Annotated in this window: 62 protein-coding genes (2 of these 62 running past the window's edge); 31 read left to right on the forward strand and 31 right to left on the reverse strand. The window is 26.9% G+C overall.

Annotation, left to right across the window (positions count from 1 at the left end):
* Nucleotides 1–1050: the 5' portion of an ABC transporter ATP-binding protein gene (locus LPB137_RS08060; protein ID WP_076086810.1), read on the reverse strand. Its footprint begins 30 nt before the window's first position; 1050 of the gene's 1080 nt are visible here — the first part of the coding sequence; its start codon is at nt 1048–1050; its stop codon lies beyond the left edge, outside the window.
* A 12-nt stretch (nt 1051–1062) separates the two neighbouring features.
* Nucleotides 1063–2151 (reverse strand): ABC transporter ATP-binding protein, encoded by a 1089-nt coding sequence (locus LPB137_RS08065; RefSeq protein WP_076086813.1) that lies wholly within the window; start codon nt 2149–2151, stop codon nt 1063–1065.
* A gap of 398 nt (nt 2152–2549) precedes the next feature.
* Between LPB137_RS08065 and LPB137_RS08070 the strand changes: the two genes are divergently transcribed.
* The 3 genes from LPB137_RS08070 (at nt 2550) to LPB137_RS08080 (ending at nt 5666) form a co-directional block, all read left to right on the forward strand.
* Nucleotides 2550–4109, forward strand: coding sequence for a glycerol-3-phosphate dehydrogenase/oxidase (locus tag LPB137_RS08070; RefSeq protein ID WP_076086816.1), 1560 nt, complete (start codon nt 2550–2552; stop codon nt 4107–4109).
* 84 nt (nt 4110–4193) lie between these two features.
* A complete protein-coding gene (locus LPB137_RS08075; protein ID WP_076086819.1) occupies nt 4194–4925 on the forward strand; it encodes a GntR family transcriptional regulator in 732 nt (243 codons plus the stop codon).
* Nucleotides 4926–4940: 15 nt separating this feature from the next.
* A complete protein-coding gene (locus LPB137_RS08080; RefSeq protein ID WP_076086822.1) occupies nt 4941–5666 on the forward strand; it encodes a GntR family transcriptional regulator in 726 nt (241 codons plus the stop codon).
* Between the two features lie 61 nt (nt 5667–5727).
* On the opposite strand, the gene LPB137_RS08085 is transcribed toward LPB137_RS08080, so the two are convergent.
* On the reverse strand, nt 5728–6984 hold the full coding sequence (locus LPB137_RS08085) for a malic enzyme-like NAD(P)-binding protein (protein ID WP_076086825.1): 1257 nt from the start codon (nt 6982–6984) through the stop codon (nt 5728–5730).
* 311 nt (nt 6985–7295) lie between these two features.
* A complete protein-coding gene (gene pgeF / locus LPB137_RS08090; RefSeq protein WP_076086828.1) occupies nt 7296–7964 on the reverse strand; it encodes a peptidoglycan editing factor PgeF in 669 nt (222 codons plus the stop codon).
* Nucleotides 7965–8023: 59 nt separating this feature from the next.
* Here pgeF and LPB137_RS08095 point away from each other — a divergent pair, with 59 nt between their 5' ends.
* The 8 genes from LPB137_RS08095 to LPB137_RS08130 all read left to right on the forward strand — a co-directional run bounded on the left by LPB137_RS08095 (nt 8024) and on the right by LPB137_RS08130 (nt 16654).
* Nucleotides 8024–8632: a class I SAM-dependent methyltransferase gene (locus LPB137_RS08095; protein ID WP_076086831.1), complete on the forward strand. Its 609-nt coding sequence runs from the start codon at nt 8024–8026 to the stop codon at nt 8630–8632.
* A gap of 11 nt (nt 8633–8643) precedes the next feature.
* On the forward strand, nt 8644–9438 hold the full coding sequence (locus LPB137_RS08100; protein ID WP_076086834.1) for a shikimate dehydrogenase: 795 nt from the start codon (nt 8644–8646) through the stop codon (nt 9436–9438).
* Between the two features lie 283 nt (nt 9439–9721).
* Nucleotides 9722–12835 carry an Eco57I restriction-modification methylase domain-containing protein gene (locus tag LPB137_RS08105; RefSeq protein ID WP_076086837.1) on the forward strand — a complete coding sequence of 1038 codons (3114 nt, stop codon included), beginning with the start codon at nt 9722–9724 and terminating at the stop codon, nt 12833–12835.
* A gap of 3 nt (nt 12836–12838) precedes the next feature.
* Nucleotides 12839–13330, forward strand: coding sequence for a hypothetical protein (locus tag LPB137_RS08110; protein WP_076086840.1), 492 nt, complete (start codon nt 12839–12841; stop codon nt 13328–13330).
* Nucleotides 13331–13345: 15 nt separating this feature from the next.
* Nucleotides 13346–13570 carry a hypothetical protein gene (locus LPB137_RS08115; RefSeq protein ID WP_076086843.1) on the forward strand — a complete coding sequence of 75 codons (225 nt, stop codon included), beginning with the start codon at nt 13346–13348 and terminating at the stop codon, nt 13568–13570.
* A gap of 21 nt (nt 13571–13591) precedes the next feature.
* Nucleotides 13592–14311 carry a hypothetical protein gene (locus tag LPB137_RS08120; RefSeq protein WP_076086846.1) on the forward strand — a complete coding sequence of 240 codons (720 nt, stop codon included), beginning with the start codon at nt 13592–13594 and terminating at the stop codon, nt 14309–14311.
* 495 nt (nt 14312–14806) lie between these two features.
* Complete coding sequence (locus LPB137_RS08125) at nt 14807–15451, forward strand: UPF0323 family lipoprotein (protein WP_083657187.1); 645 nt, start codon at nt 14807–14809, stop codon at nt 15449–15451.
* A gap of 3 nt (nt 15452–15454) precedes the next feature.
* Nucleotides 15455–16654 carry a glutathionylspermidine synthase family protein gene (locus tag LPB137_RS08130; RefSeq protein ID WP_076086852.1) on the forward strand — a complete coding sequence of 400 codons (1200 nt, stop codon included), beginning with the start codon at nt 15455–15457 and terminating at the stop codon, nt 16652–16654.
* Here the strand turns inward: LPB137_RS08130 and LPB137_RS08135 are convergent.
* From LPB137_RS08135 to LPB137_RS08170, 8 genes are read right to left on the reverse strand one after another with little or no spacing between them, the layout of a single operon-like run.
* A complete protein-coding gene (locus LPB137_RS08135) occupies nt 16636–17106 on the reverse strand; it encodes a hypothetical protein (protein WP_076086855.1) in 471 nt (156 codons plus the stop codon). The genes LPB137_RS08130 and LPB137_RS08135 overlap by 19 nt on opposite strands.
* On the reverse strand, nt 17099–18043 hold the full coding sequence (locus LPB137_RS08140; RefSeq protein WP_076086858.1) for a tetraacyldisaccharide 4'-kinase: 945 nt from the start codon (nt 18041–18043) through the stop codon (nt 17099–17101). The genes LPB137_RS08135 and LPB137_RS08140 overlap by 8 nt, the downstream gene beginning before the upstream one ends.
* A 7-nt stretch (nt 18044–18050) precedes the next feature.
* Entirely contained in the window at nt 18051–19190 is a 1140-nt protein-coding gene (locus tag LPB137_RS08145) for a DegT/DnrJ/EryC1/StrS family aminotransferase (RefSeq protein ID WP_076086861.1), read from the reverse strand.
* Nucleotides 19191–19193: 3 nt separating this feature from the next.
* Entirely contained in the window at nt 19194–19955 is a 762-nt protein-coding gene (locus LPB137_RS08150; protein ID WP_076086864.1) for an NAD+ synthase, read from the reverse strand.
* A gap of 21 nt (nt 19956–19976) precedes the next feature.
* Nucleotides 19977–20192 carry a hypothetical protein gene (locus LPB137_RS08155; protein ID WP_076086867.1) on the reverse strand — a complete coding sequence of 72 codons (216 nt, stop codon included), beginning with the start codon at nt 20190–20192 and terminating at the stop codon, nt 19977–19979.
* A gap of 4 nt (nt 20193–20196) precedes the next feature.
* Nucleotides 20197–20427, reverse strand: a complete 231-nt coding sequence (locus tag LPB137_RS08160) for a (2Fe-2S)-binding protein (protein WP_076086870.1) — start codon at nt 20425–20427, stop codon at nt 20197–20199.
* Nucleotides 20420–20659 carry a (2Fe-2S)-binding protein gene (locus LPB137_RS08165; RefSeq protein WP_076086872.1) on the reverse strand — a complete coding sequence of 80 codons (240 nt, stop codon included), beginning with the start codon at nt 20657–20659 and terminating at the stop codon, nt 20420–20422. The genes LPB137_RS08160 and LPB137_RS08165 overlap by 8 nt, the downstream gene beginning before the upstream one ends.
* Complete coding sequence (locus tag LPB137_RS08170; RefSeq protein ID WP_076086875.1) at nt 20659–21414, reverse strand: TerB family tellurite resistance protein; 756 nt, start codon at nt 21412–21414, stop codon at nt 20659–20661. The genes LPB137_RS08165 and LPB137_RS08170 overlap by 1 nt, the downstream gene beginning before the upstream one ends.
* A gap of 159 nt (nt 21415–21573) precedes the next feature.
* Here LPB137_RS08170 and LPB137_RS08175 point away from each other — a divergent pair, with 159 nt between their 5' ends.
* The 5 genes from LPB137_RS08175 to nhaD all read left to right on the forward strand — a co-directional run bounded on the left by LPB137_RS08175 (nt 21574) and on the right by nhaD (nt 26812).
* On the forward strand, nt 21574–23292 hold the full coding sequence (locus LPB137_RS08175) for a cation:proton antiporter domain-containing protein (protein ID WP_076086878.1): 1719 nt from the start codon (nt 21574–21576) through the stop codon (nt 23290–23292).
* A gap of 107 nt (nt 23293–23399) precedes the next feature.
* The gene (locus tag LPB137_RS08180; protein ID WP_076086881.1) at nt 23400–23783 is read left to right on the forward strand and encodes a hypothetical protein; all 384 of its coding nucleotides are present in this window, start codon (nt 23400–23402) and stop codon (nt 23781–23783) included.
* Nucleotides 23784–23858: 75 nt separating this feature from the next.
* Nucleotides 23859–24284 (forward strand): MarR family winged helix-turn-helix transcriptional regulator, encoded by a 426-nt coding sequence (locus tag LPB137_RS08185; RefSeq protein ID WP_076086884.1) that lies wholly within the window; start codon nt 23859–23861, stop codon nt 24282–24284.
* Nucleotides 24284–25435 (forward strand): multidrug effflux MFS transporter, encoded by a 1152-nt coding sequence (locus LPB137_RS08190; RefSeq protein WP_076086887.1) that lies wholly within the window; start codon nt 24284–24286, stop codon nt 25433–25435. The genes LPB137_RS08185 and LPB137_RS08190 overlap by 1 nt, the downstream gene beginning before the upstream one ends.
* 9 nt (nt 25436–25444) lie before the next feature.
* The gene (gene nhaD / locus LPB137_RS08195) at nt 25445–26812 is read left to right on the forward strand and encodes a sodium:proton antiporter NhaD (protein ID WP_076086890.1); all 1368 of its coding nucleotides are present in this window, start codon (nt 25445–25447) and stop codon (nt 26810–26812) included.
* Nucleotides 26813–26852: 40 nt separating this feature from the next.
* Here the strand turns inward: nhaD and LPB137_RS08200 are convergent, their stop codons facing one another.
* Complete coding sequence (locus LPB137_RS08200; RefSeq protein WP_076086893.1) at nt 26853–27716, reverse strand: EF-hand domain-containing protein; 864 nt, start codon at nt 27714–27716, stop codon at nt 26853–26855.
* A 154-nt stretch (nt 27717–27870) separates the two neighbouring features.
* Between LPB137_RS08200 and tatB the strand changes: the two genes are divergently transcribed.
* Genes tatB through LPB137_RS08225 form a run of 5 tightly spaced genes read left to right on the forward strand, consistent with a single transcriptional unit; the run spans nt 27871 to nt 32288 of the window.
* A complete protein-coding gene (gene tatB / locus LPB137_RS08205) occupies nt 27871–28317 on the forward strand; it encodes a Sec-independent protein translocase protein TatB (protein WP_228144650.1) in 447 nt (148 codons plus the stop codon).
* The gene (tatC, locus tag LPB137_RS08210) at nt 28317–29096 is read left to right on the forward strand and encodes a twin-arginine translocase subunit TatC (RefSeq protein WP_076086899.1); all 780 of its coding nucleotides are present in this window, start codon (nt 28317–28319) and stop codon (nt 29094–29096) included. Before tatB ends, tatC begins: the two co-directional genes overlap by 1 nt.
* Nucleotides 29097–29102: 6 nt before the next feature.
* Nucleotides 29103–30125, forward strand: coding sequence for a tRNA preQ1(34) S-adenosylmethionine ribosyltransferase-isomerase QueA (gene queA / locus LPB137_RS08215; RefSeq protein WP_076086901.1), 1023 nt, complete (start codon nt 29103–29105; stop codon nt 30123–30125).
* Nucleotides 30126–30138: 13 nt separating this feature from the next.
* Nucleotides 30139–30891, forward strand: coding sequence for a 3'-5' exonuclease (locus tag LPB137_RS08220; protein WP_076086904.1), 753 nt, complete (start codon nt 30139–30141; stop codon nt 30889–30891).
* Nucleotides 30892–30950: 59 nt separating this feature from the next.
* Nucleotides 30951–32288, forward strand: a complete 1338-nt coding sequence (locus LPB137_RS08225; RefSeq protein WP_083657189.1) for a sodium-dependent transporter — start codon at nt 30951–30953, stop codon at nt 32286–32288.
* A 44-nt stretch (nt 32289–32332) separates the two neighbouring features.
* Here the strand turns inward: LPB137_RS08225 and LPB137_RS08230 are convergent, their stop codons facing one another.
* The 3 genes from LPB137_RS08230 to LPB137_RS08240 form a co-directional block, all read right to left on the reverse strand.
* Complete coding sequence (locus LPB137_RS08230; RefSeq protein WP_076086910.1) at nt 32333–32551, reverse strand: cold-shock protein; 219 nt, start codon at nt 32549–32551, stop codon at nt 32333–32335.
* Nucleotides 32552–32727: 176 nt separating this feature from the next.
* On the reverse strand, nt 32728–33570 hold the full coding sequence (locus tag LPB137_RS08235; protein ID WP_076086913.1) for a 3'-5' exonuclease: 843 nt from the start codon (nt 33568–33570) through the stop codon (nt 32728–32730).
* 75 nt (nt 33571–33645) lie between these two features.
* On the reverse strand, nt 33646–34404 hold the full coding sequence (locus LPB137_RS08240) for a DUF4344 domain-containing metallopeptidase (RefSeq protein WP_076086916.1): 759 nt from the start codon (nt 34402–34404) through the stop codon (nt 33646–33648).
* Nucleotides 34405–34688: 284 nt separating this feature from the next.
* Here LPB137_RS08240 and LPB137_RS14225 point away from each other — a divergent pair, with 284 nt between their 5' ends.
* From LPB137_RS14225 to LPB137_RS08250, 3 genes are read left to right on the forward strand one after another with little or no spacing between them, the layout of a single operon-like run.
* Entirely contained in the window at nt 34689–34859 is a 171-nt protein-coding gene (locus LPB137_RS14225; RefSeq protein ID WP_156981733.1) for a hypothetical protein, read from the forward strand.
* 23 nt (nt 34860–34882) lie between these two features.
* A complete protein-coding gene (gene aat / locus LPB137_RS08245; protein WP_076086919.1) occupies nt 34883–35548 on the forward strand; it encodes a leucyl/phenylalanyl-tRNA--protein transferase in 666 nt (221 codons plus the stop codon).
* Nucleotide 35549: 1 nt separating this feature from the next.
* Nucleotides 35550–38306 carry a PAS domain S-box protein gene (locus LPB137_RS08250; RefSeq protein ID WP_076086922.1) on the forward strand — a complete coding sequence of 919 codons (2757 nt, stop codon included), beginning with the start codon at nt 35550–35552 and terminating at the stop codon, nt 38304–38306.
* Nucleotides 38307–38308: 2 nt separating this feature from the next.
* Here the strand turns inward: LPB137_RS08250 and LPB137_RS08255 are convergent, their stop codons facing one another.
* Both LPB137_RS08255 and rlmF read right to left on the reverse strand, forming a co-directional pair.
* A complete protein-coding gene (locus tag LPB137_RS08255) occupies nt 38309–38935 on the reverse strand; it encodes a SanA/YdcF family protein (protein ID WP_076086925.1) in 627 nt (208 codons plus the stop codon).
* Nucleotides 38936–38938: 3 nt separating this feature from the next.
* Entirely contained in the window at nt 38939–39889 is a 951-nt protein-coding gene (gene rlmF, locus LPB137_RS08260; RefSeq protein ID WP_076086928.1) for a 23S rRNA (adenine(1618)-N(6))-methyltransferase RlmF, read from the reverse strand.
* A 123-nt stretch (nt 39890–40012) separates the two neighbouring features.
* Between rlmF and LPB137_RS08265 the strand changes: the two genes are divergently transcribed.
* A complete protein-coding gene (locus LPB137_RS08265; protein WP_076086931.1) occupies nt 40013–40498 on the forward strand; it encodes a DUF2062 domain-containing protein in 486 nt (161 codons plus the stop codon).
* Between the two features lie 2 nt (nt 40499–40500).
* Here the strand turns inward: LPB137_RS08265 and LPB137_RS08270 are convergent, their stop codons facing one another.
* Nucleotides 40501–42204 (reverse strand): protein adenylyltransferase SelO family protein, encoded by a 1704-nt coding sequence (locus LPB137_RS08270; protein ID WP_076086934.1) that lies wholly within the window; start codon nt 42202–42204, stop codon nt 40501–40503.
* A gap of 153 nt (nt 42205–42357) precedes the next feature.
* On the opposite strand from LPB137_RS08270, the gene LPB137_RS08275 reads away from it, so the two are divergent.
* The 3 genes from LPB137_RS08275 (at nt 42358) to LPB137_RS08285 (ending at nt 45306) form a co-directional block, all read left to right on the forward strand.
* Nucleotides 42358–42957: a TIGR04211 family SH3 domain-containing protein gene (locus LPB137_RS08275; RefSeq protein ID WP_076086937.1), complete on the forward strand. Its 600-nt coding sequence runs from the start codon at nt 42358–42360 to the stop codon at nt 42955–42957.
* Nucleotides 42958–43058: 101 nt separating this feature from the next.
* Nucleotides 43059–44678, forward strand: a complete 1620-nt coding sequence (locus LPB137_RS08280; RefSeq protein WP_076086940.1) for a sensor histidine kinase — start codon at nt 43059–43061, stop codon at nt 44676–44678.
* Nucleotides 44668–45306, forward strand: coding sequence for a hypothetical protein (locus tag LPB137_RS08285; protein WP_228144651.1), 639 nt, complete (start codon nt 44668–44670; stop codon nt 45304–45306). Before LPB137_RS08280 ends, LPB137_RS08285 begins: the two co-directional genes overlap by 11 nt.
* On the opposite strand, the gene dauA is transcribed toward LPB137_RS08285, so the two are convergent.
* Entirely contained in the window at nt 45284–46900 is a 1617-nt protein-coding gene (gene dauA / locus LPB137_RS08290) for a C4-dicarboxylic acid transporter DauA (RefSeq protein ID WP_076086943.1), read from the reverse strand. The genes LPB137_RS08285 and dauA overlap by 23 nt on opposite strands.
* Before the next feature lies 1 nt (nt 46901).
* Nucleotides 46902–47474 carry a hypothetical protein gene (locus tag LPB137_RS08295; protein WP_076086946.1) on the reverse strand — a complete coding sequence of 191 codons (573 nt, stop codon included), beginning with the start codon at nt 47472–47474 and terminating at the stop codon, nt 46902–46904.
* Between the two features lie 118 nt (nt 47475–47592).
* Here LPB137_RS08295 and LPB137_RS08300 point away from each other — a divergent pair, with 118 nt between their 5' ends.
* Entirely contained in the window at nt 47593–48174 is a 582-nt protein-coding gene (locus LPB137_RS08300; RefSeq protein ID WP_076086949.1) for a TetR/AcrR family transcriptional regulator, read from the forward strand.
* 45 nt (nt 48175–48219) lie between these two features.
* On the opposite strand, the gene LPB137_RS08305 is transcribed toward LPB137_RS08300, so the two are convergent.
* The 6 genes from LPB137_RS08305 to LPB137_RS08330 form a co-directional block, all read right to left on the reverse strand.
* Entirely contained in the window at nt 48220–49926 is a 1707-nt protein-coding gene (locus LPB137_RS08305) for an AAA family ATPase (RefSeq protein WP_076086952.1), read from the reverse strand.
* 43 nt (nt 49927–49969) lie between these two features.
* A complete protein-coding gene (locus LPB137_RS08310; protein WP_076086955.1) occupies nt 49970–51043 on the reverse strand; it encodes a DUF2326 domain-containing protein in 1074 nt (357 codons plus the stop codon).
* Between the two features lie 44 nt (nt 51044–51087).
* Entirely contained in the window at nt 51088–51363 is a 276-nt protein-coding gene (locus LPB137_RS08315; RefSeq protein WP_076086958.1) for a helix-turn-helix domain-containing protein, read from the reverse strand.
* The gene (locus tag LPB137_RS08320; protein ID WP_076086961.1) at nt 51356–51700 is read right to left on the reverse strand and encodes a type II toxin-antitoxin system RelE/ParE family toxin; all 345 of its coding nucleotides are present in this window, start codon (nt 51698–51700) and stop codon (nt 51356–51358) included. Before LPB137_RS08320 ends, LPB137_RS08315 begins: the two co-directional genes overlap by 8 nt.
* A gap of 130 nt (nt 51701–51830) precedes the next feature.
* Nucleotides 51831–52127: a putative quinol monooxygenase gene (locus LPB137_RS08325; protein ID WP_076086964.1), complete on the reverse strand. Its 297-nt coding sequence runs from the start codon at nt 52125–52127 to the stop codon at nt 51831–51833.
* A 42-nt stretch (nt 52128–52169) separates the two neighbouring features.
* Nucleotides 52170–53324 (reverse strand): alpha/beta hydrolase, encoded by a 1155-nt coding sequence (locus tag LPB137_RS08330; RefSeq protein WP_076086967.1) that lies wholly within the window; start codon nt 53322–53324, stop codon nt 52170–52172.
* 241 nt (nt 53325–53565) lie between these two features.
* Between LPB137_RS08330 and LPB137_RS08335 the strand changes: the two genes are divergently transcribed.
* Together LPB137_RS08335 and LPB137_RS08340 are read left to right on the forward strand one after the other, a co-directional pair.
* Nucleotides 53566–54033 (forward strand): HAD family hydrolase, encoded by a 468-nt coding sequence (locus LPB137_RS08335; RefSeq protein WP_076086970.1) that lies wholly within the window; start codon nt 53566–53568, stop codon nt 54031–54033.
* Nucleotides 54034–54068: 35 nt separating this feature from the next.
* Nucleotides 54069–54710, forward strand: a complete 642-nt coding sequence (locus LPB137_RS08340; protein WP_076089291.1) for a hypothetical protein — start codon at nt 54069–54071, stop codon at nt 54708–54710.
* 57 nt (nt 54711–54767) lie between these two features.
* Here the strand turns inward: LPB137_RS08340 and LPB137_RS08345 are convergent, their stop codons facing one another.
* The 4 genes from LPB137_RS08345 to LPB137_RS08360 form a co-directional block, all read right to left on the reverse strand.
* The gene (locus LPB137_RS08345) at nt 54768–55460 is read right to left on the reverse strand and encodes a hypothetical protein (RefSeq protein ID WP_083657196.1); all 693 of its coding nucleotides are present in this window, start codon (nt 55458–55460) and stop codon (nt 54768–54770) included.
* A 144-nt stretch (nt 55461–55604) separates the two neighbouring features.
* Complete coding sequence (locus LPB137_RS08350; RefSeq protein ID WP_076086972.1) at nt 55605–56234, reverse strand: hypothetical protein; 630 nt, start codon at nt 56232–56234, stop codon at nt 55605–55607.
* A gap of 283 nt (nt 56235–56517) precedes the next feature.
* Complete coding sequence (locus tag LPB137_RS08355; protein WP_076086974.1) at nt 56518–56847, reverse strand: hypothetical protein; 330 nt, start codon at nt 56845–56847, stop codon at nt 56518–56520.
* 12 nt (nt 56848–56859) lie between these two features.
* Nucleotides 56860–57671 carry the 3' portion of a hypothetical protein gene (locus tag LPB137_RS08360; protein ID WP_156981734.1) on the reverse strand. The gene runs 406 nt beyond the window's last position, so 812 of the gene's 1218 nt are visible here — the last part of the coding sequence; its start codon lies beyond the right edge, outside the window — the gene reads right to left on this strand; it ends in the stop codon at nt 56860–56862.

A 57671-nucleotide genomic window follows, 5' to 3' on the forward strand; every position in this document is an offset into this window, starting at 1 on the left:
ATTAACATAAACATTTACACCTTCTAATTTAAATTTTATACTATTCATAGTTGGAGTAATTTTTACATCTTCAGGAACAATAATATTTACTTTTCTATTATTATATTTTGCTCTTACAATTTTATGATGAGCAACATCCTCAATACGACTAATTTCTATTTTTATACCTTCTCCATCTTCACATAATTCAATAAATTCGGGTCTTATTCCTAGTTCAATTTTTCCTTGTAAAGATTTATAAGTAGAGTTAAGATTTACTTCATAGCCTTGAAGGTTAGCAATATTACCCGTAACTTTTGCTTCAAAAACATTCATACCTGGAGAGCCAATAAAGTATCCAACAAAAGTATGTGCAGGTTTTTCAAATAATTCTTCAGGAGTACCTATTTGTAATACATGTCCTCCATTCATAACAACAACTTTATCTGCAAAAGTTAAAGCTTCAGTTTGATCATGTGTTACAAAAATCATTGTATGTTTTAATTCTTTATGTAAGGCTTTAAGTTGTGTTCTTAATTCCCATTTCATATGAGGGTCAATTACAGTTAAAGGTTCATCAAAAAGAATAGCATTTACATCTTCTCGAACCATTCCACGACCTAATGATATTTTCTGTTTAGCATCTGCACTTAAGCCTCTTGCTTTTTTATCTAAAATATCTTCAACTTGAATTGCTCTTGCAATTGAACCTACTCTTTGATCAATATATTGATTATTTGCTCCTCTATTTTTTAAAGGAAATTCTAAATTTTCTCGAACTGTCATTGTGTCGTATACTACAGGAAATTGAAAAACTTGTGCAATATTTCTATTTGTAGTATCTGCAAAAGTCACATCCTTGTCATCAAATAAAATACTTCCCTCAGAAGGTGTTAAAATTCCTGAGATAATATTTAATAAAGTAGATTTACCACAACCAGAAGGTCCTAAAAGTGCATATGCTGCTCCATCATCCCATTCATGATTTAGAGGTTGAAGTACATAGTCTTCTTTATTTTTTGGATTTTTCATATAACTATGAGCTAAATTTGAAAGAGTTATTTTTGCCATTTTTTTCTCCTTCTATCTTTCTTGCACATAAGATGCTGTTTCAATAAGTTCACCATCTGTTGCAAAAATAAAAATATGACGTGTATCTAAATACACAGACAAATTAGTATTATATTCTAAATCATGAACACCATGAACTAAACCTATCCAATTATCATCATCATGATGCATATGTAAAAAAGTTTCTGAACCTGTAATTTCTGTCACATCTAAATGTGTTGAAAACTTAATTGCATTACCTGCATGCTTATTAAGTTCTAAATGATTTGGTCTAAAACCAGCTAAGTACTTTCCATCTGATAATCTTTTTAAAACATCAGTTGCAGGAGCTTTTTCATTATTTCCATAATAAATATAATCACCCTCTTTTCTTATATCTAAAAAGTTCATTGATGGATTAGAAAAAACTTTTGCAGTAGTTGCATTATTAGGAGTATGATAAACTTTTGCTGTTTCATCAAACTGAGTAATTCTTCCTTCCCATAATGTTGCAACATTACCACCTAATAATAATGCTTCTTCTGGTTCTGTTGTCGCATATACAAAAATTGCACCTGATTCTTCAAACATTTTTGGAATTTCTTCTCTTAGTTCTTCTCTTAATTTATAATCAAGGTTTGCTAAGGGTTCATCTAATAATACAAGACCAGAACCTTTTACAAGTGATCTAGCTAATGCACATCTTTGTTGTTGACCACCAGAAAGTTCATTTGGTTTTCTATCCAACATATTCTCTAGCCTCATTAATTTAGCTGTTTTTTTAACCTCTTCATCAATGAATCTCTCATCTTTTTTCATAATTCTAAGAGGAGCAGCGATATTATCATATACACTCATTGAAGGATAGTTAATAAACTGTTGATAAACCATTGCAATTTTTCTATCCTGAACTCTCATTCCTGTAACGTCTTTACCTTCCCAAAAAATTTTGCCTTTTGTAGGAACATCAAGACCTGCCATAATTCTCATTAATGTAGTTTTACCAGATAATGTACGACCTAATAACACATTCATCGTACCTTTTTTAAGTGTTATATTAATGTCATATATATGTTTTTGTCCATCTACACTCATAGATATATTTTTTAGTTCTAAGGACATTAACTTTACTCCTTTTAAATTTTATAAATTGTATACTTATAAAGATCACATACATACAATTTATATATTTATGTCATAACATTATAATGTTGTTAATATAGTGACGTATAGATTTTTAAATTAACCTTAAATTTAATGTCCTTTACTACGAATTATAGTTTTCTTTTGTCAAATTAAAACGTAACATTAAAATAGCATCCCCATTTTAAGGCCCCTTAGAGATTTAAACTTATAAAGTGTTTAAAAAAAATCAAGAGATAAAATTGAAATTAAAAACTCTATTTGATGCTTTTTCTTCTAATTTATTCAGTATATATTTCAGTTTAAGATTCTTTTTATAGATATAACCTTATAATGACTGACATAACATTATAACCTTATAATAAGAGGAAAAAAAAATGAGTAATGAACAATTTGATATTATAATTATTGGTGGTGGAGCAACAGGAAGTGGTATTGCATTAGATGCTGCATCAAGAGGATTTAAAACATTATTATTAGAGAAAAATGATTTTTCAGAAGGTACAAGTTCAAGAAGTACAAAAATGGTTCATGGTGGTGTACGTTATTTAGAAGCTGCTGTCAAAAAACTAGATAAAGATCAGTTTAATTTGGTGAAGGAAGGTCTTAAAGAAAGATCAAGACTTTTAAAAAATGCTCCTCATTTATGTACAAGATTAACATTAGTTACTCCTTTATATAAATGGTGGGAAATACCTTATATGTTTACAGGATTATTCTTATATGATTTTATTTCCGGGAAAAGAGGATTAGGAAGAACATCTGTAGTATCTAAAAATGATATGATTAATACCTTTCCTACCATAAAAAAGAAAGGATTAGTTGGAGGAATTAAATACTATGATGGTAGTTTCAATGATTCTAGATTAAATATAACACTACTGCAAACAGCAGAAAAATATGGTGCAATTTGTAAAAACTATAGTGAAGTTAAATCTTTCATATATACAAATGATAAAATTTCTGGATTAGAGATGGAAGATAAAATTACAGGAAAGACTTATACTTATAATTCAACATCTATTATAAACGCTACAGGAGCTTTTTCTGATAAAGTTAGGAAAATGGATGATAAAGAAGCTGCAAAAATGCTAGATTTAAGTTCTGGAGTTCATATTGTATTAGATAAAAAATATCTTCCATCAAACGAAGGATTAATGATACCAAAAACGCAAGATGGTCGAGTTCTTTTTATTTTGCCATGGATGGGAAAATGTTTAGTTGGAACAACTGATGAAAAAACAATTTTAAGCGAACACCCAGAAGTTTCACAAAAAGATTTAGACTATATTTTAGAACATTTAGAAATATATTTTGATTTAAAGATTGATAAAAGCGAAATATTATCTTCATGGTCTGGAATAAGACCTTTAGTCTCTGCACCTAAAAGTAGTTCTACAAAAAGTATTGTAAGAGATCATATTATAACAAGTTCAAATTCTGGTCTTATCAGTATTATTGGAGGAAAATGGACAACATATAGAAAAATGGCAGAAGAAGTAGTTGACTATACTATTAATAAATTTAATTTGTCAGATATTAAATGTAAAACTAAAGAACTAAAATTAATTGGAAGCGAGATACAAAGTGAAAATTTAAAAATTGACTTTGTTGAAAAAGATATCAAAGAATATCTAATTAAAATGTATGGTGATAAAGCATTACTAGTAGCACAAAGTACAAATAAAATTCAAAAACTACATCCTAAATATTGCTTAACTAATGCAGAAGTTTTATATTCTATAAAATATGAATTTGTAAAAAAACCTCTAGATTTTTTAGTTAGAAGAACTTCATTATCTCTTATTGATAAAAAAGCTTCAATTGAAATTTTAGAAGAAGTATTAACAATTCTAAAAGACGCATTATCTTGGGATGAAGAAACTTTAGATAATGAACGACTAGAAGCATTATCAATTTTAAATAAAGATATATAACGTTATAATATTATATTAAGTACACTTTAAAAGTCTATGATGTATTATAATTAATAATAATTCTAAATTAAAGGATCCTACAGTTTGTTTGCTAAAAATGGAATACCACTTTATCTTCAACTAAAAGAAAAAATTTTAGAAGACATAAAGTTAAATTATAAAGTTAATGATATTATTCCTGCTGAAGGTAAACTAGAAGAAAAATATAAGCTAAGTAGAATTACTGTTAGAAAAGCTATAGAAGAGTTAGAAAAAGATAATATAGTTATCAAAAAGCAAGGTAAAGGTACTTTTGTTAAAGAGCAAAAAATTCTTTATGATGCAAACTCTATTGGTTCTCTAACACAAAGACTTTCAAAACAAAAGCACTTGCTAACTACTAAATCAATTTCATTTGAAATAATAGAAGAAAGAGAAGAACATTTTGTGAAAGACATGTTATCTTGTAAGAAATTGTTATGTATAAAAAGAACAAGATTACTAGATGAAGTACCTTTTGCATTAATGTTTAATTATTTTGATGTTAATACTGTACCAGATATTGATAAAAAAATGAATCTTGAATCTTTATATGCTTTCTTAAAAAAAGAATATAATATTGAATTCCATAATGCTGAAGAAATTGTTGAAGCAATGATTGCAAATGATGATGATGCAAAAAAACTAAATATTGAAAAAGGTTCACCTTTATTATCTTTAAAAAGACTTTCTTATAATCAAAAGAATGAACCTATAGAATATTCAAATCTTATAATTAGAGGAGATATGTATAAACATAAAATTATCTTATCTAATGACAAGTTATCAAATATATAAGAGAGGAGTTAACAATTGTTTAATAAAAATGGAATTCCGTTATATATACAGCTTAGAAATAAATTAGAAAAAGATATAAGAGAAAACTACAGTCCTAAAGATTTAATACCCACTGAACTAAAACTAGAAGAAATATACAAAGTTAGTAGAATAACTATAAGAAAAGCCATTGAAGAGCTAGAAAAAGATAATATTGTTATAAAAAAACAAGGAAAAGGTACCTTTGTTAAAGAACAAAAAATTCTTTATGATGCAAACTCTATTGGCTCTTTAACTCAAAGACTATCAAAACAAAATCATAAATTAACAACTGAATCAATTGAATTTGAAATAATAAAAGAAGATCATTATGTTAAACAATTAATAAACTGCGAAACTCTTTTATGTATCAAAAGACAAAGATATTTAGATAATAAACCCTTTGCGTTAATGCTTAATTATTTAGATATTAAAAAAGTTCCTAATTTAAAAGAAAGATTTAATATAGAATCTTTATATACATTTTTAAAAGATGAATATTCAATTGAATTTTATAATGCAGAAGAAACAGTAGAAGCTAAAGATGCTTCTAAAGAAGAAGCTAAAAAACTAGGTATTAAAGAAAATGCTTCATTACTATCTTTACACAGATTATCTTTTGATAAGAATAATATACCAGTTGAATATTCTGATATTGTAATTAAAGCTGATATGTATAAACATAAAATAATTCTATCAAATGATAAAATGTCTAATATTTAAAGCTACAAAAAATCTAAGATGAATACTATACAAAGTATTCATCTTGATTTCTCTACTAAAATTAAACCATATGTGAAAGTTTTTCTCTGTATTGCTCTAAGTTAAACTCTTTAACTCTAGCAACTCCAGTTTCAACTGCAGCATTTGCAACAGCAGCTGATACTTCAACCATTAATCTTTTGTCAAATGGAGTTGGAATAATATAGTCTCTTCCATAAGTTAAATCTCCAAATAATACTTTTAATTCAGGATATAAAGGTTGTTTAGCTAATTCAGCAATTGCTTTTGCAGCTGCTATTTTCATTTCCATATTAATTTTTTTAGTTTGCACATCTAAAGCACCTCTAAAAATAAAAGGGAAACCTAATACATTATTTACTTGATTTGGGAAATCTGATCTTCCTGTACCAATAATTGCTTTTGGTTTAACTTCTCTTACTTCTTCAGGGAAAAGTTCAGGTGTAGGATTTGCTAAAGTAAATACAATTGGTTCTTCTGCCATTAAAGCAATAAGCTCTTTAGTAAAACTTCCAGGTTTTGATAATCCTAAAACCATATCAGCATTTGTAAACGCTTCTTCCATAGTTGTAGCTTCAGAAGTTACAAAATCTTGTTTATATTTATTTAAATCACTTCTTCCTGAATGTACTACACCTTTTGAATCACACATGATTAGGTTTTTAATACCTGCACCTTTGTACATAGTTGAACATGCAACTGCTGATGCACCAGCACCTACAACTACAACTTTCATGTCTTCAAGTTTTTTACCCATCATTTCAGCAGCATTCATAAGTGCAGCTGTTGTAATAATTGCTGTTCCGTGTTGGTCATCATGCATAACAGGAATATCAAGTTCTTCAATTAATCTTCTTTCAATTTCAAAACACTCAGGAGCTTTTATATCTTCTAGGTTAATTCCACCAAAAGTAGGAGAAATAGCTTTTACAATTTCACAAAATTTATCAACATCAGTTTCATCAACTTCAATATCAAAAGAATCAACTGCGGCAAACTTTTTGAATAATACAGCTTTTCCTTCCATTACAGGTTTTGAAGCTATTGCTCCAATATTACCAAGACCTAAAACAGCTGTTCCGTTTGAAATAACTGCAACTAAGTTTCTTTTTGAAGTATATTCATAAGCTAATTCTGGATTAGCTTGTATTTCTTCACATGGAAATGCAACACCTGGAGAATATGCTAAAGATAAATCTCTTTGTGATTCTAATCTTGTAGTTGCTTTAATAGCAACTTTTCCAGGTGTTGGTACCCTGTGATAATCTAATGCTTCATTTTTTGTAACCTTATTACTCATTATAATCCTTTAAATTTCTGCTAATTTTCTAAGTGCTCAAATAGTAACAAAAAGAAACTTAAATAAAATAAAAAAATGGATATTATCATCAATAAAGCATCTTTTAAGCTATTTATGTAAAAGTTATGTAATCAAAAAATATTAGTATATTTTTTTAATCTATACTTAATATATTTAAATTTCTAAAATCTCTTAAGTTTTCTTACATGTATTGATAGTTAGGCTTTGTAGTTTAAAAAATATAATTCTAACTTATATTATTTTTTTATAAATATAATATATTTATAATATAGATTTTTTGAATTATATATTTATAATTTAATAATTCCCGCAAATCTTCCAGTTTTGGAGTTCTTTCTATAAGAATAATGTACTTTACTTGTACATTTTGTACATATATTGGCAACAATGATATTTTCAACTCCATTCTTTAATAAAATCGATTTATTAATTCCTTGTAAATCAATGTTTCTTCCATTAATAAACTCTTTTCCAAATGATGTTTTTACAATGTTTACTAACTCAGGGCTTACTTCATAACAACATTGTTGAATACTTGGACCCATAATAGCTTTTATATTTTTAGGATTACAAGAAAACTCTTCTTTCATTTTATTTACTGCAACTTCAACAATTTTTAGAAAAGTTGAGTTTCGTCCTGCATGAAGTGCTGCTATTACACCTTTTTTTTCATCATGTAAAAGTATTGGTATACAATCAGCTACCATTACCATTAATGGTAAATCTTTTTCATTAGTAATTAAACCATCACAATCATCAATAATTTTAGGGGAACTTGAGTTTACAATTTGAACATTATTACCATGAGTCTGATTCATTGAAACTAAATCATTTGGATTATATCCCAATCTTTTAGCAAGTTTATTTCTATTTTTATCAACATTTTCTTTGACATCTCCCACATGATAAGCTAAATTACCATCATCAGTGTTTGTAAAAGTACATATAAAATCATTCATATAAAAGCCTATTTAAAAAGTAAATTTTGATATAATACCATTTTTTAAAAGGGATTGGAATGAATAGATTTGATGAAGCATCAAAAACATGGGATAAAAAACAATCAAGTATGGAAAGCTCAGATACTTGTGTTAAAGACCTACTCTCAAAAATAGATTTAAAAGAAGATGCAAATATCTTAGATTATGGATGTGGTACAGGTTTTATATCTTTTGCTTTAAATAATCAAACAAACAATGTTATTGGGATGGATTATTCTGATGGGATGGTTGAAATATTTAATAAAAAAGCTTTAGAGCTTGATTGTGAGAATATAAAAGCAATTAAACATAATATGAATGAAGAAGAACTACCAAAAAATAATTTTGATTTAGTAATTTCATCAATGACAATGCATCATATCAAAGACACAAAGATGTTTCTAAGAAAATGTAAAGATGCAATAAAAACTGATGGAATTATTTGTATAAATGACTTATATGAAGAAGATGGAACTTTTCATGCAAAACATAAAAATGATGGTGTTGAACATTTTGGTTATGAAAAAAACACCTTACTAAAACTAATTGAAGAAGTAGGACTTAAACTTATTTCTTATAAATTAATATATACACATTATAGAAATGAAAAAGAATATCCTCTATTTAATTTAATAGTAAAAAAATAAAAGGAAAAACATTGGAAAAATTCGTAATCTTTGGAAACCCTGTATCTCATTCAAAATCTCCACAAATGCAAAATGCAGGATTTAAAGCACTTAATTATGATGGAAACTATGATAAACATCACTTAGAAGATGGAAGTATTATAAAAGAAGAGTTTATAAAAAACTCATATGAAGGCGCAAATATTACAGTTCCACACAAAGAACATGCCTTTGCAAATGCAGATGAAGTAAGAGGAATAGCAAAGAAAATACAAGCTGTAAATACCTATATAAATGAAAATGGAAAAGTAATTGCTTATAATACTGATGCACCTGGATTTTTAAAAGCAATAGAATCATTTGGTAAAATAAAATCAGTTTTATTACTAGGAGCTGGTGGTACTGCTAAAGCCATTGCTCTTGCCTTACAAGAAAAAAATATTGAGGTAACAGTTTTAAATAGAAGCGAAGGAAAACTAGAGTTTTTTAAAAATGAAAATATCACTTCATACTCTTGGGATAACTTTGAAATAAAAGAGTTTGATTTAGTTGTAAACTCTACAAGCGCAGGACTTAAAGATGATTATTTACCTTGTGATAAAAAGCTTTTAGAAGATGTATTTAAAACAGCAAAATATGCTTTTGATTGCGTTTATGGAAAAATTACACCCTTTTTAGCTCTTGCAAAAGAAAATGGTCTTGAAATAAAAGACGGAGAGGATATGCTACTTTATCAAGGGGTTTTAGCCTTTGAATATTTTACAAAACAAAAAGTTGATAATACTATTTCTGAGGCTATGAGAAAGGGATTAAAAGATAAGTCATAACATTGACTTATCTACACCATATCTACCCTTGCATCAAACTTTTTTACTTACTACTATTTATAAATTTGGAGAACCAAATATTGAGAAACTAATACCAATAGTGATTGTAAATAGTATAGAATTATTAGGAGAAAATCTAGGAAGATATAGAAAAATATTATAAAAATAAAAGAAATCAGAACAAGTAATTTGATATCCAATATTTAATTAATAGTATAGTTATTATTTTGCTAAATTTAGATAAAATAATAACTATTAATAATATTTATAAGGTTTTATTGTAATGTCAATGTTTCAAAAGTCAGTATTAAAAAGTTTTTCACAAGACGAAAGTTTAGTAGCTATTAGGTGGGCAGAGTTTCAAAAGTTTTTATCAAAAGTAGATTATATTAAAACAGTAAAAGAAGAGAAATATCAAGATGGTTTCTTAAAAGATATTTTTGAGTCTTGTTTAGGTTATACCCTTGATATGACAGACCCTTCTAATTTTAATTTAGAAAGAGAAAAGAAAAATGAAACTGACGCAAAGAAAGCTGATGGTGTTATATATCTAAATAATGAAGTTATTGGAGTAATTGAGTTAAAAGCACAAGATACAAAAAATCTTGATAAAATTGAAGCACAAGCTTTTAATTATCATAATTCACATTCAAACTCAAAATATATAATAATCTCAAACTTTGATGAACTAAGATTTTATATTGATAAAAAAACTTCTTATGAAAAGTTTTCACTTTTTAACCTAAGTTATGAAGATTTTAAAAAACTTCATTTACTTTTATCATATGAAAGTATTAAAGAAAATATACCTTTAAAGATAAAAGAAAAAACAGCAAATTTTGAAGCAGAAGTATCAAAAGAGTTATATAAAGACTTCTCACAATTTAGAAATCATTTATTTGGAAATATTGTTAAAAACAATATAGAACTTGATAAAACAATAGCATTAAGACTTACTCAAAAGCTATGTGATAGAATTATATTTATTCTATTTGCAGAAGATAGAGGATTATTAACTGCAAACACAATAAAAGAGATTAGAGAAGAGTTTATTAATCAGAAATTCACAGATTATAAACTTTTTGATATATATAAGTTCTACTTCAAAGCTATCAATGAGGGAAATAGTAAATTAGATATTCCAAAATATAATGGTGGATTATTTGCTAATGATACTCAACTTGATAGTCTTGTAATTGATAATGAAATATTAGATTTAGAAGCTCAAAAATTAAGTGATTATGACTTTGAAAGTGAAGTATCTGTAAATATCTTAGGACATATCTTTGAGCAGTCATTAACAGACTTAGAAGAAATGCAATCAAATATAGATAATACTGATTTTGATAAAACTAAATCAAAAAGAAAAAAAGACGGTGTATTTTATACTCCTGAATATATTACAAAATATATAGTAGATAATACTCTTGGAAAAATGTGTAATGAAAAAAGAGAAGAGTTAAAAATTACAAATGTTATTGCACCGAAAAATCTAAAAAAATTAAATAAAACAGAACAGAAAACAAAAGACAATTTAGAAAGCTATAAAGATTGGTTATTTAATCTAAAAATACTTGACCCTGCTTGTGGAAGTGGAGCATTTTTAAATCAAGCATTAGAACACCTAATAAAAGAACATAACCAACTTCAAAATGATTTAGCTCTTATGGGAGATTTATTCTCTTCTTATACAGTAGAAGAAAGTGTATTAGAACATAATTTATATGGTGTAGATATAAATGAAGACGCAGTAGAAATTGCTAAATTATCTTTATGGTTGAGAACTGCTCAAAAAGGAAGACCACTTACAAAGTTAGCAGATAAAATACTTTGTGCAAATTCACTTTTAAAAATGCCATTTGAAAAAGGAAGTTTTGATATTGTAATTGGTAACCCTCCTTATGTAAGAGTTCAAGGTTTAAAATCTAATTATGAAAATGAAACTTCTCTTTATGAAGAAAAATATGTAAGTGCAACAGGTAAATATGATTTATATGCTTTATTTTTAGAAATGAGTTTTAAAATGTTAAATAAAAAAGGTAAATTATCTTATATTTTACCTCATAAATTCCTAGTTGTTGATGCAGGAAAAGGTATAAGAAACTTCTTATCACAAAATAAAGCAGTTGAAAACTTATTACATTTTGGAAGTGAAATGGTATTTGAAGACGCATCAGCATATACTTGTATTATTACACTATCACATAATAATGAAGAATTAAAATTTAAGCATTTGAAACCTAATGAAATATTTGATAATTTTGAATATGATAATATTAATTTTGATACATTAAATGCAGAAAAATGGAATTTAACGAAAAATGAAATTATAAGTATTATAAACAAAGTTAAAGCTTTTCCAAAAAAATTCAATAATGTATTTTCAGATAATTTTAAAGGTGTTGATATTACTATGGGAGATAATATCTACATGATGAGTGGTTCTTTTAAAGAAAACCTTTTTATAGGCTACTCAAATAGACTAAAATCATGTGTTGAAATAGAAAAAGAAATAGTAAAGCCATTATTAAAGGGACAAGATATAAAAAAATACAATGAACTTAATACAGATCTTTATGTTATATACCCTCATTATTTAGATATAAATAATACTACAAAACCATATACAGAAGAAGAGTTATCTATAAAGTTTCCACTTACTTATTCATATTTTTTAAACTTCAAAGAAGAATTTATAGAAAAGAAAAAAAGATATAAAACTAATGCAAAGTATTGGTATTCACTACATAGAGCTAGAAATATTAATAATTTTGAAACTAAAAAACTTATTACTCCTTTTATTTCAGAAGGTTCCAATTTTACTTTTGATGAAAACAATTCTTTCTTTAACGCAAATAATTATGGATTAATTAAAAATAAAAATGAAGAACTTCATCTTAAATACTTTTTAACTATTTTAAATTCTAACTTAACTTGGTTTTTAATAAAAAATATTAGTTCTGAATTAAGAGGTGGTTTCTTTCAATATTCTCCAACTTATTTGGAAGAGATTACTTTTCCTAAAATTAAAAATGATACACCTTACATAATAAAAGCTGATTTAATGCTTGAATTAAATAAAAAACTAAATAAGATAAAAGAGAATTTTTTAAATGAATTAGAACTTGAAAAAATATCTAAAAAACTACAATCTTTTGAACTTTTAGAATTTGAAGATTTTGTTAAAGAATATAAAAAAGCTAAGAAATTAAAATTTAAAGACAAATTAGAAGAAAGAAACTTTAAAAATGATTGGAAAGCTCTTTTTGAAAATGATAAAAAAGAAGTTTTAGAATTACAAAATCAAATCAATCAATCAAATAAAGAAATAGATAACATGGTTTATAAACTATATGGCTTAACAGAAGAAGAAATATCAATAATTGAGAATAACTAAAATATGGATAATTCATTAACTACTTACATTGCTATATATGGTGCTATACTTTCTTCTATTGCTATTATAATTAATATTTTACAATATAATCATTCTAAAAAAGAAAAAGAATTAAAGTTTGATTTTTTTTCAACCAAGAATAAATATTATGATATTAACTTGAAAAATATGAATAGTCCTTATGACCCAATGACAGGAAGTGGTGGAGCTAATACTGCTCACTTATATGATATAACAGTAAAAAATCTAGGTAGTATTGATTTATATATAAATGAAATATACGGTGTCTCAAAAGACGATAATAACCATTACGTATTATTAGAAAAAAACTCTATAAGTTCTCTATCTAAATTAGACAAGAAAGATAATATATCAATTAAACCAAAGTCATCAAAAGACTTTAAATTATATTTTTCAAAAGGTAGTGAAAGTTTTGATTTAAAAAGTGTAATAGTAATAGATGGAACAGCTAGGAAAATAGAAAAAAGAGTTTAAATAAGGATTAACAAATTGATAAAAATTACTATTTATAATATTGATGGAAGTATGCAAACACCTTGGGAAGAGAATTCAAACTTTATTGATAAATTATATCAATTGGAAGAAATGGGTTATAAAGGTAAATATTTACTAGATACTTTAATAACTGACGATTGGGGTGTTCCTCCTTCATCTGTTATAATTGAGGGAATTTATAAAAATGAAAAAGTTAAAAGAATGATTAGCTATGAATAATAAACTTGAAAAAGAATTAAAATGAATTGTTGGATATGCGGAAAAATAGCTAATTCAAGAGAGCATAAAATTAAAAAATCATTATTAAAAAATGTTTTTAAAGAAGATTTTGAAAATAAAAATATGAGACATGTAAAAGAAGGTCAAACTACTAAATTAGCTGGTCCTAATTCTAACAAAGTGAAATTTAAACAAGTTATATGTGAAGATTGTAATAATAGTAAAACACAAGCTTATGATTTGTCATTTGATATATTCATAGATTATATAAGACAAAATTATATTAATATTAATAAATATAGAATGATAAATTTTAAAGAAGTATTTGGAGAAAGTTTTTCTATTCAGCAAACAAATTTATATAAATTCTTTGTAAAGATTTTAGGTTGCGATTTGAGTGAATATGGATTTAATGTTCCTACTGATTTAATTGAACTATTAGATAAAGAGATATTTAAAACTAAACTCATTATCACTTTTTCAATAAATGAAGAAATTATCAATTCAAACTTCCCTATAAACTCTAAACTTGGGAATGGATATTTAATTACAACCCAAAATAACTTATTGACAAAAAAAGAAATAGATACAAAATATAGGTTTGAGATTGATTTATTTTATTTACGAATAAACTTCTTTTATAATTGTTCCACTGATATAGGAACTGGCTCTGACTGGGTTTCAGACAAGCAATATTTATATATTGGAACAAGTAAAGATATGAATAAAAATTTAATATAAACCCCTAAACCCACTTGGTGGTTTAGGTTTTTTACCTATTGAGTTATCATTTCTTTTTCTTCTTGTGGTAATAGCTTACTATTTAATATAAGTTTTTTTATTGTTTCTTTTCTTTATAAGTTATGCAGTATGCTTTATCACCATTTTGTAATGTTTGATAATTGACACCTACATATTTTTTAGATTTTTCTCTTGTCATTTTTTACCTTTTTTATCTACCCATACAGTATAATTTAATGTAGATAAATATATTTATATAAAATCCTATATATAGTGTAATTATAGGAAAATTAAATCATAGGTATAGAAGGTAGACTACTTTATCAAGGAGTTTTAGCTTTTGAGTATTTTACAAAACAAAAAGTTGATGATACTATTTCTGAGGCTATGAGAAAGAGATTAAAAGATGTTAATATTCTTCATCAAACTCATAGCAAGAATTTAGTAATATATCTAAAATTTTAAAGAACAAAAAGTAAAAAAGGATTATTAATTTTGAAAAAGAATAATAATATTAAAAAGATATCTAACTACGCTGTAGTTGGGGGATTAGGTGCTATTTTAGTTTCAGGTTTAGTTGGTTGTGAAGATAAGTCTAACAACCAACAAGGTTTTGGACAAAGTGATGCATTTGCAAATGCAAGTCAAAAACAAGCTGCATTTGTTATAATCGAACAATCAGCAGATGGTAAATATGCAATTGTAGATGAGTTTCCATCTTCAAAAACAACTATTGTTTTAAGAAAACCAGATGGGACTGAAAAGATTTTAACAAAAGCAGAAATCGATGCCCTTGTAAAAGAAGAAGAGCGAAAAATTGATAATGGAACTTCAGGTCTTACAAATCCAAATTCTGCAGAAGCTAGTGCGGGAATGGGTCTTGGTGGAGTTTTAATGTCTTCAATTGCAGGAGCAATGTTAGGTTCATATATTGGTAATAAATTATTTGGAAATCAAAATTACCAAAATCAAAGAAAAGCACAATATAAATCTCCTTCAACTTATTCTAAATCAAAAAGTTCATTTAGTAAAGCTAATAGTTCAGCTTCTAAATCTTCATCATCTAGTAAAAAAAGTGGATTCTTTGGAAATAAATCTTCTTCAAGTTCTAAATCTAGATCTTCATTTTTTGGTGGTTAAGAAATGAAACTAGAAAAATTACAACCCTTAACAGATGAATATTTAGAATCAATTGGTTTTGTATGGCATACGGATGAAGATAATTCTTCATACATAGCAGACGAAGTTGTAGTTGTAAATGAAAATGAAGCAAACGCTTATTATGAAGCTTGTAACGAATTATATGACATGTTTTGTGAAGCTGGTGAACATGTAATTGAAAATGATTTATTTCATGAAATAAATATTCCTTTTAATTTAGTTGAAACAATCAAAGAATCTTGGGAAAATGATGTTCATTGGCATTTATATTCAAGATTTGATTTAGCAGGGGGACTTGATGGAGCACCTATTAAACTAATTGAGTTTAATGCAGATACACCTACTTCACTTTTTGAAACAGCTATTATTCAATGGGCACTTTTAAAAGCAAATGGCTTAGATGAAGCTAGTCAATTTAATAATCTTTATGATGCATTAAAAGACAATTTTAAAAGAATTATTACTTTAGATTCTGATATTGAAAAGTTTGATGAGTATTATAATGACTTAGGTTGGAAAATACTATTTTCATCAATTTCAAGCTCGGCTGAAGATGAAAATACTACTAAACTTTTACAACATATTGCAAATGAAGCAGGGTTTAATACTGATTTTGAATTTATTGATAAAGTTGGCTTTAACGATGAAGGTATTTTCAAAGATGAAGAAAGCTTCGAGTTTTGGTTTAAATTAATTCCTTGGGAAGACATAGCTATTGATGAAAGTGAACTTGCACTTGTTTTAGCAGATATTATAAAAGAGAAGAAAGCGATTATTTTTAATCCTGCGTATACTTTAATGTTTCAATCAAAAGGGTTTATGAAAATTCTTTGGGATTTATACCCAAATCACCCTTTATTACTTGAAACTTCATTTGAACCATTAGATGGTAAAAAACAAGTTGAGAAAAGATGTTTTGGACGAGAAGGTGCTAATACTAAAATCATAAATGAAGATGGAAGTATTGATGTACAAACAGAAGGTGAATACGAAGGTCATAAAGCAATTTATCAAGAGTATGTAGAATTAAATACTGATAGTAATGGTGTAACATACCAAGCTGGTGTATTTTATGCTTATGAAGCTTGTGCTTTAGGATTTAGACGAGGTGAGAAAATTTTAGATAATATGTCTAAATTTGTAGGACATATTGTGAAAGAAGATCAAGCACTTCTTACTTGATCTAATAGTAACTCAAAACATAATTCTAATACTTTTAGATTTTTTAAAAGTAACATAGGATTATGTTTTAGAACTTTTATATCTTCTTTTTTATTTTTACCTATTTCTACATTTCTTATATCGATTTCACCATCAAGTAATACAAGCTCAAACCTTGCTTTATCATTTGAAAAACTCAATGAAATTGGAATATAGTAATCTTTACCATCCTCACCTAAAAGCCAAGATGAACCTTTTTGAACACTTACATTTGGTAAAGGTGCGTTAAAAGTGATTTCATCAACTATTTGTTTTGAAAAGATGATTTCTTTTAAGGTTTGAGGATTAATCAACTCTTTATTAAGATTTTTCTTTACTCTTTTGTACATAATCTTCCATAAAAAAGAGTTAGTTTTTTTCGTTGAATCCAAATGAAATAATGCTTCTTCATCTAAATAATATATTTTATTCATAAGTTTTTATATACTCTTTCATCATAGAAAAATCTACACTATCTTCTATTTTAATATCTAAATCCATTAAATATAAATTTTCAATATTAAAAGCTTCTAGTTTTACTAAATCTTTTCCTGTTGTTATTATTTGATAGTCATTATACTTTTCTTTTACTTCTTTTATCTCATCATTTGTAAAAGTATGATGATCAGCAAAAGCTAAAAGTTGCGTATTTTTTGGTAAAAATTCTAGTAATCTTTTTGGTTTTGAAATTGCAGTTAAAACTACAAGTTTATCTTTTAAAATAGCTTCATTACCATCTTTTTTAATTGTAATAACTCTATTAAAATCAACACCCTCTTTTAACTCTAAATCAGCATAAGCATATAAACCTTTAGGTTCTCTATATCCACCACTAGGTAAGCAATAAAAATTTGTAGGTTCTTTTTTAGGACGAAGTAAAATGTTAAATTTCTTAATATTATATTTTGAAAAGCCATCATCTAGAAATACAATTTTACAACCCAGTTCTTTTGCTTTTTTGATAGCTTCAATTCTATTTTCACTTACTATTACACTTGAGTGTTTTAAAGACTTAGCTAATAGCATTGCTTCATCTCCACTAATACTTATATCTTCTAAGATTTCTCCTTCTTTAGATATTACATATAAGCCTTTTGAAGCTCTGCCAAATCCACGTAAGATTACACATGACTTTTCATATGAGCTTGCTAATTTAATTGCAATTGGTGTTTTACCACTTCCACCTACAATAATATTTCCAATAGAAATAACAGGAATACCAAAATCTACTTCTTTTGCAAAAGTACGTTTTAGTAAAATAATAAGCATATAAATAAATGTTAAAGGTAATAAAAGATAAGCAATAATTTGCTGTAAAGTATTTGGAAAGAAGAGATAATCTTCAATCCACAAGTATAGTTTTTGTTTCAAAACTTATTTAAATCCATTCAGAAGCTACATCAATAACTTGGTCACAAACATAGTTAACTTCTTCATCTGTTAAACTTGCATATATTGGCAATGAAAGTATTTGCTGATAGTTATTTAAAGCATTTGAAAAGGCTGTAATTTTAATAGAATACTTTGTTTTATAATAAGATAGAAGATGTAAAGGAATATAATTAAGTCCAGTTGCAACTCCTCGCTCTTTTAAAGCTCTTGCAAAGGCATCTCTATTTCTTGAAACTTTTATAATTAGTTGTGTAAAAATATGTTCATCTTTGTAAGAAGGAATTGTAATATGTTTAACACCTGTTAATCTTTTTTCATAAAGTTTAGCTATTTCTTTTCTTCTCTTAATAAACTTTTCTGTCTTATTAAGTTGTGCTAAGGCATATGCTGCATCTAGTTCTGATAAGTCATATTTATGTCCAATATCAACAACATCATATACATAATCTAAGTTTCCATAGCTATCATAAGTAGTTGTTAGGGCATGAGTTCTTAAAAGTTTTGCTCTATTTGCTATATCTTCATTATTTGTAATAATCACACCAGATCTAGAAATCGCATATTTACTATTAGATGGATTAGTTGAAAAAATAGTCATATCTGCTCTTAAATTCCCTACTCTTTTTCCTTTATACATAACACCAAGTGCAGATCTACAGTCTTCTATTAATATAATTCCATATTTTTCTGCAATATCATAAATTCTATCTAAATCAGGAGTTTGACCACCAACAAAAGTGATAATTGCACCTCTTAGTTTTTTTGATTTATTTTCAGCTAAAGCTTTTTCAAACTTATCAACATCAATATTCATATCTTCCATGTTAATATCAATAAATATAGGCTCCGCATCAAAGTGTCTTACAACTTCTGGTAAATTTACAAAAGAGTTAACAGACATTAAAATCTTGTCACCTCTTTTTAGTTTTATTGCACTTAAAGCAAGGTGTATTGCTGAAGTTGATGTTGAAGTAGCAACAGCATACTTAGAGCCTATGAATTTTGTCATATTTTCTTCAAACTCTATAGCTTTTGATAAATCATCTTTTGATTCTAATACACTTCTTATTTGCGTTAATTCTTCATTATCCAAAGATGCTTTATAAATAGCAATATCTCTTTTCATTCCCTAGCTCCACTTAATATTTGCAATAGTCGGTAATTTACCTTTAAAAGCATTTGATTTTATTCTATATTCTAGCATATCAATTAGTTTTTCTTCAAAACCTAAAGATATTAATTCATTTTTGTCTTTATTTTCATCTACAAGTAATTTTAGTACTTCATCCATTTGAGCATAAGAATATCCAAGTTCATCTTCATCGCTTTGCCCCTCCCATAAATCAGCACTAGGAGCTTTTGTTACAATAGAATCAACAACACCTAAAACCTTTGCAAATTCAAACTCATCACTTTTATACATTTGACCAATAGGATTAATAGCACAAGCAGTATCTCCAAAAATTGTTCCATATCCTAATAATATTTCACTTTTATTTGAAGTTCCAACTACTAATGATTTTTCACGTGATGATACATCATATAATACTGACATTCTCATTCTTGCAGAAAAGTTACCAATTCTTAATTTATCTTCATCCATATTGTTAATAAAAGATTCCACCATAGGCGTAATTGAAATAATTTCGTATTTTATATCAAATTTTTCGCAAAGTTCAATTGCGTGATCGCTTGAACTTTGAGATGAAAACTGAGATGGCATTAACACACAGTTTAAGTTATCTCCAAAAGCTTCTTTACAAAGTATAGCAACAATAGCTGAATCTAGTCCACCTGATAATCCTACTGTAACTTTTTCTAAACCTGTTTTTTCTACTTCATCTTTTAAAAAATTTATTAATTGAGTTTTTACATTTTGCCAATTTATCATTTATAATCCTTTATATAATTATTATATCTCATCTTTTTTTGTTTTTTCATAAATTTCATCTAAATAACTTGATGTAATAGACGATATATTCTCTTTTCTACCATATAATTGTTTTATAATATCCACCAGCTCTTCTTCTTGAAAATATTCAAGATAGTTAGGATTTATATCAATTATCTCATTATCATTAACTTTCATTAATTCTTTTATTTCTGCTATTAATTCTTCTTTTACCAATTCTTTACTTCTTTACAAACTTATTTACTATTTCTTCTAAATAAAGTTCCATCTTTTTCTCACCTTTATCTAGCTTAGCATTTACACAAGATTTACAACACGTTCCTGCATCACTTAGCGCCCCTATTTCTTCAATACTTGAAGCATTTCTATCTTTTATTACATGTATAATTTCACCCAATGTTACATGTTTACAAGTACAAACTTCATATGAATGTTGAAACTTTCTAGCCATTTACTCTTTTTTCCTTTATCTCATTTAATATATCTTTACAATATATTTTCTTCTTCATTTTACCATTATCACCCTCTTTAAAAATACAATGACGACAATCAGTACCTGCAGTTGTTAAATCTTGTATATCTCTTAAAGTTGGGTTTTCTTTATCTTTTAACGCTACAACAATTTGATTGATTGTAACTCTCTTACAATTACATACTTCATAAGAATCATCAAAACCTAACATTAGAGTCCTCTATGTTTTTTGATTAGCTCATAAGCTTCGTTTATCTCTTGAAGTTTTTTTGTTGCTTCATCAATTATATTTTGAGATTCACCACGACCTGACATGATATCTGGATGATATTGCTTCACTAATTTTCTATAGTTTTTCTTTAAAACACCATCATCATCACTATTTTTTGATTCTAAAACTTCATATGCTTTTTCTAAAGATAAAGCTTTTGAGGTAGCTTGATTTGTGTAAAATGATTCAAAAGTACTTATCATATTTTCAAAATCATGAGTTTTGATTTTTAAAGCTTTTGCAATATCTTCAGTTATCATTCTTTCTGTATTAGAAAAATCTTTATCGATAAAAGCAAGGTTTAGTAAATACTCCATAATTTTAACACGTTTAGCATAATCAAATTTTGTAAGACTGTATAATCTTTGACAAATTTCTAGCGTATTATCAAAACTTTCTTTCTCTTTTTTATATAAGACCTTTAAATTTTCTCTTACTTCTTCATTATTTTCAAAATGGCTTGAAATATCATTGAAAGTATGTTTTAAAAGCTCAGCTTCTAATTCACAAACTTTTCCATCAGCTTTTGCAACTTTTGCCATTAGAGCAATTAATAATCCAGCTTCGTGGTTCATTAAATCACCATCAAAATTCTCTTTAATATTTAAATTTATATTTTGAAACTTTTCTGTTTTGTAATTTTTTGCAATTAAATATAATATAAAACCAACAATTAGTAATACTATAAACTTCATTATTTTCCTTAATCTTTTAAACTTGTTTTTATTTTTAATTATTTTATCAAAAAGTAGGTAAAACAATGAATAATCATAGTTTATTAAGATAAAAAATATTCTGTTTATTTGAAAAAAGTTATTGTTATTACGCTAAAATAACTCTTTATAAGGATATATATGACAAATGCTGATTTATTAAGTTCTACACTTTATCTTATTGTTGTTACTACTATATTAGTTACTATTTCAAAAAGATTAGGACTAGGAAGTATTTTAGGTTTATTAATTGCAGGAGTTATAGTTGGCCCTTATTCAGTAGGTCCAATTCTGACAAAAGAAGTAGAGTCAGTAAGACACATAGCTGAGTTTGGTGTAGTTTTACTATTATTTGTAATTGGTTTAGAAATGCAGCCTAAAAAACTTTGGAATATGAGAAAGGAGGTATTTGGATTAGGTAGTGCCCAAATTCTGTTTTCTGGTTTCTTTATATTTGCATATGCTATTTTTTACGCAAGTTCTTTAGAAGTTGCAATTTTAATTGGTTTAACTTTTGCCTTATCTTCAACAGCATTTGTAATGCAAATTTTGCAAGAAAAAGGTGAACTTTATTCACCAATGGGAAAAAGTAGTTTTTCAATTCTTTTAATGCAAGATTTAGCCGTTGTTCCTTTATTAGCCTTAGTTCCAATACTTGCAGAAACAGGAAACTTAACTGATGGTCATGCTATGTGGCAGCAAATTTTGATTGCAATTAGTTTGATTCTAATCTTATTAGCTTTTGGTAAATATGTTATTCCTGGACTTCTTGATTATTTAGCAGCAAATCAAAATAAAGAGGCATTCTTTTTTTCTGTAATTTTATCAGTAGTTTTTGCAGCATGGGCAATGGAATATGCAGGTTTATCAATGGCTTTAGGTGCATTTATTATGGGAATGGTTCTATCAAATTCAAAATATCACTATCAAATCCAAGCAAATGTAGAGCCATATAAAGGTCTTCTAATGACTCTGTTTTTTATTGCTGTGGGTATGTCAATTGATTTAAATGCAATGATGAAAGATCCTTTAATTTTAATTCAGCATCTAGTAGTAATTATGGGAATAAAAATTTTAGTACTTTTTCTAATCATGCTATTTATGGGATATACTCGTTCAACTGCAATTTCAGTATCATTCCTACTAGCACAAAGTGGAGAGTTTGGTTTTGTTCTATTTGGTGCAGCAAAAGCATTAGGTGTTATAAGTGATGAAATGTTTGTAGCAGCTGTTACTATAATATCTTTTAGTATGTTAGTTACTCCGCTTTTAGTAAAAGTTAGTGAGAAATTAAGCATTAAATTTGATAATACTCCAATAGAAATAAAATCTGCTTATGTTCCCCAAGAAGAGTGGAATGGTGTTTTTATAGCGGGTTATGGCCGAGGTGGAAGGCTTATAGCTTCAATGTTAAGTCATGCAAACATTCCTTTTATAGCTTTTGATATTGATACAAAAAGAATAGAACTAGGTCAAAAAGAAGGACGAGCTGTTTATTATGGTGAATTAAGTGATCTTGAATTTTTATCACATATAGGTCTTTCAAGAGCAAATGCTGTTATTGTAACTATTAATAATCATCATGCATCAGCTAAGATTGTTTCTCATATTAGAAATATCTCTCCTGGATTAAAAATATTTGCTCGATCAAAAAATATGAAAACTAGAGATTCCTTATTAACGCATGGAGCGTCTTGGGTAATGCCTGAAGCTTCAGAAGGAAGTTTAAGATTAGCAGAAGAGACTTTATTAGGTGTAGGTATGTTAAAAGAAGATGTTAATGATCTTTTAACTTTTTTTAGAAAAGATGATTATGAAACTATTCGTAAGCATTATAAAGGTATTGATACTGACGATTAATTATATGTAAAAAATAGTTTACTATACAACTGTATATTAAATAATCAAAAAACTTGATAAGTTCTTAACAATCTTGTTATACTAAGAGAAAGATAATAAGGATTAACATGGGATTATTTGATATAGGAATAAGAAAAGAGCTTACATTAGAAAAAAGTAAAGAAGAAGTTTTAGATTCTTTAAGAGAAAAGCTATCAATCACATCTGAACAGATACCTATTATTGAAAATGAAACTTTAATTCTAGATAATTTTAAAACTTCAATATTAAATTATAGTTTATCTATAAAACTTGATAAAACTAATAAGGGTTTTAAATTTATTATTGATGGAGAATTACAACAATTATACGTACTTATTTTAGTTGCCTTAATAATTCTAAGTATTCTTGTAACGTACGGTATTGGTGTTATTCTTATAGTTGGTTTTGCTTATTTACAAAAGCATTATGCTTCTAAATTCTTAGACTCATTATTAGAAGATATTACTTAAATATTATTCTCCTTTCATTTAATCTTTCCAAAAGGTTGTATATGCAATAGTTGCATATACAATTAAAGGATTAATATGAAAACTCAATTAAAAGATTCTATTGGATTTAAAGTAAATATAACTGCAAATTTATTCAATAATATATTTAATCAACAACTACAAACATACGATATTGCAATAGAACAAAGAGCTACTTTAGAAATTATTCAAGTAGAAAAAAATATCACTCAAACAAAAATCGCCCAAATACTAGGAAAAGATAAAACAACAATAAGTAGAACTCTTAAAACTTTAGAAAAAAAAGGTCTTATAAAAAAAGAAGCTTTAGATAAAAGAACATTTCTAATAAAATTAACAGAACAAGGATATGAAGTTTTAGAGAAAAGTTCACAAACAGTTCAGGCTTTTAGAGAAAAAATTGCTTCTAAATTTACACAAGATGAAATAAATGAATTATTTAAATCCTTAGATAAAGTTACTTTAGCTTTAAGTGAAGAATAATGAAAAAACCAATAAACCATGTATATTTAATCATTTTACTTTCAGTACTTTCATCAGTTGCACCAATGGGTATTGATACATATATTCCTTCAATTCCTGATATTGCAGCTGCCTTTCATGTTGGAATCGAAAAAATCGAACTAACATTATCAATTTTTTTAATTGGATTTTCAATTGGTCAAGTTTTTGGAGGACCAATTTCAGATAGATATGGAAGAAGAATCGGTTCAATCCTTGGACTTTTAGGATATTCATTCTTTAGTTTTCTAATTATTTTTACTACAAATATTTATGAATTATGGATATATAGATTTCTTGAAGCTTTCTTTGGAGGAATTGTAGTTGTAAATGCAGCTGCTTGCGTTAGAGATAGATTCAAAGGAGCCCAAGCTGCAAAAGTTTTTTCACTAATTGGTACAATTAGAAGTTTAGCTCCCCTACTTGCTCCTGCAATTGGTGCTTTTATTATACATTTCTTTGCATGGCAAGCTATATTTGTTTTCCTAACTATCTATTCACTTTTAGTGGCTTTATGGGTTTATAAAGATTTAGAAGAAAGTTATACATATACAAAACAAAACGTTCTTGAATCTTTTAAAATCGTATTAACACATAAAAAAGCAATGAAAGCAATGCTTACCCTTGCACTTGGATTTTCTGGTTTTTTCATATTTATTTCAAAGTCATCGTTTATTTTTATTGAGCATTTTGGAATATCAACAGATATGTTTCCTCTTTTCTTTGGCTTTAATTTTATAATTTTAATTGGAATGATTAGAATTAATGTTTTATTATTAAAAAACAATTCACAACTGTTTTTAATTAAATTTGCAATTATTATTCAAATTATTGCAGCAATTTTAATGATTTTAAATTATAAAGGAGAATCAATACTTTTAACAATGATATTAATGGCTAGTTACATGAGTATGATGGCTTTTATTTTTGGAAATTGTATGGCTTTAGCTTTAGAGCATTTTTCTAAAAATGCAGGAGTTGCATCTAGTGTTATTGGTGTTTTACAATTTGGTTTGGGTGCAATTATTTCATCAGTTGCTCTTTCTTTTCATAGCCAAACTTTTTTACCAATTGCAATTAGTGTTACTTTAATTTCTATTACATCATTTTTGATTATTAGAACTTATAAATAAGGATTTAATATGTTTAAATATTTAATTAGTTTTTCAATGTTTTCAATTACTTTGTTTGCAAATGAAAACCAAATACCAGATTTAACATCTACCTGGGTTGGCTTTGCAACTTTAATTATTTTTATAATTGGCTACTATTTTGTAGCTAATGAAGAAAAATATCATATGGATAAAGCCATCCCTGCACTTTTTATTGGTATTTTCTCATTTTTATTAATTGCAGTTTATTACTATTTCAATGGTCTTGATATTCATTTAGTTCATGATGAATCAGAAAAAGTGATTTTAGAAATTGCTGAAATATTTTTCTTTTTATTTGTAGCAATGACATATATCGAATGCTTATTACATATGCATGTTTTTGATGCTTTAAAATATAAATTAATTTCAAGAGGATATACATATAAAAAACTTTTTTGGTTAACAGGATTAATTGCATTTTTCCTTTCACCTATTGCTGATAACTTAACAACAGCTCTTATTTTATCAACTGTTTTAATTACTATAGAAAAAGAAAATAAAGAATTTTTAGTTCCAAGTGCCATTAATATAGTAGTTGCTGCAAATGCAGGAGGTGCTTGGTCACCATTTGGAGACATTACAACTTTAATGGCTTGGACAGCAGGAAAAGGTTCATTTTCAGATTTTATATTTTTATTTCCAGCTTCTATAATTGGGTATTTTATTACAGCATTTTTATTATCAAGATTTGTTCCAACATCTAAACCTGTTTTTGATTCATCAAAAGAAGAAAAACTACAAATGGCAATAGGTGCAAAAGTTGTAATATTTTTAGGTTTTATTACATTATTATCTGCTGTAATTTCTCACCAAATATTAGACTTTCCTGCAATGTGGGGAATGATGTTTGGATTAACATTATTAAAAATTTATTCGCACCTATTATCAATAAGATATGGAAGTGACCATCTAAATATTTTCAGAGCAATGTCAAAAATTGAAAATAATACACTAATGTTTTTCTTTGGTATTTTAGCAGCTGTTGGTGCATTATATTTTGTTGGTTGGCTTACTTTATTATCATCTGTTTATAATCCAAATGTTTTAGGCCCTACTTTATCAAATATAGGCGTTGGTTTTTTATCAGCAATTGTAGATAATGTTCCAGTTATGAGTGCTGTTTTAAAAGCAAATCCTGATATGAATACATCGCAATGGATGCTAGTTACTTTAACAGCAGGAATTGGTGGTTCATTAATTTCTTTTGGAAGTGCAGCAGGAGTTGGAGTAATGGGGAAATTAAAAGGTATATATACTTTTAGTGCTCATATGAAATTTGCTTGGACAATATTAATTGGGTATTTTGTTTCAATTGGAATATGGTATTTTCAGTTTATAGTTTTAAATATTAATTAGTAGATTTTAAAGAGTAATTATAACTAAGCAGCTACGCAGATTATGCGTAGCCAGATAGTGAACCTATATTTGTATTTTGTAAGTATATGTTAATATCACTATTATTGTTTTGATTATTAATTGCTTTTAATAAACCATCAAAACTTTTTGTATCAATTGCTGTGTCTTCACTTTCACTTCCAGCTTTTAACATATCCATTAAAATACCTAAGTTATCTAATGCTTTTTGTTGCTCTGATGTAACAGTTGTACTATCTTCTGAACTTGAACTATAAGCTTCTTGAAGTTCTTCTAAAGAAACAACTCCATCTTCATTTGTATCAAGTTCGTCAAATACTTCTTCAACTTCAGATGATGACATAGCACCACCTCCACCACCAGGCGCTGCACCACCTTGTGGACCAACACCTGCAAGAGTACCTACTTCTTGAGCATCAAAACCTGCTTCTTCCATGGCACTAGCAAGCTCTTCAGATGCTTCGATTCCAGCATCTTTTAAAGCTGCAACAATAGCTTGTGCATCACTTTGTGTTAAATTATCTGCATCATAATCAGCTAAAACAGAAGAAATGATTTCTTCTGGTGAAGAAGAATTACTTTCACTTCCTGATGGTGCTTCAAAACCAAAAGATGCAAGTATAGATTGAAAATCTTCTGGTGAAGGCATTTCCCCAGAAAATTCAGACATTGCCGTATCAATAGCAGTAGTTAATTCAGATTGACTTACTAATCCATTTGAATTAGAATCATATGACGAAAAGATATTATCACTAACACCTAATTCTTCTATACTTAAAGAAGAATCATCATCAGAATCTTTTTTTGATATCATTTGACTTGAAATAGAAGTAGAAGTTGGTTGAACAAAGTTTGCCATTATTCCTAAGTTTGTTGTATCTATCATTTTATGTCCTTTTATAAAAAAATTGTATCATCTCAAAGTAAACATAAAGTAAACATTTATAAATTATTGATATTAATTAATATTTTTGTTCAAATTAGGTAAAATCTCAATCTTAAATATAAACTGGAGTTATACAATGTTTGGAATGGGCTTTATGGAAATCTTTTTAATTGCAATAGTTGCAATTATTGCACTTGGACCTGACAAGTTACCTACTGCGATGGTAGAAGTAGCTAAGTTTTTAAAAAAATTCAAATCTGGTGTTGAAGATGCAAAATCTACATTAGATAATGAGCTAAATATTACAGAATTAAAAGATGAAGCTAATAAATTCAAAGCTCAAATACAAGATACAAAAATGTCTATGACTAGTAGTTCAAAAGTTGACCTAGGCCTTGATGATATTATGAAAGATGATTTAAACTCTGAAAAAGTAGAAAAACCTAAAACAGAAAAAGTATCTATGAAAAAAGAGAAGAAAAAGAAATCTCAAAAAATAGAAAAACCTGTAGAAACTCAAAAAGATACAAAAGCTGAAGAAAAACCAGCAAATAAATTTAAAGTAAATTTTGATGACAAAAAGAAAGAGGAAAAAGCTTAATGTTTGATGATTTAAAACCACATATTGCAGACTTACGAAAAAGACTAATGATATCAGGATTATCACTTTTAGTGATGTTCTTTGCTTGTTTCTTTTTTTATGAACCAATCTTAACATGGATGATGGTTCCAGTTGAAGCAGTACTACCACCTAATTCACAAATGGTTGCCGTTGAAATTCAAGAGACATTCTTTACAGCTTTAAAAGTTGCATTTTTCTCTGGATTCATACTATCACTACCTGTTATTTTTTGGCAATTATGGTTGTTTTTAGCACCTGGATTATACGATCATGAGAAAAAGTTAGTATTTCCATTTGTATTCTTTGCAACACTGATGTTTTTAATGGGTTCTTCTTTTGCATACTATGTAGTTGTACCTTATGGTTTTGAATTCCTAGTAAACTTTGGTTCTGCTGTTGTTACAATCTTACCAAGTATTGGTAAATATGTAGGATTCTTTACAAAACTATTATTTGGTTTTGGAGTTGCTTTTGAATTACCTGTAATTACATTTTTCCTTGCAAAAATTGGTTTAGTTGATGATAGAATGCTAAAAGACTTCTTTAAATATGCAGTCGTTTTAATCTTTATATTAGCATCACTTTTAACTCCACCTGATGTATTAACACAGTTCTTAATGGCTGGTCCTTTAATAATTCTTTATGGAGTATCTATTTATATTGCAAAAGTTTTCAATCCAGCAGCAGTTGATGAAGAAGATGACTTTGAAGACGAAGATGATTATGAAGAAGATGAAATAGAAGAAGAGAGAAAATAAATTTTAATGCTAGACCCTTTAAAAACTTCAAGCTATGATTATTCTTTACCAAAAGAGCTCATAGCTTCAAAACCCGTTCATCCAGCAGACAGTGCAAAGCTTTTAGTTTATAATACAAAAACAAACACAATTACACATAGTACTTTTAAAAACTTAATGGATTTTTTACCTGATGATATATCTGTATTTTTAAATGATACAAAAGTAATTAAAGCCAGAATATTTGGGAAAAAGCCTTCAGGTGGGAAAGTTGAGTTACTTTTAAATAAACCATTATTCATGGATAGATATTTAGTAATGATTAGAGGAAAAGTTCATGTTGGAATTGAACTAGAATTTGATGAGAACTTAAAAGTAAAAGTATTAGAAATAAATGAAGATGGTACAAGAGTAGTAGAATTTTATAAAGATAAAGAAAAACTAGATTTCTTAACACTTGTAGAAACACTAAATAAAATTGGTCATCTTCCACTTCCTCATTATATGAATAGAGAAGACAATGAAGAAGACAATACAAATTATCAAACACTCTTTGCTAAAAACTATGGAGCAGTAGCAGCACCTACTGCATCATTACACTTTACAGAAGATTTATTAGAAAAGATAAACGATAAATTTGATGTAAACTACCTAACACTTCATGTAGGAGCTGGAACTTTTAAACCAGTCGATGCAGATGACATTTTAGATCATCCTATGCATAGTGAATATTTTGAAATTGGACGTGAAGCTAAGCAATCACTTGATAATGCAAAAAAAGTTTTAGCAGTTGGTACAACCGTTACTAGAACAATAGAATATTATGCTAGAAAAAATATGATTAGTGGAGAGTGTGATTTATTTTTGAATCCTGCTAATAAACCTATAAAAGTTGATCATTTACTTACAAATTTTCATCTTCCAAAGTCAACATTAATAATGCTAATAGCATCATTCGTTGGTTTAGAAAAAACACTAGAAATTTATGAAGAAGCTGTAAGAGAAAAATATCGATTTTTCTCTTATGGTGATGGCATGTTAATTATATAAAGAGGATTAAATTATGGCACATTACGTACTATTTGATACAGAAACAACAGGAAATAAAGAAGAAGATAGAGTTATTCAATTTGGAGCAATGATACTTGACCAAACAGGAAAAGTTGAAGCTTATAATGACTTTTGTTCAACTAATATTGATATTAAAGTAGAAGCAATGGAAGTTCATAATATAACTCCTGATTTACTAATTGGAAAACCAGAAGCAACACAAACTACTTTCTATAAAAGATTAGAAGAGTTAAATACAAATGAAAACTATATAATAGCTCATAATATAGCTTTTGATATGGGTATGATTAAAAAAGAAGGTTTCGTAAATCAATATAAACAAATTGATACACTAAGATGTGCAAAACACTTATACCCTGAACTTCCTTACCATAGATTACAATACTTAAGATATGCTCTTGAATTATACAAAACAGAAGAGCAAGAAGCAGCTAAACATAATATTGTGATAAAAGCTCACGATGCAATTGGAGATGTTTTAGTTATGAAACTATTTTTATCAAAATTAGTTGGTAAATGTAGAGAAATTTATCCTGACTATAATCCAATGGAAAAACTAGTTGAACTTACATCAACACCTGTATTTATCAAAACTTTTAAATTTGGTAAACATAAAGGTAAAGATATAGCTGAAGTTGCAAAAGAGGACTCAGGTTATTTAAATTGGATGAGAACAAACATGGACTTAGACGAAGATTTAAAATATACACTTGATAAAGTTTTAGGATCTGATAACAACTATTAGATAATTATTCATATAAGTTTCATAAAAATTACACTACAATTACAATAAAAGGTAAGATAGTGAATAAATTTACAAGAGTTGGTTTTATACTTACAGCAGCAGGTTCTGCTGTAGGACTTGGTAATATATGGAAATTTCCTTATGTAACTGGTGAGTATGGTGGAGGCGCTTTTGTAATAGTTTATTTACTAGCTATTTTATTTATTGGGTTGGTTGTATTTCTAGCTGAAGCAGTAATAGGACAAAATGCACAAGCAAATGTTGCAACATCTTTTGTTCAAACGTCAAAATCTAAAAATGAAAAATGGAAATTTGCTGGAATCATAATATTTTCTGGTTTAATTATTCTTTCTTTTTATTCAGTTGTATTAGGCTGGATTCTAAACTATGTATTCACATCATTCTCAAGCCTTCCAAGTGATGCTAAAACAGCAGGAGAAGCTTTTGAAACATTAATCTCAAAAGATATAGCATTACAGCTTTTTTATCATACTTTAATAGCAGGAAGTGTTATTTTTATAGTACTTAAAGGTATAAAAAATGGTATTGAAAAAGTAAACCTAATACTAATGCCATTATTAGGATTGATTTTATTTGGTCTATTACTATATTCGTTTACCCTTGATAGTTTTTCTACTGCATTAAAATTTATGTTTACACCTGATTTTTCTAAGATTAATGAAGATGCTCTTTTAGCAGCTTTAGGACAAGCATTCTTTACTTTATCACTTGGTGTTGGTACTATTATGACTTACTCAGCTTCTTTAGATAAAAATGCTAACTTTGTAAAATCATCTATAATGGTAGCTATTATAGATACAACAATTGCTATTATTGCAGGACTTATAATTTTTTCTTTTCTATTTGAAGCAGGAGCAAAAAGTGCAGATGGTCCAGGACTTGTATTCATTTCATTACCTGTAATTTTCTCTGGATGGGGAATATTAGGTCAAGTTATTGCAATCTCATTTTTCCTAGCCTTGGTGTTTGCAGGAATTACATCTGCTGTTTCCATGATTGAACCTTCGTTAATGTATTTTGTTGAAAGATTTAATATGACTAGAAAAAAGGCAACTATTCTTTGTGGTGGCGTTTTTTATGGATTAGGAATAATTGCCCTACTTTCTATGTCTACAAAATATGGTGCAGATTTAACATTTTTTGGAAAAAATGCATTTGATTTAATGGACTTTATTACTTCATCTATTATGATGCCAATTGCAGCAATTGTAACTTGTCTGTTCTTAGGATATTTTGTTGATAAACAATTACTTGAAGAAAAGTTCTTAAAACATACATCAAAAAATTTGTTTAATATTTGGTATGTATTAGTTAAATATATTGTGCCATTTGTGATATTGTTATTATTGTTAAATAAATTAGGAATTTTAAAATAGAAGAAAATCAGTAAGTAGAATTATATCTACTTACTGAAGAAGGGTTACAGAATTGTAACGTTTTGAGCTTGAGGACCTTTTTGACCTTCACCAATTTCGAAAGACACTTTTTGTCCTTCTTCAAGAGAAACTCTACCATAACCAGGGTTATTGATTTGTCTGAAGTGAACGAATACGTCATCTCCACCAGTCTCTTGTTGGATGAATCCAAAACCTTTTTCACTATTGAACCATTTTACAGTTCCGTTAACTTGATCTGCCATTGCAAATTTCCTTTTTATGTAAATACACTCTATTTCTAAAGTGGTTGAAAATATAAAGTAAATACTTTTCTATGTTTCAGTTAACACAAGTATAGCAAAAAATCTTAAAAATAACAACAAATCTTAAAATTTTTTGTACACAAGTTTGAGAGATTGGGAGTTTTAGTAATTAAGTACTAAAACTCTCTTAATAACTTTTCGTAATAATTATGATTGTATTTTTCTTGGAACCAAGTAGGTAAAATTTCTACTAAAAAAGGATAATCAATTAACATACTACAAAAAACATCATAAACACAAGATGCATCTTCACTTGCATATCTTATTTGAGTATCTGTTAATTTATTGTTTTCCCAATTTGATCTTGATACTCTTTTTGATTTTTGTAAGTTCTCATTTAAAAACAAAAGTACACTTTTCTTAGCACCAATATCATTTGGGTATGACATTTTAGCTTTAAATAATGAACCAAAATCAATACAACACTTAGGTCTTATTTTAAACTCTGTGTATAAAGCTGATGTATCACCATTTAATCCAATTCCAACTTTTATAATATTTCTATTTGTTAATATGTTTAATAGTGGTTTAATATTTCTTATTAAATGAACTTGAAACAAATAACAATCTTTATCATCACACATTTGAATAATTGCAATTTTACTAGGTGGAACACCTTTTTCAAAAATAGGTTTTTGTTCTGTATCAAATCCCAATATTTTTGAATTTTCTAGTTTTAAAACTGCATCATTTAAATCTTTTTCAGTTTTAATAATATGAACTTTTTTATTTTTTAATGAATAAGAAGGAAGTGTTTCATCTGTAAATTTATTTATATTGTCAAGTTTTGATATGAAATTGATAAGCTTATAAGTTTTGTCATCTAAAGAGTTTACAACATCACTAAACGCATTTGCAACAGCTTTTTCTAGTTCTTGACCAGTTTTATTTCCACAAATCTTTTTAATTAGATCAATTCTATTTTTATTTATAAAGGACTCAGATATATCTGTTTTCAAAAAAATTCTCCAGGAAATATGTTTTAATTAACGAATAATATCTAAAAGTTCATGAATTATACGTTTTACTCAAGTTTATTTTAAATGCTTTTTCAAAATAATAAACCAATTATTTACATTTTTTATATAATCTTCAATACATAAATCTTTTCTTTCTTGTGTATAATTTAATTCATCTAAAAACTTATTATACTTTTTTGGATAGCTTCCATAGGCATAACACAAAGAATCATAGAACCTTTGTATATCTAAACTATGTTCATCTATAAAGTCATCATTTTCTAATTTATGATTATTGCTATAAAGTTTGAAAATATCTGCAGAACTTAAAAGTATATCATCACCATTTTTAAAAAGTTCTATTAACATCACAGCAGCAAAACTATCTGCAATATTCTCTTCATTCCCAACAATAGGAAGATTATAGATGTCTATGAAGGCATGAGCAAGTTCATGTAATATAGTTTGAATCAATACATCAATACTTGCATTTTCAATGCTAATACCAGTTTTATTATATTGTACTTTTTTAAAAGTGTTAAAAGTATTTGTATAAAAAGAGTATGGAATTAATATTTTATTTGTATGATTTTCATATAAAGGACCACCATTAGAGCCAATTTCAATAAGAACTGTTTTTTCAAGTTTAAACTTATTGTTTAAAGTTGCAATAAAAGTATCAAGAAAAAAAGAATTTTCAAGTTGCTTTTTTATTTTTTCTTCATTAAAGGTATTTCCTTTTAAAAATTCTATTTTTATTTTATCTTTTGCACATAAAGTGGTTACTATAAATAGAGAAAAAATTATACTAAAAATTACTTTTTTATAAAACATTTATTGATTTCTTTTTTAAAAAATTAAACATAAAAAAAGGGAGTCAACATTTGTTAAACTCCCTTTATTTAATATCTTAGTTAAATAAAACATTTATTTAACCTATCACTACATAGTGATTTAAATTATTATATTAGTTTGTAACAATACTAAAAATGTGAAACCTTCGTCATTTGCACCTCCGTATTATTTGGTTACCAGTATTATAACATCTTTTTAAATTAAAACTAACTTAAATTTAGCAACATTTATATAAAATAAACTAAATTTTACAAAGGATTACTATGTTTTTAAAGAATTTAAAGAATATATTTAAAAAAGAGAAAACTTTTGAGTGTATTATCTGGGATGGAAAAACAATGAAATATCAAGATTTGACAAAAAAACAAATTGATGAAATATCGAATAATCCAGAATATAAAGATTGGACTGTTACATTAAAAGACGAATGTTAAATTAATTAAGATAAAATAATATTATGGAATTATTAGATGCAGATGAAAAAGTATACCTTTTAGAAGAGAATGATTTTAGTTTCCCAAGCTTAGATATGATGAATAATGATTTAGTTGCAATTGGTGGAGACTTTCATCCTCAAAGATTAATCAATGCATATCAAAACGGATTATTTCCTTGGTTTATTGATGAGAACAATTATATACATTGGTATAGTCCAAATAAAAGAATGATTCTTTATCCAGAAGAGTTTAAAGTATCAAAAAGTTTAAATAAAAGTATCAAAAATAAAGGCTTTGTTATAAAATCAAATGAAAATTTTGATGAAATAATAAAAAATTGTGCAAATATAAAAAGAAAACATGAAGATGAAACATGGATTAGTGATGAATTTATACAAGCCTATTCAAAACTTTTTGATTTAGGTTACGTATTTTCAATTGAGTGTTACTTAGATGATGAACTAGTTGGTGGATTATATGGTCTTCTGATAAATAATATTTTCTGTGGTGAAAGTATGTTTTCAAAAGTAAACGATGCATCAAAGGTAGCTTTTTATCATTTATGTAATCAAGCAAAAGCTAATGGAATAAAAATGATTGACTGTCAAGTATACAATGAACATCTAGCGTCATTAGGTGCTAAAGAAATTAATAGAGAAGAGTATTTTAAAATACTAAAGGTTTAAAATGAAAACTAAACATGACATCCAACAGCTTCATAATTTTATTGAACTTATATCAGATTTAGCTTTTGTAAAAAATTTTAAAGGTCAATTTACACATATAAATGAAGCTTTTGTAGAATTAGTAGGTAAAAAAAGAGAAGATATCTATTTAAAAACTGACTTTGATTTATTTCCTAAAGAGGAAGCATTAAAGTTTAAAAAAGTTGATGATGAAATATTTAAAAGTAAAAAATCAAATAATAGTATAGAAGAACAATTAATACATTATAATGGAACTATTTCATATTTTAATACTTCAAAACAAGTTCTTTATGATTTAGAAGAAAATGAAATAGGACTATTTTGTGTAGCAAAAAATATAACTATTAGAAAAGAATATGAAATAATATATCGAGATAATCAACTTTTATTAGAATACATTGCAATGCAAAATAAACTAAAACCAATTTTAGACAAAATTGTACTTTTAGCTGAACAAAGAAATATAAACAGTATGTGTTCTATTCTTTTATTAGATAAAGAAAAAAAACATTTATTAAATTGTTCAGCACCTAGTTTACCAATATTTTATACTAACGCTATAAATGGAGTAGAAATAGGTGAAAAAGTTGGTTCTTGTGGAAGTGCTGCTTTTAAAAAGAAAAGAGTTATAGTAGAAAATATTAATACTCATGAAAACTGGAAAGATTATTTAGAATTAACAAACAAAGCAAATTTACATTCATGTTGGTCTCAACCTATTATTTCATCAAACAATGAAGTTTTAGGAACATTTGCTATTTATAATACAACTCCAAAAGCACCCTCTTCATTTGAACTAAAATTAATTTCTGCTTATTCTAATCTTGCAGCTATAGCAATTGAAAAAGATAACAATTATAGAACAATTTTAGAAAATGAGTATCAATTATCACTACTTTTTAATAATACTCATAGTGGTTTAATCTATGTAAATGAAAAGAATGAAATACAAAAAGCCAATCAACGTTTTATTGATATATTTGGCTATGAAACAGTTGAAGAGATAAAAGGTTTAAATGACACTAGTTTTTATCTACCAAATATTACATATGAAAATATAAAAGAAAAATTAAATGGTGAATATCAATTCAAGAAAAAAGATGGAACCAGTATATGGTGCGAGTTTTCAGGAAAGCTTCTAAATAAAGAAATTTCAAGTGATTTATCTAAAGGTGTATTGTGGACAATAAATGATATATCATCACGTAAAGTAATTGAAGAAGAATTAAAACAAAGTGAGTATTTTAATAAAAACATATTAGAAACTATCCCTAATATGCTTTGGTTAAAAGATATGAATGGTTTCTATATAACATGTAATCGCCAGTTTGAGAAATTTTACAATATAAAAAAAGAAAAAATTATTGGTAAAACAGATTATGACTTTGAAAAAAAAGAAATCGCTAAAGAACTTAGGAATTTTGATAAGTTAACTATAAAATCTTCATCAACATTGACAAAAGAGCAATGGCTAACTTCTTTTGATAATAAAAGAATATTATCAGAGATAACAAAAAGAGCAATTACAGACAAAGAAGGAAATATTATAGGAGTTCTTGGTATTTCACATGATATAACAAAAAGATATGAAGCTTTTGAAAAAGTAGAAAATCTAAATAAGCTTGCCGAGTCTTTAACAAAATTCCAATCCTCATTACTTTCATTATTTGATAAAGGTGATGCAATACTTTTTAAATGGAAAAATAATAAAAATTATGATGCTGAATATATTTCTTCAAGTGTTAAAAAACTTTTGGGCTATGAAAAAGAAGAATTTTTATCAAAAAAACTAAACTATGGAAACTTCATACATAAAGATGATTATGATGTCGCTTTAAAAGAATTAAAAGGAGCTATTGAGAATAAATTAGATTATTTCAAACATGAACCATATAGAATAGTAGATAAAGATAATAATATCAAATGGATTCTAGATTATACCGTTTTTGAGAAAGATTCAAAAAATAATATTACACATTTTATTGGATATATTACGGATATTACAGAACAATTAAAGCAACAAGAAATAATATTTGAGCAATCAAAACTTGTTTCTATGGGAGAAATGATTGGAAATATTGCACATCAATGGAGACAGCCTTTATCTGTTATTTCAACAATATCAACAGCTTGTAAACTTGAAAAAGAACTTGATATTTTAGAAGAAGATGATTTTATAAATAAGATGGAAGTAATAAATACAAATGCCCAATATCTTTCACAAACAATTGATGATTTCAGAGATTTTATAAAAGCAGACCGAGAATTAAATGACTTTATCTTATCAAATGCAATTAAAAGTTTTTTAAATTTGGCTAATACTAATATTGTCAATCATGACATAAATATAGTTTTAGATTTAGATGATGATATTATTTTAAAAAATTATCAAAATGATATGATTCAAGCATTTATTAATATAATAAATAATTCTATAGATGCTTTTGAAAATACAAGTAATAAGGAAAAGTTTTTCTTTATTAAAACATCAAAAATAAATAATAAAACCATTATAAAACTTAAAGATAATGCAGGTGGAATTGATATAAATTTATTAGATAAAGTTTTTGAGCCATACACAACAAATAAACATAAAAGTCAAGGAACAGGTCTTGGATTGAATATTACTTATAATTTCATTGTTATAGGAATGAAAGGTGAGATCAGCGTAGAAAACTTAACATATTCGTACAAAGGTGAAAACTATAAGGGTTGTGAATTTACAATAACTTTATAAAGCTATTTTCGATAATTAACTTTTATTTTTTTACCCAAAACTTTAGGCTTGGTATTTAAAACATGAATATCTAGAAAAGCTTTTACTTGTGCTAAAGCTTCTCTATCTATCATCTTTTGAGCAGCCTTAGTACCTTTTATATCTTTTGCAGCAAAACCAATAGCCTTTTGACCTTTTTCATGTGCAATATAAAGTGCCCTATTTAAATGAAACTTTTGAGATACAATAATATAATCATCTAAACTAAATACCTCTTTTGCACGTACTATTGAATCAAAAGTTCTATGTCCATGAAAGTCTCTTGTGATATATTTAGACGGAACTCCTAGTTTTATTAGATCTTTATACATTGAAGTTACTTCATCATAATAAGCACTTTTATCTCCTGAAACAACAATTGCATTTACTTTTTTTGCTTTCCATAATTGTACTGCTGCACGAATTCTGTAGGTATAAAAATAGTTTTGTTTTCCTTTTGATATATATTTTGCAGTTCCTAAAACTAAGGCAGCTTTTTTAGCTGGAACTTTTTTAATATCAGTATAAATATCATTATTTTCTTCTTCAACACAAAATACAGATGAAGAAAATAAAATAATAAATAAAAGTAGCTTGATTGTAAAATTCATCTATTATTTACTCCAAGTATTTGCCCAATTTTCTTGTTCTTGTTTTGAAAGAAAAGTCCAAATTACAATTCTTGATATCTTTTGACCATGTTGCATTTCAATTGTGTCATACTCTTCTGGTTTAATTTTGTCCAATTCATCGTAGATAAAAGGAAGATTATCTTTCTTTGAAACAATAGTTGTAAACCAAAAGCAGTTTTTAGAGTATTTTTTACTCTGTTTTATCATAGCTTTTACAAAAGCAACCTCTCCACCTTTACACCAAAGTTCATTGTTTTTGCCACCAAAATTTAAAGAAGCTTTTTCAACTACTTTTTTTGTAAGGTTTTGAACTTTTCTTTTACTACCTATTTCGGCATCTTTTTGTGACTTATGAAAAGGAGGATTACATAAAGTAAAATCAAACCTATCATCTTCTTTTATAACACCTGTGAAAATACTGTCATGATTTAATTGCAATCGACATTCAATATTTCCTTTTAAAGAAGCATTTGAATTTATAATGTTTTCACTAGAATCAATAGATTCTTTTTCAATATCACTTCCTACAAAAGACCAATCATAAACACTATTTCCAATAATAGGATAAATACAATTTGCACCAATTCCAATATCTAAGCCTTTGATATTAGACCCTTTTGGAATTTCATTATCATTATATTGGGCTAATAAATCAGCGATATAGTGTAAATAGTCAGCACGTCCAGGAATTGGAGGACAAAGATAACCACTTGGAATTGACCAAGATTTAATATTGTAAAAATGAGCTAAAAGAGCTTTATTTAAAACTAATACTGCATCTGCATTTGCAAAATCTATTGAAAGTTCATCATATTTGTTTTCAAATACATAATCGCCAAGTTTTGGTAAACTTTTTATAAGTTTAGGAAAATCGTATCTTTTATTGTGTGGATTTCTTGGGTGTAAACCCTTTTTATGTTTTTTATGAGCCATATTATTTTATCTTAGTGTATAGTTTTTTTGTATTATACTGTCATATTACTAATTTTGAGTAAATTTACTGTTTATCTAATATGAATTAGGTACAATAATAAATATTTATAAAAAAGAGAAACTGTGCCGAGAGCGAAATTAAGAAAAATTTTACCTTCACATGAAAAAATAAAAGAACAAAAAATACTAAGAATTTTTGGTGAGCTATTAAATAAAAGAGAAATTTGGAGTCTTTCAAGAAAAAAGATTCTAGGTGGAGTTTTTATAGGAATTTTCGTAGCTTTCATACCAATGCCTTTTCAAATGGTATTAGTAGCTTTTTTAGCAATTTTATTTAAAGTGAACTTTCCAATTACTTTACCTTTAGTTTGGATTACAAATCCATTAACAATGCCTTTTATTTATTATGCTGAATATGAAATAGGAAATTTTATTTTAAATGTAAAAGACCCTATTAAATTCAGCTTTGAAACAATGGAACAAAATATAGGAGAAATTGCCCTATCCTTATATGTAGGTACTGCTTTTCTTTCTATAGTTTGTTCTTTTGGAGCTGTATTTATCTTAAATCTTTTGTGGATTCGAGATGTTAAAAGAAAAAGAAAATAGTTTTAAGAAGAACAACTAACGTGAGAAACTCCCGCTAAATCAAATAGTTCTAAAGGTTTTAATCTATAGTATTTTTCTTCTATTTCTTTACTTTGTTCTTCATATGGTTTTGTCATAACTTCTTGTAATTCTTCTATTAAAGTATAATCTTCAACTTTTGCATTTTCATAAGCAGGTACTAAAAACCACTCTCTTAAAATATATTTTGGGTTTATTAATTTCATTTGTTTCGATAATTCTTCTTTTGTAATACTTGTATCAATTTGTAAATTCCATTTTTCAAGCCAATAAATCCATGCTTTTTCTATTTTTTCATCACTAGTAATATCACCATAAAAACTTTTCTTTAAAACTTCTATATCTTTAGGTATTGATGAAAGCTCACGGAAGAAAATAGTATAATCAACCGAAGTTTGAACAATCAATGTTAGAAGCTCATGAAATAGTTCTTCATCAAAAATCACAAGTCCAAGTTTAGAAATCCACATCTTTTGCATTTCTTCTTCCATAATTTTTGAAAAACCATTTTTAATATCATTTAAAACATTTAAATGATTTTCATGCGATACTAGTAAAGGCTGTAAAGCATTACAAAATGAATTAAAATTACGTTCTGCCGCTAAGGTTTGATTGAAGAAAGCAAAATGTTCTCCTCCACCTGTCCAAGGCTGATAGTTTGGATCAAATAAATCACAAAATCCAAAAGGTCCATAATCTAAAGTAAAACCACCGGCTGTACAATTATCACTATTAAAATTACCTTGACAGTATCCAACACGAATCCAATTTGCTATAAGAGCAGTTAATCTCTTACGAAACTCCAAAGCTAGTAAAACTATTTTTTCTTCTAAATCTAAGCTTTCATCTATATCATTACTATATTCACGTTCAATTAGATGTAAAACTATTTTTTCTAACTCTTCTTTTGCTTTTTCGTGTTCATTTTTTCTTGTTCTTCTTGCAAAAAGTTCAATTTGCCCAACTCTTAAAAATGACGAAGCAACTCTTGTTGTAATTGCAACATCTTCATTTATCATTCTATCTGGGTCTTTTGAATATGAACCTTTAGAAAACCAAGGACGACTAACTTGTTCTACTTTAGAAGTATACAAACTTAAAGACCTTGAAGTTGGGATTCCAAGTTCATTCATATGCTCTTGTGCTAAAAACTCACGAATACTTGAACGTAAAACTGCTCTTCCATCTGCACCTCTACAATACGGCGTTCTTCCTCCACCTTTTAGTTGCATTTCCCAACGCTTATCATTTATAAGCGCTTCAAGAACAGAAACAGCTCTTCCATCTCCATATCCATTACCTGTTCCAAAAGGACATTGTTGATAGTATTCTGTTCCAAAAATTGAAAGTGCGTAACCTGTTGCCCACCCTACTTTGCTCATTGGTTTTGGAACATTTGAAGTATCACCTGAGAACATTTTCATAAAATCATCAGATTTAGCAAGCCGATCATCAAAACCTAACTCTTTAAAAAAGTTTTTACTATGTGCTATATATTTTGGTTTTGGTATAGGTGTTGGGTTTACAGTTACATAGTGTCCAGAAAACACTTGTCTTGGTTCATGGTCAACACCATCTTCTCTAGCTTCTTCATTTTTATTTAATTTATTCATAAACGAATAATCTGCAAATTTTGCTAAATCATTCAGCGTTTTTACTCTTATACTATTTTTTTCATTTTTATTCATATTTTTTCCTTAGAAGCCCTAGCATCTATAATTATTCTGATTTTATCATAAAATGATTACTATTGTTTAAAAGTACTAAGGATTATAACAATTTAATAAGTTATAATTAGACCAAAATAATTATTAAAAACATTTACATAAAGGATATACTAAATGATTCATAAAAAAATTTCTCTTACTTTAGCAATACTAACACTGAGTACATCGGCATTTGCAGCAAACTATGTTTCAAATGACTTATTTACATATTCACATTCAGGTCCAGGAAGCAAATATAAAATTGTGGGTACAGTTAACGCAGGTCAAAAGATTACAATATTAAGTAGAAGTGCAGGTTTTACACAAATTAGAGACCAAAAAGGTCGAACAGTTTGGATTAACTCAAAATATGTTTCTAATCAACCAGGTTTAAAAAAACAACTCGAAACACTAAATATCAAACATTCAAAACTAGTTGATAAATTAAGTACTTATGAAGAAGAAGCGAATAAAAACAAAGCAAATCTAGAAAAAGATTTAACTTCAAATATCAATCAAGTTCAAGAATTACAAAAAACAAATGAAGCACTTAATAAAAGATTAAATGATGTAGAAGAAGAAAACAAATCTTTAAATGATTTACTAGATAATGAAAAAACTGATTTATTAATGAAATGGTTCTCTTACGGTGGAATGGTAGCTGGTTTAGGTTTATTATTAGGATTAGTACTTCCTTCTTTAATTCCAAGTAGAAAAAAGAAATCACGTTTCTAACACTTTAATCTTATTTTATTTTATACCTCTTTACTAAATTAAGTTTTTATGGTAGGATTTTCTTAATTTAAAAATTATTAAATTAATTAAAGGGTATAAGTATGTTTATGAAACATCTGTCTTTGACATATAAATGTCATAGTTCAATTGGAAATAGTTTAAATTTAAACGAAATGCTAAAAGAAGTATTAGAAACTTTTGTTGATGATACAAATGCATCTAGTGGCTATTTTTATCTAGTTGATAATGACAATAAACTACATAGATACCTATCATATAAAGAAGATATTAATTTTCATGAAGAAGACTACTACAAAAAAGATATCAAAATCTTTACTGTTGTTGATTCTGTAGATAACAAAAGTAGAGTATTAATCATTCCTTTAGAAAAAGGTTTTCTTTTTATTGTTTATAATAAAAGAGAAGAAGTTGATTTAGACATTATTGGATCTATGTTTCAAGATATGGTTGTAAAATTAAATATTAGTATCGATTCATGTTTAAATGTACAAAAAATGAAAAATAAAAATGATATGCTAAAACAATTAACTTCTGAATTAAAACAACAACAACAAGAGTTAATAGAAGCAGATAAGTATAAAAGTAATTTTTTAGCAAATATGAGTCATGAATTAAAAACTCCATTAAACTCCATTATAGTTATTTCTTCAATTATGAAAAAAAATAAAAATGATAAACTAGATGAAAGTCAAGTTAAAAATATGAACGTTATCAATTCTTGTGGTAATGATTTATTATATTTAATAAATGATGTTTTAGATATATCAAAAATCGAAGCTGGTGAAATTTCATTAAATCTAGCAAAAACTAACCTAAACTTGCTAATAGATGAATTGGTAAATGAAATGGAACCAATAGCAAATCAAAAAAAACTTACATTAAAATTTAGTTGTTTATTAGATAATGTAAATTTATTAAGTGATTCACATAGAATAAAACAAATTTTAAAGAATCTATTAAGTAATGCAATTAAATTTACTGACAGTGGTATTATAGATGTAGTTTTGGAAAAAAATGCAAATGATATTACTATAAAAGTTATTGATAGAGGTATAGGAATTGCAGAAGAAAAACTCAAGCATATCTTTGATAGGTTTAAGCAAGCTGATGGAAGTACAACTAGAAAGTATGGTGGTACAGGATTAGGTCTTGCTATTTCTAAAGAATTGTCTTTTTTATTAGGTGGAGATATCAAAGCCTTTAGTAAATTAGGTGAAGGAAGTACTTTTGAGTTAATATTACCTAAAAAGACAGATATCAAAAACATCTCAGATGATAATGTTTCTATTTCTTCAAAAAGTGATGAAGTTCAAATAGAAGATATTGTTTTATTTGATATGGAAGATGTGGATATATCTGATGAATCATATATTAAAGAATACAAAGTAATTTTACTAAATTGTGATAATATAACAATGTTACCCGTAGTAGTGGGTTTAAGAAAAAATGATGTAATTTTAAAAAGATTAGATTCATTAAATGATACTTTTGAAATACTAGAAAAAGAAGAGTTCGACCTAATAGTGATTGATAAAGAAAATACATTAACGCAAATTGATAAATTTATAAATTATTGTCAAGAAAAAAATACACAAACAATTGTATTATCAAAAGAAGATACAAATGTTACTAATTTCTTTGATAAAAAAGATATAAAAGCTAAACTAGTTGATGAAATATTAGAAAAAATTGGTAAATAAAATTTTAGAAAAATTAAAAAAACTTGAATCAGAATTTTTATATGAATATCCAAGTGGATTTCGTGATGAAGAATTTTTCCCCAAAATACAGAAGTTTAATCCTCAAAAACTAGAAGATTTTGCAAAAGAACAACTTAAAAAAGAAAACTTCCAAAACCCAAGCTTATTTGTAGAAGGTTTTTTCAAATCAGTTCAAAAATCTGTTATGGTTTCACTATTTGATAAACTAAAATTAAAAGATGCCATTACAAGTTTGAATTCTTATGAAAAAGATATGCTTAGTATTGAAATATTTGAGCTTTTATATGGAAATAAAAAAGATGGTTTTGAAGGACTTGTAGAGTTCTTAGCCCAATATAATCTAGCAAAATGGACAATTATTTCTGTAACTCCATATTGTATAAATAGACATAAGTCTTACTTTATAAAACCAACTACAACAAAAATGGTAATCAAATATTTTGAACTTCAAGATTTGGAATATAAACCAAGACCTAGTTTTGAGTTTTATGAAAAATATACTAAAGCTTTAGATGAAATGAAAGCAAACCTTGATGATTCACTTACATTTGATAATGTTGCATTTACAAGTTTTTTAAAGATTGCTATTGAAGCTGATTTGAATTAATAGCATCTGAAATATTATCAAAAAACTCCACACTTCCTTTTTTTTCAATAAAACCTATTTTTGACAATTTTTTAAACATTCTTTTCTCAAGTCCTGATAATATCAACAAAGTATTATTTTCTTTAAAAGAATCAACAATTGATTTTAAAGCAACCATTGCTGTCATATCAATCATTGATACATTTTCCATATTCAATATAATTACATCGTATTTATCTTCTGTTCTTACTATTGTTTCTAAGGCATGTTGTGCTGCTCCAAAAAACATTGGACCATTAATGTCATAAATACAAATATTATCAGGAATATTTAAATTGTTTTTGTGTTTTTCGCTTACAAAGTCAATTGAATATAAGTCAATAGTTCTTTTTATAAATAAAATTGATGCTAGCATCATACCAACACCAATGGCAATTTGCATATCTAATAATATAGTTAAAGTAAAACAAGTTAATAATATATAAACATCATGCTTTGGAGCATTCTTTAAGATATTAATAAAATGCTTATACTCTGACATATTCCATGCAACAATAAGTAATAATCCAGATAATGAAGCCATAGGAAGATAAGATAAAATTGGAGCAAAAGAGATAACTGCTATAAAAATAAATATTGAATTAAAAACAGAAGACATAACACTTGTTGCACCTGATTTAATATTTACTACTGTTCTTGCAATTGCAGCAGTTGCAGGAATACCTCCAAAAAATGGTAATACCATATTTGTAATACCTTGCCCTATTAATTCTTTATTAGGGTTTGTTCTTTTTTTTGTCATTCCATCTGATATTACTGCACATAATAAAGATTCTAAAGCTCCTAAAACAGCAATTGCTATAGAATGGGGAACTAAATCATATATCAATTCTTTTGTAATTGTAAGATTTTCCCATGGGATAATAAATGTCAAAGGATTAGAAGGAATTCCTTCTACTTTTAAACCATTTAATTCATAAGAAAAGTTTGAATTAATAGTTAAAATTTCATATGCGTCACTATAACTATTATAGATATAAGTTAAAAAGGTAACTACAATTAAAGAAATAAGAGAAGCTGGCATTTTATAGTTTTGTTTTTTCCAAAAAACAATAATTAAAATAGTTGATAAACCTATTGTAAATTCTTCAATTCTAAAACTATTTAAAGAAGTTAAAAGAGCATAAATTTTTTCAAGATACTCACCATGAAAGTTTTCAATTTTTAAACCAAAAAAATCCTTGATTTGTAAGCTTGCAATTACAACTGCAATTCCAGATGTAAAACCAACAGTAATTGGATATGGTACTAATTCAATAAGTTTTCCTAATTTAAATGTACCCATTAAAATTTGTACAATTCCAGATAAAAAACCACAAATCAACAAACCTTGTAGTCCATATTCTTGTACAATTGGTATTAAAATAACAACAAATGCAGCAGTTGGTCCACTAATATTAACTTTACTACTTCCAAATAATGCAGTTAATATTCCAGCAATTATAGCTGTATATATACCGTTTTCAGGTGGAGTACCAATTGCAATTGATAAGGCCATTGATAGAGGTAAAGAAATGATTCCAACTACTATTCCTGAAAATAAATTTGATTTCATTTTATCTCTTTTTTCTAGATTTTATTACACTTGGCTGATATTCTTTATTCTTTAATCTTTTAATTACTTTTGTTGAAATCATATACATTTGGCTTACTTTTTCTCTATACTTTTTGTTTTCTTCTAAATTAACTTTTTCAAATTTAGATAGTAATTCTATGTAGTTGATATCTAATAAGTAAGGAAAGTATTGTGTATGTTTTTCTTCTAATACCCATTCAGATAATAAAGATAAAATAAATTGGTCAGGAATCCACAAATCTCCACTTTGCATATTATTTTCTATTTCTAAAACTATGCTATTGTAATATTGTACAAGCTCTTCGTAATATGGATTAAATACATTGGATTTATAGATATTATTTCTAAAATCTTTTTCATTCATTATTTCAGATTTTTTCAATCTAATTAATAATTGTGTTAAATTATCAAGAATTATTTGACTATCTTTTCCAGTCAATAAATTTGAAGCATACTCTTTTTTTTTAATTAATAAAAAAAGTTGTTCTATTGTTGAACGAATATATACTAACAAAGCTATTGTTTTTGTTTTATGTAAGAATAATCTATTCATAATTTATCCTTAAGATTGAATTAAGTTCATTTTATAAAATTAATTATAAAAAGTTGATTAAAGTATATTCTTAAAATAGATTATGCTAAGATGTCAAACAATATTAAGGCTTAAAAATATGAATAAAATCAATCAAAAAGTAAATGAAATCAAAAAAGAGTTGTATATAAAAGAATCAATACCCTATTTTGATATTACAGGTTATAAAAATGCTAAAATCAATGAAATTGCAAAAGTTCTTGATACATCAGTTGGTACAATTTATAATATTTTTAATTCAAAAGAAGAGCTATATTTAGAATATTTAATTTTTAAATTAAAAGAATTTCAAGAAAACTTAGAAAAAGAAAAAACAGATGACCCTTTTTCCAATCTATGTATTTACTTAAAATATAAATATGAAGTTTTTATTCAAATAGATAAAAACAAATCAAAACCTATTGTAGATGATCCCTATTTTTTTCATAAATTAGATATTGTTAATCATCCTATTGTAAATGATATCTATGTTTTTCTAGAAGAACAATTTAAATTATTAGTTGAAGAACCACATATCTCGTATAAACATTTAGCAATATTATTTAAGAAGTTTTCCGATGGCTTTATTGAAAGCTATATTTTAGAACCCTTTGAAACAAAAGATATAATTGACCATACACTTGCTATGTTCCTAAATGGTTTGCTAAGAAAAAATAATTAGTTTGAATAATTTGGTATTGTGTTCCCATTATTATTAATAATAAAGCTAGATAATAACCATTTTTATATCATCATATGATATTTCTTCATTTAGTTTTAGAAAAATTGGTTTTAGTTTTATTTTCCCATCTTCACTAAAATCTTCTTCTTTATTCTCATTTTCTATTTCAGAAATTACTTTTTTGATTTTATTTATAGTGCTTAAATTTGGCATATATTTTGATATATCAAAGTTTGGTTCTTCTTCTTTAATAGTTGATAAATGCTTCATAATAGTAGAAACAGAAAAACCTGCGCTTTTTGCTAAAATAGAAAGAGTAGATGAAGACTCTATTAGATTTTTTGTTTTTATATGATTTGCTACTTTTTCTTCTATAACTGGTTCTTTATCTAACTCTTCTCTTTCTTTACTAATTGCTTTTTGGTCAATAAGACCTCCTAATCTTTCAATATATGAAAGATTGATAAGTTCTAATTGTTTTTCATCTTGAGCTTCAATTTTGTCATATGCTTTTTTTGAAGCTTGTTTGATTCTAGGGTCAATACTCAAAATCACAGGATCAACACTTAGAGCCTTTTCATTAAAGCCCATTAGTTTTAAACCTTCAATATTTTTGATTCTTGAAAGTGCAACATATCCTTGCCCTACTTCAAAAGTCTTTGATAAATCAATTTGAGCAGCATCCAAGGTCATACCTTGAGATTTGTGAATAGTAATAGCCCATGCAAGTTTTAAAGGTATCTGAGAGATTTTTGCTGACACTTTTCCTTTGTCATTTTCAATAGACCAGTCTTCGTATTCTACTTTTATTACGTAACCATTTGATAGTTTTACAATTGGAAGTTTTTTATCATCTTTTGAAAAATCAATTACAACACCTGTAGTACCATTTATATAGTATTTTTCTGGATTGTTTTTAATAAACATAACGACTGCATCTTTTTTCAGCGTTAATTCTTCTTGAACAAGTGCAGATTTAAATAGCTTTTCAATATTTGATTTTGCACCTTCACTTTCATAATTAAAAGCAAAAGAAGGAGATTCTAGTCTTGATAATTCATCGTTGTTGATTCTATCTACATCCATATTATGAGTATAAAGTTTTGTAGGAGTGAACTCAATATTTAAATCTTTTTGATGTCTATCATTTAAAATATCATAAGTTTTTTGCGATATTTGTCCTGATCTTATCTCATCTAATACAAAAATAAGTTGATTATCATCTTGTCTAAATTTCTTTTCTAAATAACAAGTTTGTAAATCAAGAGCTTTCCAAGATGGGCTTTGCCATGCAAATCTTTTTGAATCATTTGATTGTGATATTGGAGGAAGCTGGAAAAAATCTCCTGAAAGTATTACTTGAACTCCTCCAAATGCTTCATCATTTTGCTTGAAAGCTTGAAGAATCATATCAATTGCAGTAAAAACATTTGGGCTTACCATAGATATCTCATCGATGATTAAAACTTTTAGCTTTTTAAATCTAGTTTGCAAATACTTTTTTTCTAGTAAATTTGAAATAAAATATTCATCAATACTATCTCTTATTCCTAGAGAGAAAAAAGAGTGAATAGTTTGACCATTTAGATGCGAAGCAGCAATACCAGTAGGAGCTACAACAGTAGGAATAATCTTTCTTGATTTTAAATATAAAATATATTCATTTAAAATATATGTTTTACCCGTACCAGCTGATCCTGTTAAAAAAACATTTTGACCAGATTTTAGTATTTTTAGTGCTGTTTCTTGCATTTGTTACCTATTTAGAATTTTGTTAGCATAATAGCGTATTGAATTAAAAATCACCTATTAATTTATCACCATCACTGAAATAATCAGTCAAATACTCATCATTTATTTCTCTTAACATTTCATCACTTTTAATATCATCTTCGTTTGATGTGATAATAGTCTGAATACCGATTTTATTTAAAAGATGAATGGCAGAGTAAATACCTTTTTCGTAAACATTATTTTCACCATCAAAAGGACTGTCAAATGCTACAAATTTGATAAGTTTCTTTTGTCCATAAACTTCAGCTAATGCACATGCGAAAATAAAACATAAAAGTTTATTTTTTGTAACTTCATTTATTTTTTCATCATTTTCAACATTTAGCTTAAACTCTATGTCATTTGAAGTATTAAAATCAATTGAAAAAGTTGTCTCTTTACCTAATACTATGTTTCCATACTTAGAAATAATATTTTTAAATCTATCTATAAAATAGCTGTTGATTAATTTTTTGTTTTCTTCTATGACTTTTTCTAAATCAAATTTTGCATTTTCTAACGCAGTTACTTCAGTATCTTCTTTTTTGATTAGTTCATCTAATTCATACTTTTTTCTAATTTTACGCCCATCAATACCTAAAAGACTTGATACAATTGTTTTATATTCTATTTCATTTAAAGATGTATGTTTGTTTAAAATAAAGGCATTATTTTGATTTGCTTCATCTCTTAAAAAGTATGTTATGTAAGTTCTAAATTTATTTATAGAATAATTAACTTTGTTTTCAAAAAAAGACTTAGCTATACCAAGACTTCCTTTTTTATTAAAAGACTTTTCATCTAAAAGCATTGACTTTTGTTTTGTGATTTTTAACTCAATATTTTTACCACTCTTAATAGGTCTTTTAATCGTCATATATCTATTTGAAGCAATTTGTAGTTCTATATAAAAAATATAATCTTTAAAGTGTTCATTTCCTAAAAAGTGTTTATCACCTAAAAGACAAAAGTCTATTAGTTTAAAAAGACTAGTTTTTCCTACACCATTAGAATCTGAAAGTATAAAGTTTATACCTTTATCAAATTCTATAGTTTTAAAATTATCATTGTTTGCATATATTTTTGATATTTTCATTTAGATTCCTTGTTTTCTTGCTAATTTCAATAAATAGTTAAATTTTAAACTATTTGTATCTTTAGCTCTTTTCCTAATATATTCGCAAAGTTTTGTAAAGTAGATAATCTTATATCCTGAGCATGGTTTTCTATTCTAGATATTGCTGATTTTTTTGTTTGAAGTTTTAAAGCCACTTCTTCTTGTGTCATCCCAGTATCAACTCTTGCTTGTTTTAGCATTTCACCTATTTTAAATTCTTCATAACCCTTATCAAAGTTTTTCTCAAATTCACTGTCTTGCTTTTTTCTTTTAATAATATATTTTTGTAAATCACTCATTTGATAAATACTCCTCTTTTCTATTTTGTGCTAAGTCAATCTCTTTTTTAGGTGTCTTTTGGTCTTTTTTTCTAGAAGCATTTGTTAGTACAATAAACTTTCCCTTATGCTCAAAACCTAATAACCTAAAACTATTACTTGTATGTTGAATTCTTATTTCAACTATATCATTTGTATTTACAAGTTTTTTGTAGAACTTTGTAGATACAGTATGAGATTCTTCAATTAACTGTAAAACCCAAGTTACTTTTTGTACTTCTTTTAAAGATAACGAATCTAAAAAACTTTCAATAGGACTTTTACCTAATTTGGTTTTATAAAATAGAATCTCTTTCATAAAAGGTTAACATATAAGTTAACTTTTGTCAATATATTAAGCATTAACTCATCCTTATAATATTTTTATTTATTATATTATGAATTTTAAAAGTAAGTGGTTTTCATTGCAAATTGTAATATATAGCTTATCAATTAATATTTTTTAATTTAATCACAGTTACTGGTTTAGCTCTAAAAGTAGAACTTAATTTATCTGCCTCAATCATATGTGGTGTATTATCATGTAATTCTAGGTCTTTTTTAGAAGCCCACTTTTCTATAAGTACAAATTCATCTTCATTATCTTCTACTTCTTTAAGTTCATACTGTAAACAGCCCTTTTCACTCAATACAATAGGTAATAATTTATTATAAGCATCTATTTGTTTTTGTCTTTGACCTTTTTTTGTTTCTATCAAAATTAGAAGTGATATTTCTTGATTCATTTTATTTCCTTTTTTTGTATAATATATACTGTATTCTAAACATCATTTATTAGAGTTTATTACTTCTGTCATATTTGCTATTGTCTTATTAAAATATGGATTCCAAGTAAGTCTTGCAAAATACTTGCCCTCTTCTAGTAAGCCCCAAGCTGAATACCAAAGCTCGTCTTCTTGGCTATTATAAATCTTATCTTGTCCATTTCTAAACATTTTAAATTGACTGTTTTTTCCATAAAAGAAATTGTCTTTTTTAAATAACACACTTAAGTGAGAAAAGTTACCAATGTTTTCAGAAGGAATATAAGAAGGTAGATAAGTAATTCTATTATCACTAAAATTCTTGTCTTCTCCATACCAAATAAGTTGACTTTTTGGGTTTTTAAACTTATTTGTAAAAAATGATACTATATCTTCTGATGCAATAACACTATCATCTTGACTAATTGTTATAAATACTGGTTTTGAAAAACTCTTAGAATCAAAAGCTTCCTCAACTTTTTGTAAAGACTTGTAGTATAAATTTGAAGCATTCATTGATAAAGATTCATATCGTAAAATATTTTGACTATAGTCATTTTGGAATAACCACGTTTTGAAAAAAGAACCAATTCCTGAAAAAGGTAATAATGTACTTTGATTTGATGCAAAACCAGGTGAAAAAAGCAATAAACCTGAAATACCCTCTTCATTTTCAAAAGCATAAGAAGTCACAAGATTAGCTCCTGTTGAAAAGCCACCAAGCCATAATTCATCTACTTCTTTCTCTAAAAGCTCTATATGATGTTTTACTAAATTTTCCCATTGCTCAAACTCTACGTTTATTAAATCAGCAGGTTTACTTCCATGTCCTGTTAATAAAACAGTTCTTACTAAAAAGCCTTGTGAAACTAACTCTTGTGCTAAATCTTGAAAATAACCAGGAGAATCACCAAGTCCATGAACGAGTAAGATTCCCTTTGATGCTTTTTGATTGATAGGCTTTTTCTCAAACGGTGAGTTTAAAAAAAGTTCTAATTCAGGACTTTTTGTCAAAAATACACGATTGTTTTCTAACCAACTTTTGTTTTCATTTACATATTTTGAGAAATCTGCTTGATTAAAAGTTGGAAGTGTTTTAGACGAAATGTACAAAGGGTTTTCATTATTTGCGAAACAAAAATTGAAAGTTAGTATTAAAAATAAAAAAAGTTTAGTCAATGTTTTTAGCCTTTTTTATATAAATTTTTTGATTAATAGAATATTTTTTAGCATTAATAGTTACGATATTTTAACTCTTTTAGACTTAAAAATTCCGTCTTACTTGTTTCTTTTTTAAGCATTTTCGAATAAATATAAAACTCATATTCATTTTGAATATTTGATAGGATAACTAATACCAAATATGTATACTTTTTTCGCTATTATTCTTATAATAATTAGTTAGTTAAAGGATAAAAAAGTGAAAGTAAATATTCCAGGAAGAGAAGAGCTAGAAATTCAAAACATTGTATTTGATTATAATGGTACGATTGCAATTGACGGTAAACTAATTGAGGGTATTAAAAAAAGTATAAATGATTTCTCAAACTCTTTTAACTTTTATGTAATTACTGCTGATACTTATGGAAGTGTAGAAAAAGAACTTGAAGATACAAAATGTGAAGTTATAAAGATACCAAAATCATCTCAAGATATTAGTAAGTTAGAATTTATCAAAAGTTTAGGTTCTTCTACGACTTTAAGTGTTGGAAATGGACGAAATGATAAGTTAATGTTAAAAGAGTCTATTTTGGGTATTGCTATCTTACAAGATGAGGGTTTATGTACTGAGACTTTATTGAATTCTGATATTTTAGTAAAATCAATTTTTGATGTATTTTCTTTTTTGAAAGATGAAAATAGATTAATAGCTACATTAAGGAATTAATCTAAGTCGATATTAATTTTTTGTGGGGAGAGCTTATGAAGTTTATTTTTTCATTTATGATATGTTTGACCTTATTGTTTGGTTCTGAGATAAAACTCACAAAACAACAAGCAGACTTTATAGCAAAAAAAGTATGGCAAAATGAGGGTGCAGGATTAGATAAGTATCTTATCCACTGGAATAAAGGTGAAGACTTTGCTTCTGTTGGCATTGGTCACTTTATCTGGTTTCCTAAAGGACATACTGAACTTTTTAGCTTTCTTAAAAATACTATGCCATATCAAGCAGAGTTTATGGCACAACGTTTAAGCAAAGCATTACCTCAAATGCTAAACTCTATTACAAGTGATAAAAGACAAATACTCATTACAAAAAGATTTAATGAAGTGATGCATCATAAAAATGGTTCTATCAATGAAAAAGGACTCTATGTTCTTTTAGATTACATCAATTTTAAAGGTGAAGGTACATTAAAAAGTGAACGTTACAACAATCAAGGTTGGGGTTTACTTCAAGTACTTGAACATATAAACCCAAATGAACCAAACAAGCTAAAAGCCTTTGCCCAGTCTGCTTCTACAATGCTCTCAAGACGCATCAAAAATTCACCCCCTGCACGAGGAGAAGAAAGATGGAGAAAAGGTTGGAATATTAGATTAGAAACTTATTGGAAGTAAGGTATTGAGTTGAGAAATATTTGAGCGGAAGGTCAAATATTTTTCTTCAATGATTTGTTAGAAAACTTTCCATTCTTCTATTTCACCTTGTTCAATTTTCTCTAAACTTTGTCCAAATTCTTCATTGAATTTTTTAGCGTAATCTAAATCAACAATGGGAATCCAAAATGTTTTGGTGTAACTTTTATTGTATATATCATATACTTTAACGTTTATTTTAACCTTTCCATTTTTTACTTTAGGAACAAAACCACCGTAACTTTCTGATTGTTCAAAGTAAACAATTCCACTAGCACTTTGTCCATTTTTTAAATATGTTATATTGTTTTGTGGCAACAAAATATTTTTTTGAATTAAAAAAGGATAATGACGAAGATTATCACCCACTGTATGACCAAAGTCTTTTAATGAAATAGTTGTATTTAACCAAAACCATAAGAAGCTATATTTAAAGGTATGATTGTGATATCCCACTTGAATTTTTTCTATTTGAGAAGATGCTGAACCAATATTCTTTATTGTCAAATAAATCACAATTGCTGTTCTCTTGGTATCATATGACTCATATTTTCTTCCAGTAATGAATGTACAACAAAATGTAGGTCCAGGAATTAAATTAAAAATAAAATTTGGACGATGTCGAAGATGTTTAAAAATTCCACTTATCCAACCAAAAAACAATGTAACTAAAAAAAGGAGTAATGTTAAAAATCCTGAATTTTCATTAGTCCACTTAATTATATCACTCAAATAAATTTCCTTTCGTATTCTAACAGTCGAACTGAAGAACATGTGAACTAACCACATAATACTTCAGTCTTTAAACTTTAGCTATTCAAAACTTAGAAGCCCAATATTTCCGCAGTTTCCACTTGTTCTTCTTCCTGTATTTTGTTATGTATCTAAACAAAAAGTACAAAATTTACTACCAAAAGGAGAGATAGAAATGATTTCTTGCAATGAATTATCTTCACCTCCACCAATAGAGAAAGAGCCTTGCATAGCAGTTAAAAAACCTCTTGATTTTAATCTACCGATTGCACCAACAATAGCATATTGTTCAATATTAGGTTTGTTTATATTTCCAACTTGAATTTGTTGCGATTGATTTTTAATAAAAGCTAATATTTCACATTCTAATAATGACATATCATGAAGAGTTTCTAAAAAATATTTTCTTTCATCAAAGTCTGATAAAATTGGTTCTTTAAGTGTATTTTTAAAATAGTTCTTAAAAAATTGTCTTTTTTCTTCTGTAGGTTCTATTTCTACTTTTTCATGGAGTGATTCCATAATTGCTTCAAAAGCAATAGGATTTTGTTCTTCTATTGAACCAAGAGAATCTTTCATAGATTTAATTTCTTGAGCCAATTCTTGATAAAAAGATTCAAGTCTTTTGAATCTTTTTTCTTCTTTTGAACCAAAATATAATGATGCCATTGAACCACCTACATAGGGAATCAAATTCATTCCTGCTTCTAATATTAAATCACGCTTTTCTTTATTTGTTAATTCTTTAGACATAATTTCCTCTATACATAACTATTTATCCAAAGAACATTATATCCCAATAAATATTTATATACATTATTAAATGACATAAAAAGTGTTCCTTTAATAATATTTTTTATTACAAAATGTAATGTATTTAAAAAAATACTAACTTTTATGCTGTTATCCTTAAATAAAAGGACAAAGTGTTCCGTTATTTGTCATATATCTTGGTATTAGGACATTATGTCCCTTAATAAAAAGGTTTTTATTATTGAAGTTAAAAAAAAGTTATTAGATGTGGTTCGAGATAAAACTAATCAGCAAAATTCTTTTGAATATATTCTAATGCATCAATAATCGTTCCATCAAATTCAGATAATAATTCTTCCCCTGCTCCATCATCAATAAAAGCTTCAAATTTACATAACTCATTAAATCTACTATCTTCTTTACATACATCTATATTTTCTTGCTCAATACTTGCATCGAATAAATAGACAATTTTTCTATCAAGTGTCTGTCTAGATATTGAAAAAATCTCAACTTCAAATTCTGGATATAAGGCATAATCAGATAAAGTTTTTAACTTTATCTCCCAATCATAATCTTTATAAATTTTAATAACAAACTTTCTTTCTAGCATTAATTCATTTCCTTATTTAATGTTCATTTTCTTTTGTAAGATTTTAATCTCATCTTTATTTGAAAGTCTAATATTGATAGAAAAATCAATATCTGGGTCTTGAAGTCCATCAAGTGGTGGAATTAGAAAACTTTCCATCGTTACCTTTCCACCACACTGTACATCTGCAGGTGAACCTGGATAACCATAAAGGTTTTTAAATATTTCCATCTCTTTACTATTTTTACTCTCTTTCCTGAAAAGTGTTGCCATATCATTGACTTTACCCAAAATTTGTTTTGCTATTTCAGGTATTTTGTCCTTGTATTGTTTATTATTACTGTAGTTACCATATTTTCTCAAACTACCCCATGTAAAAGATAACTCTTTGTCTGATGATGGCAGATTTACATAGATTTTGGAATCATCCTCGAACCACCAACCTTCATCTTCAGATTTTAATATATCTTGTCCACCCATATTTTTTATGAGTTTATCTTCTTTTTCTATCTCATACTGACAACTATCCATATTAAGCTCGTATTTTTCTCTGTGTATTTTACGTGTCGATTTTGCATCTACATGATACTGCACGATCTTTGCATTATCTTCATCTATATAGACATAATAAGTATCTTCATCTTCCTGATGACTTTTTAAATCTTTATTTATGCCACGGTAGTTTTCAATAACTTTTGCTGTTGTGCTTGTTTTTTGAGAAGTTGTGACTGTATAATAGGGTTCTTTACACATCTGTTTTGCTAATGATTTAGTGGCTTGATTTACTAAGTTAAAATAACTATTTTCAGGTCCTGAAACATTTGCCTGAGCTACTACATTACCCT

Origin of the sequence: Poseidonibacter parvus (genome assembly GCF_001956695.1) — a bacterium.
Lineage (GTDB): Bacteria > Campylobacterota > Campylobacteria > Campylobacterales > Arcobacteraceae > Poseidonibacter > Poseidonibacter parvus.

Bases quoted from the DNA above. Each gene is read 5' to 3' on its own strand.
- LPB137_RS08065 (WP_076086813.1), bottom strand. From the start codon at position 2,151: ATGTCCTTAGAACTAAAAAATATATCTATGAGTGTAGATGGACAAAAA.
- LPB137_RS08070 (WP_076086816.1), top strand. From the start codon at position 2,550: ATGAGTAATGAACAATTTGATATTATAATTATTGGTGGTGGAGCAACA.
- LPB137_RS08085 (WP_076086825.1), bottom strand. From the start codon at position 6,984: ATGAGTAATAAGGTTACAAAAAATGAAGCATTAGATTATCACAGGGTA.
- pgeF (WP_076086828.1), bottom strand. From the start codon at position 7,964: ATGAATGATTTTATATGTACTTTTACAAACACTGATGATGGTAATTTA.
- LPB137_RS08095 (WP_076086831.1), top strand. From the start codon at position 8,024: ATGAATAGATTTGATGAAGCATCAAAAACATGGGATAAAAAACAATCA.
- LPB137_RS08105 (WP_076086837.1), top strand. From the start codon at position 9,722: ATGTCAATGTTTCAAAAGTCAGTATTAAAAAGTTTTTCACAAGACGAA.
- LPB137_RS08110 (WP_076086840.1), top strand. From the start codon at position 12,839: ATGGATAATTCATTAACTACTTACATTGCTATATATGGTGCTATACTT.
- LPB137_RS08120 (WP_076086846.1), top strand. From the start codon at position 13,592: ATGAATTGTTGGATATGCGGAAAAATAGCTAATTCAAGAGAGCATAAA.
- LPB137_RS08130 (WP_076086852.1), top strand. From the start codon at position 15,455: ATGAAACTAGAAAAATTACAACCCTTAACAGATGAATATTTAGAATCA.
- LPB137_RS08135 (WP_076086855.1), bottom strand. From the start codon at position 17,106: ATGAATAAAATATATTATTTAGATGAAGAAGCATTATTTCATTTGGAT.
- LPB137_RS08145 (WP_076086861.1), bottom strand. From the start codon at position 19,190: ATGAAAAGAGATATTGCTATTTATAAAGCATCTTTGGATAATGAAGAA.
- LPB137_RS08150 (WP_076086864.1), bottom strand. From the start codon at position 19,955: ATGATAAATTGGCAAAATGTAAAAACTCAATTAATAAATTTTTTAAAA.
- LPB137_RS08160 (WP_076086870.1), bottom strand. From the start codon at position 20,427: ATGGCTAGAAAGTTTCAACATTCATATGAAGTTTGTACTTGTAAACAT.
- LPB137_RS08165 (WP_076086872.1), bottom strand. From the start codon at position 20,659: ATGTTAGGTTTTGATGATTCTTATGAAGTATGTAATTGTAAGAGAGTT.
- LPB137_RS08170 (WP_076086875.1), bottom strand. From the start codon at position 21,414: ATGAAGTTTATAGTATTACTAATTGTTGGTTTTATATTATATTTAATT.
- LPB137_RS08175 (WP_076086878.1), top strand. From the start codon at position 21,574: ATGACAAATGCTGATTTATTAAGTTCTACACTTTATCTTATTGTTGTT.
- LPB137_RS08180 (WP_076086881.1), top strand. From the start codon at position 23,400: ATGGGATTATTTGATATAGGAATAAGAAAAGAGCTTACATTAGAAAAA.
- LPB137_RS08185 (WP_076086884.1), top strand. From the start codon at position 23,859: ATGAAAACTCAATTAAAAGATTCTATTGGATTTAAAGTAAATATAACT.
- LPB137_RS08190 (WP_076086887.1), top strand. From the start codon at position 24,284: ATGAAAAAACCAATAAACCATGTATATTTAATCATTTTACTTTCAGTA.
- nhaD (WP_076086890.1), top strand. From the start codon at position 25,445: ATGTTTAAATATTTAATTAGTTTTTCAATGTTTTCAATTACTTTGTTT.
- LPB137_RS08200 (WP_076086893.1), bottom strand. From the start codon at position 27,716: ATGATAGATACAACAAACTTAGGAATAATGGCAAACTTTGTTCAACCA.
- tatB (WP_228144650.1), top strand. From the start codon at position 27,871: ATGGAAATCTTTTTAATTGCAATAGTTGCAATTATTGCACTTGGACCT.
- tatC (WP_076086899.1), top strand. From the start codon at position 28,317: ATGTTTGATGATTTAAAACCACATATTGCAGACTTACGAAAAAGACTA.
- queA (WP_076086901.1), top strand. From the start codon at position 29,103: ATGCTAGACCCTTTAAAAACTTCAAGCTATGATTATTCTTTACCAAAA.
- LPB137_RS08220 (WP_076086904.1), top strand. From the start codon at position 30,139: ATGGCACATTACGTACTATTTGATACAGAAACAACAGGAAATAAAGAA.
- LPB137_RS08230 (WP_076086910.1), bottom strand. From the start codon at position 32,551: ATGGCAGATCAAGTTAACGGAACTGTAAAATGGTTCAATAGTGAAAAA.
- LPB137_RS08240 (WP_076086916.1), bottom strand. From the start codon at position 34,404: ATGTTTTATAAAAAAGTAATTTTTAGTATAATTTTTTCTCTATTTATA.
- LPB137_RS14225 (WP_156981733.1), top strand. From the start codon at position 34,689: ATGTTTTTAAAGAATTTAAAGAATATATTTAAAAAAGAGAAAACTTTT.
- aat (WP_076086919.1), top strand. From the start codon at position 34,883: ATGGAATTATTAGATGCAGATGAAAAAGTATACCTTTTAGAAGAGAAT.
- LPB137_RS08250 (WP_076086922.1), top strand. From the start codon at position 35,550: ATGAAAACTAAACATGACATCCAACAGCTTCATAATTTTATTGAACTT.
- LPB137_RS08255 (WP_076086925.1), bottom strand. From the start codon at position 38,935: ATGAATTTTACAATCAAGCTACTTTTATTTATTATTTTATTTTCTTCA.
- rlmF (WP_076086928.1), bottom strand. From the start codon at position 39,889: ATGGCTCATAAAAAACATAAAAAGGGTTTACACCCAAGAAATCCACAC.
- LPB137_RS08270 (WP_076086934.1), bottom strand. From the start codon at position 42,204: ATGAATAAAAATGAAAAAAATAGTATAAGAGTAAAAACGCTGAATGAT.
- LPB137_RS08275 (WP_076086937.1), top strand. From the start codon at position 42,358: ATGATTCATAAAAAAATTTCTCTTACTTTAGCAATACTAACACTGAGT.
- LPB137_RS08280 (WP_076086940.1), top strand. From the start codon at position 43,059: ATGTTTATGAAACATCTGTCTTTGACATATAAATGTCATAGTTCAATT.
- dauA (WP_076086943.1), bottom strand. From the start codon at position 46,900: ATGAAATCAAATTTATTTTCAGGAATAGTAGTTGGAATCATTTCTTTA.
- LPB137_RS08295 (WP_076086946.1), bottom strand. From the start codon at position 47,474: ATGAATAGATTATTCTTACATAAAACAAAAACAATAGCTTTGTTAGTA.
- LPB137_RS08300 (WP_076086949.1), top strand. From the start codon at position 47,593: ATGAATAAAATCAATCAAAAAGTAAATGAAATCAAAAAAGAGTTGTAT.
- LPB137_RS08305 (WP_076086952.1), bottom strand. From the start codon at position 49,926: ATGCAAGAAACAGCACTAAAAATACTAAAATCTGGTCAAAATGTTTTT.
- LPB137_RS08310 (WP_076086955.1), bottom strand. From the start codon at position 51,043: ATGAAAATATCAAAAATATATGCAAACAATGATAATTTTAAAACTATA.
- LPB137_RS08315 (WP_076086958.1), bottom strand. From the start codon at position 51,363: ATGAGTGATTTACAAAAATATATTATTAAAAGAAAAAAGCAAGACAGT.
- LPB137_RS08320 (WP_076086961.1), bottom strand. From the start codon at position 51,700: ATGAAAGAGATTCTATTTTATAAAACCAAATTAGGTAAAAGTCCTATT.
- LPB137_RS08325 (WP_076086964.1), bottom strand. From the start codon at position 52,127: ATGAATCAAGAAATATCACTTCTAATTTTGATAGAAACAAAAAAAGGT.
- LPB137_RS08340 (WP_076089291.1), top strand. From the start codon at position 54,069: ATGAAGTTTATTTTTTCATTTATGATATGTTTGACCTTATTGTTTGGT.
- LPB137_RS08350 (WP_076086972.1), bottom strand. From the start codon at position 56,234: ATGTCTAAAGAATTAACAAATAAAGAAAAGCGTGATTTAATATTAGAA.
- LPB137_RS08355 (WP_076086974.1), bottom strand. From the start codon at position 56,847: ATGCTAGAAAGAAAGTTTGTTATTAAAATTTATAAAGATTATGATTGG.